General features: G+C 58.2%; 55 protein-coding genes, 3 tRNA genes and 4 pseudogenes (1 of these 62 only partly in view). 40 read left to right on the forward strand and 22 right to left on the reverse strand.

Going from position 1 to position 55,587, the window contains the following annotated elements; all coding sequences use genetic code 11:
• Positions 1 to 87 precede the first annotated feature (87 nt).
• A pseudogene (locus tag A3K90_RS04765) lies at positions 88 to 204 on the reverse strand (imidazoleglycerol-phosphate dehydratase); the annotation flags it as partial.
• 264 nt (positions 205 to 468) lie between these two features.
• Here A3K90_RS04765 and A3K90_RS04770 point away from each other — a divergent pair.
• Together A3K90_RS04770 and A3K90_RS04775 are read left to right on the forward strand one after the other, a co-directional pair.
• The gene (locus A3K90_RS04770) at positions 469 to 885 is read left to right on the forward strand and encodes a DUF6088 family protein (RefSeq protein WP_303681424.1); all 417 of its coding nucleotides are present in this window, start codon (positions 469 to 471) and stop codon (positions 883 to 885) included.
• Positions 875 to 1,774, forward strand: a complete 900-nt coding sequence (locus A3K90_RS04775) for a nucleotidyl transferase AbiEii/AbiGii toxin family protein (protein WP_303681425.1) — start codon at positions 875 to 877, stop codon at positions 1,772 to 1,774. The genes A3K90_RS04770 and A3K90_RS04775 overlap by 11 nt, the downstream gene beginning before the upstream one ends.
• A gap of 60 nt (positions 1,775 to 1,834) precedes the next feature.
• Here the strand turns inward: A3K90_RS04775 and hisB are convergent, their stop codons facing one another.
• A complete protein-coding gene (gene hisB / locus A3K90_RS04780) occupies positions 1,835 to 2,437 on the reverse strand; it encodes an imidazoleglycerol-phosphate dehydratase HisB (RefSeq protein ID WP_303681426.1) in 603 nt (200 codons plus the stop codon).
• Between the two features lie 8 nt (positions 2,438 to 2,445).
• Positions 2,446 to 2,688 (reverse strand): DUF2905 domain-containing protein, encoded by a 243-nt coding sequence (locus A3K90_RS04785; RefSeq protein WP_303681427.1) that lies wholly within the window; start codon positions 2,686 to 2,688, stop codon positions 2,446 to 2,448.
• A gap of 87 nt (positions 2,689 to 2,775) precedes the next feature.
• Between A3K90_RS04785 and secG the strand changes: the two genes are divergently transcribed.
• The 4 genes from secG to A3K90_RS04805 all read left to right on the forward strand — a co-directional run bounded on the left by secG (position 2,776) and on the right by A3K90_RS04805 (position 5,203).
• On the forward strand, positions 2,776 to 3,120 hold the full coding sequence (gene secG, locus A3K90_RS04790) for a preprotein translocase subunit SecG (RefSeq protein WP_011357471.1): 345 nt from the start codon (positions 2,776 to 2,778) through the stop codon (positions 3,118 to 3,120).
• Positions 3,121 to 3,128: 8 nt separating this feature from the next.
• Positions 3,129 to 3,203 (forward strand) — tRNA-Lys (locus A3K90_RS04795).
• Between the two features lie 353 nt (positions 3,204 to 3,556).
• A complete protein-coding gene (locus tag A3K90_RS04800; RefSeq protein ID WP_303681428.1) occupies positions 3,557 to 3,715 on the forward strand; it encodes a DUF2934 domain-containing protein in 159 nt (52 codons plus the stop codon).
• Between the two features lie 159 nt (positions 3,716 to 3,874).
• Positions 3,875 to 5,203, forward strand: coding sequence for an LptF/LptG family permease (locus A3K90_RS04805; protein ID WP_303681429.1), 1,329 nt, complete (start codon positions 3,875 to 3,877; stop codon positions 5,201 to 5,203).
• A 36-nt stretch (positions 5,204 to 5,239) separates the two neighbouring features.
• Here A3K90_RS04805 and A3K90_RS04810 read toward each other — a convergent pair whose 3' ends face one another.
• A complete protein-coding gene (locus tag A3K90_RS04810) occupies positions 5,240 to 5,596 on the reverse strand; it encodes an acyl-CoA thioesterase (RefSeq protein WP_303681430.1) in 357 nt (118 codons plus the stop codon).
• A 27-nt stretch (positions 5,597 to 5,623) separates the two neighbouring features.
• A complete protein-coding gene (locus A3K90_RS04815; RefSeq protein WP_303681431.1) occupies positions 5,624 to 7,267 on the reverse strand; it encodes an NFACT RNA binding domain-containing protein in 1,644 nt (547 codons plus the stop codon).
• Positions 7,268 to 7,358: 91 nt separating this feature from the next.
• On the opposite strand from A3K90_RS04815, the gene A3K90_RS04820 reads away from it, so the two are divergent.
• The 8 genes from A3K90_RS04820 to A3K90_RS04855 all read left to right on the forward strand — a co-directional run bounded on the left by A3K90_RS04820 (position 7,359) and on the right by A3K90_RS04855 (position 14,392).
• The gene (locus A3K90_RS04820) at positions 7,359 to 7,901 is read left to right on the forward strand and encodes a dCMP deaminase family protein (RefSeq protein ID WP_303681432.1); all 543 of its coding nucleotides are present in this window, start codon (positions 7,359 to 7,361) and stop codon (positions 7,899 to 7,901) included.
• On the forward strand, positions 7,895 to 8,995 hold the full coding sequence (ribD, locus tag A3K90_RS04825) for a bifunctional diaminohydroxyphosphoribosylaminopyrimidine deaminase/5-amino-6-(5-phosphoribosylamino)uracil reductase RibD (protein ID WP_303681433.1): 1,101 nt from the start codon (positions 7,895 to 7,897) through the stop codon (positions 8,993 to 8,995). The genes A3K90_RS04820 and ribD overlap by 7 nt, the downstream gene beginning before the upstream one ends.
• Positions 8,996 to 9,013: 18 nt before the next feature.
• Positions 9,014 to 9,430 (forward strand): DoxX family protein, encoded by a 417-nt coding sequence (locus A3K90_RS04830; protein WP_303681434.1) that lies wholly within the window; start codon positions 9,014 to 9,016, stop codon positions 9,428 to 9,430.
• A gap of 9 nt (positions 9,431 to 9,439) precedes the next feature.
• Positions 9,440 to 10,228, forward strand: coding sequence for an ABC transporter ATP-binding protein (locus tag A3K90_RS04835; RefSeq protein WP_303681435.1), 789 nt, complete (start codon positions 9,440 to 9,442; stop codon positions 10,226 to 10,228).
• A 76-nt stretch (positions 10,229 to 10,304) separates the two neighbouring features.
• Positions 10,305 to 10,805, forward strand: coding sequence for a thiol peroxidase (tpx, locus tag A3K90_RS04840; RefSeq protein WP_303681436.1), 501 nt, complete (start codon positions 10,305 to 10,307; stop codon positions 10,803 to 10,805).
• A gap of 149 nt (positions 10,806 to 10,954) precedes the next feature.
• Positions 10,955 to 11,608 carry a riboflavin synthase gene (locus A3K90_RS04845; protein ID WP_303681437.1) on the forward strand — a complete coding sequence of 218 codons (654 nt, stop codon included), beginning with the start codon at positions 10,955 to 10,957 and terminating at the stop codon, positions 11,606 to 11,608.
• Positions 11,609 to 12,982, forward strand: a complete 1,374-nt coding sequence (locus A3K90_RS04850) for a replication-associated recombination protein A (RefSeq protein WP_303681438.1) — start codon at positions 11,609 to 11,611, stop codon at positions 12,980 to 12,982.
• Between the two features lie 6 nt (positions 12,983 to 12,988).
• The gene (locus tag A3K90_RS04855; RefSeq protein ID WP_303681439.1) at positions 12,989 to 14,392 is read left to right on the forward strand and encodes a TolC family protein; all 1,404 of its coding nucleotides are present in this window, start codon (positions 12,989 to 12,991) and stop codon (positions 14,390 to 14,392) included.
• Here A3K90_RS04855 and A3K90_RS04860 read toward each other — a convergent pair.
• The 3 genes and pseudogenes from A3K90_RS04860 to A3K90_RS10290 form a co-directional block, all read right to left on the reverse strand.
• Positions 14,317 to 15,309 (reverse strand): class I SAM-dependent methyltransferase, encoded by a 993-nt coding sequence (locus A3K90_RS04860; RefSeq protein ID WP_303681440.1) that lies wholly within the window; start codon positions 15,307 to 15,309, stop codon positions 14,317 to 14,319. The genes A3K90_RS04855 and A3K90_RS04860 overlap by 76 nt on opposite strands.
• A gap of 5 nt (positions 15,310 to 15,314) precedes the next feature.
• Complete coding sequence (locus tag A3K90_RS04865; RefSeq protein WP_011357484.1) at positions 15,315 to 15,833, reverse strand: HIT domain-containing protein; 519 nt, start codon at positions 15,831 to 15,833, stop codon at positions 15,315 to 15,317.
• Between the two features lie 522 nt (positions 15,834 to 16,355).
• Positions 16,356 to 16,727 (reverse strand): annotated as a pseudogene (locus A3K90_RS10290) (KilA-N domain-containing protein); the annotation flags it as partial.
• Between the two features lie 90 nt (positions 16,728 to 16,817).
• Here A3K90_RS10290 and A3K90_RS04875 point away from each other — a divergent pair.
• Positions 16,818 to 18,047 carry an ATP-binding protein gene (locus tag A3K90_RS04875; RefSeq protein ID WP_303681442.1) on the forward strand — a complete coding sequence of 410 codons (1,230 nt, stop codon included), beginning with the start codon at positions 16,818 to 16,820 and terminating at the stop codon, positions 18,045 to 18,047.
• Between the two features lie 149 nt (positions 18,048 to 18,196).
• Positions 18,197 to 18,650 (forward strand): annotated as a pseudogene (locus A3K90_RS10295) (hypothetical protein).
• Positions 18,651 to 19,093: 443 nt separating this feature from the next.
• Here the strand turns inward: A3K90_RS10295 and A3K90_RS10300 are convergent.
• From A3K90_RS10300 to A3K90_RS04895, 3 genes and pseudogenes are all read right to left on the reverse strand, one after another.
• Positions 19,094 to 19,271, reverse strand: a pseudogene (locus A3K90_RS10300) (response regulator transcription factor); the annotation flags it as partial.
• 278 nt (positions 19,272 to 19,549) lie between these two features.
• A tRNA-Leu gene (locus tag A3K90_RS04890) sits at positions 19,550 to 19,636 on the reverse strand.
• Between the two features lie 13 nt (positions 19,637 to 19,649).
• A tRNA-Leu gene (locus tag A3K90_RS04895) sits at positions 19,650 to 19,731 on the reverse strand.
• Positions 19,732 to 19,836: 105 nt separating this feature from the next.
• Between A3K90_RS04895 and A3K90_RS04900 the strand changes: the two genes are divergently transcribed.
• The 18 genes from A3K90_RS04900 to A3K90_RS04980 all read left to right on the forward strand — a co-directional run bounded on the left by A3K90_RS04900 (position 19,837) and on the right by A3K90_RS04980 (position 35,230).
• Positions 19,837 to 20,430, forward strand: a complete 594-nt coding sequence (locus A3K90_RS04900; protein WP_303681443.1) for a phosphatase PAP2 family protein — start codon at positions 19,837 to 19,839, stop codon at positions 20,428 to 20,430.
• A complete protein-coding gene (locus A3K90_RS04905; protein ID WP_369690410.1) occupies positions 20,427 to 21,113 on the forward strand; it encodes a ferrochelatase in 687 nt (228 codons plus the stop codon). Before A3K90_RS04900 ends, A3K90_RS04905 begins: the two co-directional genes overlap by 4 nt.
• Positions 21,110 to 21,475 (forward strand): ferrochelatase, encoded by a 366-nt coding sequence (locus tag A3K90_RS10305; RefSeq protein WP_369690411.1) that lies wholly within the window; start codon positions 21,110 to 21,112, stop codon positions 21,473 to 21,475. Before A3K90_RS04905 ends, A3K90_RS10305 begins: the two co-directional genes overlap by 4 nt.
• 6 nt (positions 21,476 to 21,481) lie before the next feature.
• On the forward strand, positions 21,482 to 22,057 hold the full coding sequence (locus A3K90_RS04910) for a tetratricopeptide repeat protein (RefSeq protein ID WP_303681444.1): 576 nt from the start codon (positions 21,482 to 21,484) through the stop codon (positions 22,055 to 22,057).
• Positions 22,058 to 22,062: 5 nt separating this feature from the next.
• Positions 22,063 to 22,290, forward strand: a complete 228-nt coding sequence (locus tag A3K90_RS04915; protein WP_303681445.1) for a hypothetical protein — start codon at positions 22,063 to 22,065, stop codon at positions 22,288 to 22,290.
• A 209-nt stretch (positions 22,291 to 22,499) separates the two neighbouring features.
• On the forward strand, positions 22,500 to 23,774 hold the full coding sequence (locus A3K90_RS04920; protein WP_303681446.1) for a YhcG family protein: 1,275 nt from the start codon (positions 22,500 to 22,502) through the stop codon (positions 23,772 to 23,774).
• An 18-nt stretch (positions 23,775 to 23,792) separates the two neighbouring features.
• The gene (locus A3K90_RS04925) at positions 23,793 to 23,942 is read left to right on the forward strand and encodes a hypothetical protein (protein WP_303681447.1); all 150 of its coding nucleotides are present in this window, start codon (positions 23,793 to 23,795) and stop codon (positions 23,940 to 23,942) included.
• A gap of 186 nt (positions 23,943 to 24,128) precedes the next feature.
• The gene (locus tag A3K90_RS04930; RefSeq protein WP_303681448.1) at positions 24,129 to 24,560 is read left to right on the forward strand and encodes an NADH-quinone oxidoreductase subunit A; all 432 of its coding nucleotides are present in this window, start codon (positions 24,129 to 24,131) and stop codon (positions 24,558 to 24,560) included.
• Between the two features lie 27 nt (positions 24,561 to 24,587).
• Positions 24,588 to 25,157, forward strand: coding sequence for an NADH-quinone oxidoreductase subunit B (locus tag A3K90_RS04935; RefSeq protein WP_303681449.1), 570 nt, complete (start codon positions 24,588 to 24,590; stop codon positions 25,155 to 25,157).
• A 28-nt stretch (positions 25,158 to 25,185) separates the two neighbouring features.
• Positions 25,186 to 25,704 carry an NADH-quinone oxidoreductase subunit C gene (locus tag A3K90_RS04940; RefSeq protein WP_303681450.1) on the forward strand — a complete coding sequence of 173 codons (519 nt, stop codon included), beginning with the start codon at positions 25,186 to 25,188 and terminating at the stop codon, positions 25,702 to 25,704.
• 33 nt (positions 25,705 to 25,737) lie between these two features.
• Positions 25,738 to 26,940 (forward strand): NADH-quinone oxidoreductase subunit D, encoded by a 1,203-nt coding sequence (locus A3K90_RS04945; RefSeq protein WP_303681452.1) that lies wholly within the window; start codon positions 25,738 to 25,740, stop codon positions 26,938 to 26,940.
• Positions 26,937 to 28,055, forward strand: coding sequence for an NADH-quinone oxidoreductase subunit NuoH (nuoH, locus tag A3K90_RS04950; RefSeq protein WP_303681453.1), 1,119 nt, complete (start codon positions 26,937 to 26,939; stop codon positions 28,053 to 28,055). Before A3K90_RS04945 ends, nuoH begins: the two co-directional genes overlap by 4 nt.
• Before the next feature lie 28 nt (positions 28,056 to 28,083).
• Positions 28,084 to 28,716 (forward strand): 4Fe-4S binding protein, encoded by a 633-nt coding sequence (locus A3K90_RS04955; RefSeq protein WP_303681483.1) that lies wholly within the window; start codon positions 28,084 to 28,086, stop codon positions 28,714 to 28,716.
• Positions 28,717 to 28,738: 22 nt separating this feature from the next.
• Positions 28,739 to 29,269: an NADH-quinone oxidoreductase subunit J gene (locus A3K90_RS04960; RefSeq protein WP_303681454.1), complete on the forward strand. Its 531-nt coding sequence runs from the start codon at positions 28,739 to 28,741 to the stop codon at positions 29,267 to 29,269.
• 29 nt (positions 29,270 to 29,298) lie between these two features.
• Complete coding sequence (gene nuoK / locus A3K90_RS04965) at positions 29,299 to 29,616, forward strand: NADH-quinone oxidoreductase subunit NuoK (RefSeq protein WP_303681456.1); 318 nt, start codon at positions 29,299 to 29,301, stop codon at positions 29,614 to 29,616.
• A 34-nt stretch (positions 29,617 to 29,650) separates the two neighbouring features.
• Positions 29,651 to 31,975, forward strand: a complete 2,325-nt coding sequence (gene nuoL, locus A3K90_RS04970) for an NADH-quinone oxidoreductase subunit L (protein WP_303681457.1) — start codon at positions 29,651 to 29,653, stop codon at positions 31,973 to 31,975.
• Between the two features lie 40 nt (positions 31,976 to 32,015).
• Positions 32,016 to 33,653 carry a NuoM family protein gene (locus A3K90_RS04975; protein ID WP_303681458.1) on the forward strand — a complete coding sequence of 546 codons (1,638 nt, stop codon included), beginning with the start codon at positions 32,016 to 32,018 and terminating at the stop codon, positions 33,651 to 33,653.
• Positions 33,654 to 33,694: 41 nt separating this feature from the next.
• Positions 33,695 to 35,230, forward strand: coding sequence for an NADH-quinone oxidoreductase subunit N (locus A3K90_RS04980; protein ID WP_303681459.1), 1,536 nt, complete (start codon positions 33,695 to 33,697; stop codon positions 35,228 to 35,230).
• A 111-nt stretch (positions 35,231 to 35,341) separates the two neighbouring features.
• Here the strand turns inward: A3K90_RS04980 and folE are convergent, their stop codons facing one another.
• Positions 35,342 to 36,037, reverse strand: coding sequence for a GTP cyclohydrolase I FolE (gene folE / locus A3K90_RS04985; protein WP_303681460.1), 696 nt, complete (start codon positions 36,035 to 36,037; stop codon positions 35,342 to 35,344).
• The gene (locus A3K90_RS04990) at positions 35,997 to 36,485 is read right to left on the reverse strand and encodes a 6-carboxytetrahydropterin synthase (RefSeq protein WP_303681461.1); all 489 of its coding nucleotides are present in this window, start codon (positions 36,483 to 36,485) and stop codon (positions 35,997 to 35,999) included. The genes folE and A3K90_RS04990 overlap by 41 nt, the downstream gene beginning before the upstream one ends.
• Before the next feature lie 220 nt (positions 36,486 to 36,705).
• On the opposite strand from A3K90_RS04990, the gene trxA reads away from it, so the two are divergent.
• Positions 36,706 to 37,011: a thioredoxin gene (gene trxA / locus A3K90_RS04995; protein ID WP_303681462.1), complete on the forward strand. Its 306-nt coding sequence runs from the start codon at positions 36,706 to 36,708 to the stop codon at positions 37,009 to 37,011.
• Here trxA and A3K90_RS05000 read toward each other — a convergent pair.
• The 6 genes from A3K90_RS05000 to A3K90_RS05025 form a co-directional block, all read right to left on the reverse strand.
• Complete coding sequence (locus A3K90_RS05000; RefSeq protein ID WP_303681463.1) at positions 37,008 to 37,685, reverse strand: CPBP family intramembrane glutamic endopeptidase; 678 nt, start codon at positions 37,683 to 37,685, stop codon at positions 37,008 to 37,010. The two genes, trxA and A3K90_RS05000, sit on opposite strands and share 4 nt — an antisense overlap.
• Positions 37,686 to 37,748: 63 nt before the next feature.
• Positions 37,749 to 38,555, reverse strand: a complete 807-nt coding sequence (locus A3K90_RS05005; protein ID WP_303681464.1) for a hypothetical protein — start codon at positions 38,553 to 38,555, stop codon at positions 37,749 to 37,751.
• Between the two features lie 70 nt (positions 38,556 to 38,625).
• Entirely contained in the window at positions 38,626 to 38,988 is a 363-nt protein-coding gene (locus A3K90_RS05010; RefSeq protein WP_126341391.1) for a hypothetical protein, read from the reverse strand.
• Positions 38,989 to 39,076: 88 nt separating this feature from the next.
• Positions 39,077 to 39,664, reverse strand: a complete 588-nt coding sequence (locus A3K90_RS05015; protein ID WP_303681465.1) for a hypothetical protein — start codon at positions 39,662 to 39,664, stop codon at positions 39,077 to 39,079.
• A gap of 68 nt (positions 39,665 to 39,732) precedes the next feature.
• The gene (locus A3K90_RS05020) at positions 39,733 to 40,335 is read right to left on the reverse strand and encodes a hypothetical protein (protein ID WP_303681466.1); all 603 of its coding nucleotides are present in this window, start codon (positions 40,333 to 40,335) and stop codon (positions 39,733 to 39,735) included.
• Positions 40,336 to 40,710: 375 nt separating this feature from the next.
• On the reverse strand, positions 40,711 to 41,268 hold the full coding sequence (locus A3K90_RS05025) for a hypothetical protein (protein ID WP_303681467.1): 558 nt from the start codon (positions 41,266 to 41,268) through the stop codon (positions 40,711 to 40,713).
• 251 nt (positions 41,269 to 41,519) lie between these two features.
• Here A3K90_RS05025 and A3K90_RS05030 point away from each other — a divergent pair, with 251 nt between their 5' ends.
• Positions 41,520 to 43,412, forward strand: a complete 1,893-nt coding sequence (locus A3K90_RS05030) for an ABC-F family ATP-binding cassette domain-containing protein (protein WP_303681468.1) — start codon at positions 41,520 to 41,522, stop codon at positions 43,410 to 43,412.
• 12 nt (positions 43,413 to 43,424) lie between these two features.
• Here A3K90_RS05030 and A3K90_RS05035 read toward each other — a convergent pair whose 3' ends face one another.
• From A3K90_RS05035 to A3K90_RS05045, 3 genes are all read right to left on the reverse strand, one after another.
• A complete protein-coding gene (locus A3K90_RS05035) occupies positions 43,425 to 45,626 on the reverse strand; it encodes a prolyl oligopeptidase family serine peptidase (protein WP_303681469.1) in 2,202 nt (733 codons plus the stop codon).
• A 171-nt stretch (positions 45,627 to 45,797) separates the two neighbouring features.
• The gene (locus tag A3K90_RS05040) at positions 45,798 to 46,316 is read right to left on the reverse strand and encodes a hypothetical protein (protein WP_303681470.1); all 519 of its coding nucleotides are present in this window, start codon (positions 46,314 to 46,316) and stop codon (positions 45,798 to 45,800) included.
• A gap of 117 nt (positions 46,317 to 46,433) precedes the next feature.
• The gene (locus A3K90_RS05045; protein ID WP_303681471.1) at positions 46,434 to 47,486 is read right to left on the reverse strand and encodes an RluA family pseudouridine synthase; all 1,053 of its coding nucleotides are present in this window, start codon (positions 47,484 to 47,486) and stop codon (positions 46,434 to 46,436) included.
• A 42-nt stretch (positions 47,487 to 47,528) separates the two neighbouring features.
• Between A3K90_RS05045 and lpdA the strand changes: the two genes are divergently transcribed.
• The 4 genes from lpdA to bchH form a co-directional block, all read left to right on the forward strand.
• Positions 47,529 to 48,956, forward strand: a complete 1,428-nt coding sequence (gene lpdA, locus A3K90_RS05050) for a dihydrolipoyl dehydrogenase (RefSeq protein ID WP_303681472.1) — start codon at positions 47,529 to 47,531, stop codon at positions 48,954 to 48,956.
• A gap of 161 nt (positions 48,957 to 49,117) precedes the next feature.
• The gene (gene bchI / locus A3K90_RS05055; RefSeq protein WP_303681473.1) at positions 49,118 to 50,272 is read left to right on the forward strand and encodes a magnesium chelatase ATPase subunit I; all 1,155 of its coding nucleotides are present in this window, start codon (positions 49,118 to 49,120) and stop codon (positions 50,270 to 50,272) included.
• Positions 50,272 to 52,134: a magnesium chelatase ATPase subunit D gene (gene bchD / locus A3K90_RS05060; protein WP_303681474.1), complete on the forward strand. Its 1,863-nt coding sequence runs from the start codon at positions 50,272 to 50,274 to the stop codon at positions 52,132 to 52,134. Before bchI ends, bchD begins: the two co-directional genes overlap by 1 nt.
• Before the next feature lie 128 nt (positions 52,135 to 52,262).
• Positions 52,263 to 55,587 carry the 5' portion of a magnesium chelatase subunit H gene (bchH, locus tag A3K90_RS05065; RefSeq protein WP_303681476.1) on the forward strand. 503 nt of this gene lie beyond the right edge of the window, so 3,325 of the gene's 3,828 nt are visible here — the first part of the coding sequence; the start codon lies at positions 52,263 to 52,265; the stop codon falls past the right edge of the window.

Below are 55,587 nucleotides of genomic sequence, written 5' to 3' on the forward strand. Positions count from 1 at the left end.
TCTTTTTTATTGTCCTGTCCTGTTCGCGTTCATGAGCTTGATGTGCATAGAGCAGGGTTGCCGGTAAGTCCGGCCGGGAGGCGATTGCTACAGCTCCCCTTTGGTAGAGGGGATGCCGCCTCCCTGAATACGGACGGCGTCTTTCATCGCCAGTGCGAACGCCTTGAACATGGCTTCGATCATGTGGTGCGTGTTGTGGCCGTCATGGCCGTCATGGCCGTCATGGCTCTCATGACCCTCAAGCAAGGCGATCTGGGTGTGCCGGCCTGCAGCCATGAGTAATACGGCGGGCGCATTGCCGCCAGCCGATAGCCGGTGAAAGCAGAAAGGGCAGGGGATAGGGATCCGCGCACATGGACGAAAGCCCGGGCAATGGAACCTTCAATGGGGGAATGGTTTGTGTTTGTTTAGACCTAACTGATTTATTTACATGTTGTTTCGGTATGCAATATGTCGTAAACTGACAATATGAAAAGCTTTCGAACAACACTACTCTCCCAGGTTCGCTCGCGCATTGATCGCAAGCGCAATGCTGTCGTGCTGCGTCAGGACTTTCGGGATCTCGGCAAGTACGATCAGGTTGGCCGCTGCTTGCTTCGTCTCGTCAAAGAGGGGCGGCTTATCAAAATAGGTCAAGGGATTTATGTCCGCGCTGCTGTATCGCCGCTTGATGAACAGCCAGCCCTTCCCAAAAGCCTCAATAGTCTGGCCGTTGAGGCGATGCAAAAAATGGGCATCCCCACAGGTCCTACGGCAACGGAACGCGATTACAACGAGGGCAAAAGCACGCAAGTCCCAACGGGACGCACTATCGGCGTCCGCAAGCGTGTTCGTCGCCGCATTGGATACAACGGGTACACGATGAAGTTTGAGCATGTCACGTAATCAGCTGCTGCCAAAAAAATCAGCCATTGAGCGTGCTGCCGGCGTACTCGTCACGACTGATGAAGCCTTCATTGAAAAAGATTGGCATGTCGTTCGAGCGCTTCGATTGCTGAATGGCCTGCAAAGTCAAGGATTGCAGCTGGCTTTTGGCGGGGGGACATCATTGGCCAAAGCAGGTCTGATCAAGCGGTTTTCCGAGGATGTGGATTTCAAAGCCACAATACAACCGGCAGGGCGCACACAGTATCGAGCAACGCGTAAAACAATAATTGAGACTCTGCTCGATGAAGGATTTTCGCTTGTCGCGGAACCAATGGTAAGCGATGAGAGTAGATTTTTTTCGTTGGAACTTGATTATGGGGCAACATTCTCGACCAGCCGTCGCTTACGAAAACACATCCGGGTAGAGGTTCGCTTTGTCCCGCCCAAAATACCCGTTGTGTTTCAACAGGTTCAATCTCTTCTGGGGCTCACTGAACAACAGCCCGCCGAAATCGGCTCAATGCCGTATGTCCATCCGGTCGAAATAGCTGCCGATAAACTCAGTGCGCTATCATGGAGGCTGCTTGATGACGAAGAAAGCCAGGATAAAACCCTCATACGGCATGTTCATGACATGGCGGCACTGGAACCCATGATTACTTCGAACGGGGCATTTCAAAACCTTGTTCGACAAGCCATGACGGATGATTTGAATCGCAGTCATATTCCTTTAGTGCAACGGCTTCGTCGGGTTATGACAGCGCTCAAAACAGCTGTTTGGAAAAAAGCCTATCAATCGTTCGTGCAGGATATGTCATTCGCTCGTGACGATGAAATCATTGCTTACGAAACGGCACTGAATGCCTGTGAGCGATTGATTGATCTGGTCGAGTGCAAACGGACATAAAAACTCTCTGAGCTGTAATGCTCAGCAGGGCTGCCGGTAAGTCCGGCCGTGAGGCGATTGCTACAGCACCCCTTTGGTAGAGGGGATGCCGCCTCCCTCAATACGGACGGCGTCTTTCATCGCCAGTGCGAACGCCTTGAACATGGCTTCGATCATGTGGTGCGTGTTGTGGCCGTCGAGGACTGCAATGTGGATGTTGGCCTTCAGTCCCGAGGCGATCGAGGTGAAAAAATGCCCGACCATTTCAGTAGACATGCCCTGGATGACAGGGCGACCGAATTCCGCCTTGACCACAGCGAAGCTGCGTCCTCCGAGGTCGACTGCCGCACGGGCGAGCGATTCATCCATCGGCACCAGTGCCGAACCAAAGCGCCTTATGCCGGCACACGAACCCAGAGCCTGCAGGATGGCGCTGCCGATAACGATGGCGACATCTTCCACCGAGTGGTGGTCGTCCACTTCCAGGTCTCCCTTGCAGATGACGGCAAGGTCGATGCGGGAGTGGCGGCTGAAGGAGGTAAGCATGTGGTCTAGAAACCCGACGCCGGTCTGGATGGAGCTCGTGCCGGTACCATCAAGAGAGAGGGTTGCGCTGATGTCTGTCTCGCTTGTTTTTCTCGTCACGGTGGCCTGTCTGGGGGCGCTGGTGGATGCTTCGGGCATGGCGGGTATCAGTGGTTGAATTTGTTGATGAGATAGATGATGAGGGAGAAGAGGGCAGAGAGGATGAGGGATGTTCCGAGCGGGAAGTAGAGCCGGAAGTTCTCCCGCTCAATCCGTATGTCGAGAGGCATCCTTCCAATCCATCCGAACAGGTCCGTATGGCCTGTCCTTGCAAGTATCAGGAGAAAAAGACCGCATAGAACAGCCGCGGAGCCGGCAATGACAAGGAATTTCCCTGCATCTGAAAACACGGCTTGCTATTTTTTTAAAAGTTTCTAAATTTAGGTCCTGTTCAGTTGAAAGATACGATATTTGCGAATTAATTAAAGCGGCTGGCAATGCATGTCTTTATCGTGATTATGGCTCTGCTTGCCTCGCTTATGCTCATCGGGGTCATCATGCTGCAGAACCCGAAAAGCGGCAGTGGCCTGACCGGCGGCATCGCAAGTCTCGGCACTGTGCAGACGCTCGGCGTCCGTCGTACCGGTGATTTTCTTGGCAGGGTGACGGCAGTGCTCGCAGGTGTGGTCATGGTTTTCTGCTTCATCGCGGAATTTACACTGCCCCAGCGGAGCGGAACGGCTGAGGGACGCAAAAGCATTCTGCAGGAAGAGGCCCCGGCCCTTCCCCAGCAGCAGCCGGCAGGCACTGTACCGGTGCTTCCCCAGATGCCTGCAAAATAAGGTTTCATGCACTCGTGGCTCAATGGTAGAGCAACTGACTCTTAATCAGTGGGTTGTAGGTTCGAGTCCTACCGAGTGCACCATATAAGATAAGGGTTTACGGGTTTTCCTGTAAACCCTTTCTTCATTTCTGACCGATTGAACGGTGCTTTCAAGGGTGCTTTGAATGTAGATCTTCCTTTCGAGTACACCTGCTTTTCATCCCTGTTCCATGATGACTGTGCAGGTGAAGGGGTGCAGCGTCGATACCTCCCTTGAAAAGGAGCCGGATCTGCTGAACCCGGCGACCCCTGTCTCTCTCAGTTTGCGCAATCGTCACATGAGCGGCCTTGCTAAATCAGCACCCCTTCAATAATATGGATGGTGCGTATTGCTTCTTGCAGTACGCATAATGCTGTACCGTTCGTGACGATGGCTAAATCAAAAATACACTACAATGTCAGATGAAACGTTTGAGAGGGCTGCTGAAACGCAGGAAGAGCGGGAAGAGCGGATTCGGCTTGCGGCTTATTTTCTCTGGAAAGAAAGCGGTGAACCCGAAGGCGCTGATCTGGATCACTGGCTGAATGCAGAAGAGTACGGCGAGGAGGAATGAACGGACTTTCGGGTTGAGTGTACCGGATTGCATAAAGGACTTACGGGGGCCACCTGTAAGTCCTTTTTTTTATTCGATCCGAACCTGAGGGCCGGGGCATCCCGGGGGTCCCTTGCGGTTTGTTTTTTGTGTATATTCCCCCAAACAGGAACCCCGCATATGAAAATCATCGACCGCTATATACTCAAGTCCCTCCTCGGTCCGTTTTTCCTTGCCTTCCTGACCATCATGTTCGTCCTCATCCTCCAGTTCTTTGCTAATTTCGCAGACCGGTTCATCGGTCGCGGGATCGACTTTATGTCGCTCATTGAACTGCTTGCGCTGCAGTCCGCCTGGATGGTGGGGCTTGCAGCTCCCATGGCTGTGCTCATCGGCGTTGTCATGGCGTTCGGCTCCCTGACGACCACCTCTGAAATGACCGTGTTCAGGGCTTCGGGCCTTTCGCTCTACCGGCTGATGCTGCCTGTTGTCATTGTCGGGTTCCTGCTCTCTCTTCTTGTTGAACGCTTCAACAACGTGGTTCAGCCTCAGGTCAAATACAAGGCGCGGTCGCTGATGAGTGACATCGCCAAGGCAAAACCCACATTCGGAATCACTGAAAACGCTTTTTCACCTCTCGTCGATGGCTACTCCATCCTGGTGCAGCAGGCCGACGAAAAAACCGGCAGTATCGGCGACATCATCATCTATGATGCGACCCGGAATGATTACCGGAGTGTCATCACCGCAAAGGACGGCCTCATCGATTTTTCCGCTGACGGTCGCTACCTTGTCATGACCCTCTCCGATGGCCAGATCCATGAGGTGCAGGTTCCCGGACACCGGCTTTACAGGAAGATGGAATTTGACCGGCACCGGTTCGTGTTTGAGTCGACCGGATTCGGTTTTTCCAGAAGTTCAGAGAACCGGGCCCGTTCGGGAGGCCATGAGCTGTCAGCCCGCGAACTGCTCTCGGTTGCCGAGGAGTACCGTCAGCAGGTAGAGGTGGCCGAGCGAAAGATCAGCATGCCGATCGACATGTTCGAGCAGGCCATTTCGGTTGTCGCCCCATCCAATGCCGTCAACTATCCGGGAGTCAGGGGCGGAAGCAATGTCCGTGCTGTCACGGCTGTTGCCGGATACATTGACCGACAGCTCGGTCTGGTGGAGAGTGAGCTGAAGGTCATCGACATGAACCAGATGCTCTACAACCGCTACATGGCCGAATACCACAAGAAATATGCTCTCGCGTTTGCCTGCTTCGTGTTTGTGCTGATCGGCGCGCCGCTCGGCGTTCTTGCCCGCAGGGGAGGGTTCGGGATCGGCGCAGTGCTCTCCCTTCTCTTTTTTGTGCTTTACTGGGCGCTGATGATTACCGGCGAGAATATGGCCGAGTGGGGTGTGCTTCCAGCTGCCGTGGCTATATGGATGGCTGATGGCGTCATTGCCGTCATCGGCATTACGCTGACCATCAGCCTGACCACCGCCGTTTTCCGCTCAAGCCGGTAAAGGGTTTCCCTAAGAGCACCCTTCCTTCTCACAGAGCTAACACGGCAGCGGTGTTTTATTGCCCTCTTCGTCAACCGCGACGAAGGTGATGTTGGTGCTGAAGGCCATGACCCGCTCACGATTCTCTATTTTTTCAGTGAAGACCTGCACGGTGTACTCCACCGAAGTGCGTCCGACTCGCTTCTTCGTGGTTTCAAAGCGGATGATGGTGCCGCCGCGGATGCTTTTGCGGAACTCGACCCGGTCCATTGCCACGGTGACGAAGTTGCAGCCGGGGTAGTCGAGGGTGACGGCGATGTAGCTGACCTCGTCGATCCATTTCAGGAGGTTGCCGCCGAAGAGGAACCCGTAGTGGTTGAGGTGTTCGGGGAGAACGAGTTTGAAGTTTTCCATGTCTTGAGGGATGTTGTTTGGGGGTGGTCAGGGGTTTGGCTGGCTGCCGTCTTTTGACGGGTGCACAAAGAGCACTCGCTCGCCCTCAACAACAACCTGGCCGGCGGGAAGATTCCTTCCCCGGCGGACATGTTTTTTCAGGGTCTGGATGACCGGGACCAGGCCGGAATGTTTGGCGGACGAATGCCAGGCGGCTATGGAGGCGGCCTTGAGGATTTCATCGGTATGATCCGGTCCCGATCCTCTCAGCACGCAGTGCGATCCGGAGGCTCCCCGGGCGTGGAGCCAGATGTCGTCCGGCTTTGCATGCTTGAAGGTCAACAGGTCGTTGTTCTGTGCGTTTCTGCCGATGAAGAGTGTCGCCCTGTCGGAGATCATGATGGTTCTGAAGGGCGTGGCTGCGCTTTTATTGCCCTTTCCCGTCAGGAGGACCGATGTCAGGGGCTGCTGCTGCAGCTCCTTTTTGAAGCGTGCTGCTTCGTGGGGGTTCCCGGGTTCCATGGAGCGAAGGAGTTCCTTCTTGATTGTTGCCTCCTGCCGCTCCAGCTCGGCTCTCCGTGTTTCCATGCCCTCCCTGCTGTTCCTCGCTTTGGCGGCTTTTCTGAAGTAACGGGCAGCGTTTTCCTGCAGGTTGAGTTCCGGCTGAAGCGGGATGGTGAGGTCGGGGGTGCCCTCCCGGAAGATGTTCCCGACGGTTATCGACGAGGGGTCGGTGCGCTCCCTGTAAAGCGAGGCGATAAGGAGGTGTCCGAAGGTTTCATGCGTTGCGCCAAGTTCCTCCAGAGCCTCGGGGTCCATTGCTTCGAGCTCCGTCCTGATTTTTTTCAGGCGGCTTTCAATGGCGCCCTGCACCTCCTTCATTTTTCCCTCGGTGTTCATCCTTCTGAGGGTTGCGGTGCTGTATGCCCTGAGCCCTTCAAGGACGCTTTCTGCCGCTTGCCCTCCGGCAGCCGGGCAGGCGAGGATGCTGAACTTCGGCGCTTCTGATGCTGAAGCAAGAAGATGCGGCGCAGGGTTCATGAGCTCAAAAGCAAGACTTTTGAACTGCAGGAAGAGGTTCTCTATCGAGGTGTCGCCCCCTCTGCGCCGGAGCAGTTCCCGCCCGAGCGCCCGGTCGAATCCCGGCAGTCCGGCATCCGGCTTTCTGCCGCTTTCTGCATTCCGCTCAATGTGCCGGTAAAACAGTTCCTGTGACCCGGCCAGGCGCTGGAGCTCGACTGCGATGGAGGGCTTGTCTTCTCCCGGGATGTCCGGGTGTGGCGGCACGGTTTCTTTTCCGAACGTTCTCTGGACCCGGCCGTCGGGGGAGAGGAGGAGGACTGCTGTTTTTGCGCCGAACACCTGAATGGCGAGAGCGGAGCCGTCCTCAAGGCTGATGCAGAGCTCCCTGTCCCGGGGGTGCATTGCTACTGCCCTTATTTTCATCTCCGCAACCTCGTTCCAGAGGGTTGCGCTGTTGATTTTTTTCCGGTGGTGCCCGTGCCGGGTGAAGATGGATACCTGCGGGCTGCGGGTGAAGATGACGAGTTCAAGGGGTTCGCCGGTGGCGGTCGTGCAGCTGAGGGTCATTTCTCCCTCTGCCTGCGAGTGGATGCCTTCGAGTGAACCGCCCTCCAGCGCCCGCTGGAGCTCGCCCTGTGCATGAAGGAGGGTAAAGTAATTGCGGTGCATCGGTGGCGAAAGGTTGCGTGTCGACGATCTTTTTCTCTATTTTAGAAAAAATGTCGGGTTTCTTTCACGAATGCTTGAAAATAAAAGGGTTATGGCCGAAGAGACTACTGGCGGCTGCTGCTGCGGCGGAGACGGGGGAGAAGGGAGCCCGGGGACTGAAAAAAGACTGGGATGGCATGAATATTTCATGAGCGTCGCTCATCTGATTTCCCGCAGGGCCACCTGCACGAGGGGCCATATCGGCGCGGTCATCGTGCGCGACCACAGCATCCTCTCTACAGGATACAACGGTGCGCCCTCCGGCCTTCCGCACTGCAACGAGACCAACTGCAGGATCTACCGCAGCACGCATCCCGACGGGACGGTGGAGGAGAACTGCGTGAATACCATCCATGCTGAAATCAATGCCATCGCTCAGGCGGCCAAGCACGGGGTCTCCATCAGCGACTCCGACATCTACATCACGGCAAGCCCCTGCATACACTGTTTGAAGGTGCTCATCAACGTGGGCATCAAGACCATCTATTACGACAAGCCCTACAAGATCGAGCATATCGCCGAACTCCTGCGCCTTTCGGGCATCAGGCTGGTGCAGGTGCATGTTGAAGAGCGTGATAAGGGCTGCACATGCTGACAGAGGCAGATGCCGGCTATATGGCCCGATGCATCGAGCTGGCACTCCAGGGCGCCGGCTCCGTCAGCCCGAACCCCATGGTCGGTTCCCTCATCGTGTGTGATGGCTCGGTCATCGGGGAGGGGTATCATATGCAGTGCGGCGGACCGCACGCCGAAGTGAACGCCATTGCCGCAGTTTGTGACCCGTCACTCCTTTCACGCAGCACCCTCTACGTGAACCTTGAGCCCTGTTCCCATTTCGGGCGCACGCCGCCCTGTTCCGATCTCATCATAGAGAAAAAAATCCCCCGGGTCGTTGTCGGGTGCCGCGATCCGAACCCGAAGGTTGCCGGCCGGGGGATTATGCGCCTCCGGGACAGCGGGGTCGATGTCTATGAAGGGGTGCTGGAAGCTGAGTGCCTGCGCCTGAACGAGGCGTTCATCACGAGTCATACTAAAGGCCGCCCGTTCGTGGCCCTGAAGATCGCCGAAACCCTTGACGGACGGATTGCAACTGCTGATGGCGCATCGAAATGGATTACCGGCAGCGAAGCCCGCAGGGAGGTCCACCGCCTCCGGAGCACGTATGATGCCGTGCTCGCCGGTGCGGCGACCGTGCTTCTGGACCGCGCGCAGCTGACTGTCCGTGACGTGGATGGGCCGAGTCCTCTCCGGGTGGTGCTGGACTCCGGGCTCCGGGTCCCGTTCGACGCTCCCGTCTTCAGCAGCGACGCTCCGACCCTCGTCTTTGCCGCCGGCAGGATGCAGGGCACCCCGGAGGCCTCGGCAGCCGAAAAGAAGGGGATTGAAGTGGTATTCACCCGTGAGGTCCCGGGAGGGCTCGATCTTTCTCAGGTGCTCCGGGAACTCCACCGGCGCGAAGTGCTTTCTCTCTTTGTCGAGTCGGGGAGCCGGCTTTCAGCCGCATTTGTCCGTGCCGGCCTTGCCGACAAGCTGCTGATGTTCATCGCCCCGAAACTCTTCGGCGCTGACGCCCTCCCCTCATTCGCACCCCTCGCTGTCGAGGCTCCCTCCGGGGCCGTCCAGCTCGAGTTCGGGCAATCGAAGGCGTTTGGCCGGGACATCCTGCTTGAAGCCTATTTCCAATCATAAACAACCGGGAGACTTTTGATGCTTGAGCGTTTTGTCAATAACAGCGACTTGGGTAAACTCCTGCTGCGCATCTCTGTCGGCGGCCTGATGCTGTTCCATGGGGTGCATAAACTCCAGCACGGCTACGCTTTCCTTGCCGGGATGCTGGAAAAGGCCGACCTGCCGGCCTATCTCTCCCACGGCATCCTCGTTGGTGAGATCCTGGCTCCGCTCTTCATCGTCCTCGGCCTCTATACCCGTCTTGCCGCCCTTACCGAGGTATTCGTCATGGTGATGGCCGTCTATCTGGCACACATGAAGGACCTTACCTCTTTTTCCGAGCACGGCGGCTACGTCCTTGAGCTTCAAGCGCTGTTCCTTTTCGGCTCCCTCGCCATCTTTTTTCTCGGGGCGGGCAGGTTCGCATTTTCTAAAGGCAGCGGCCTCTGGAAATAGGGGTGCGTTGTGAAGGAACTCTCTATCGACATCCGCAGCGTCACCGCATACCGTGGCGGAAGGCGGGTGCTGTCCGGTTTTTCTTTCCAGCAGGAGTCCGGGGTGCATACGGCAATCCTCGGTCCGAACGGATCGGGGAAGAGCACGCTCCTGCAGCTTGCAGCCTGCGAGCTCTACCCGGTCGATATGGCGGAGAGCTCCCTTGAGGTCTTCGGCCGCCGGAACTGGGATGTAAACCTGCTTCGCCGGCGCCAGGGCATCATCTCCCATGACATGCAGTCGCACTACCTCCCGGGAACGAGGGGTCTCGATGTGGTGCTTTCAGGGGCCCGGGCGAGCATCGGTACCTGGGCGCATCAGGAGTTCAGCGCCGAGGAGATGAGCCGGGCGGAAGTACTCATGAAAGAACTCGGTCTCGGTGGCCTTCGGGAGCGCAGGTTTGGTGACCTCTCGACCGGTGAGCAGCGGCGGTTCATTCTCGCCCGTGCGCTCTTTCTGGACCCTGAACTCCTGCTGTTCGATGAGCCGACCTCCGGACTTGACCTCAATGCCGCATTCCACTACCTCAAGACACTTCGCCGGCTGATGCAGCGGGAGAAAACGGTGCTTCTCGTGACCCATCATGTCCATGAGATACCTCCCGAAATCGGCCGGGTGGTGCATATGAAGGATGGGCGCATTGTTGCCGACGGTCCGAAAGAGGCCATGCTCACCGCTCCGCTTCTTTCTGAACTGTTCGATGTCCCGTTGCGGGTTGCCGCCGTGGAGGGCTGGTATCAGGTTTTTCCGGGGGAATGAGGGGAACTCTCTGTATCGACAGACGGTTCGTTTCTCCTCGGAGTCTTTTTTTTTCAAACCAATCAATGATTTTTTTATGGCCACCATCACCCTCAAGGGCAACCCTGTACACACATCCGGAACCCTTCCGGCCGTCGGCACTGAAGCTCCTTTTTTCTGCCTCGTGAAAACCGATCTCAGTGAAGCCGGTCCTGCTGATTTTGCCGGACGCCGGATGGTGCTGAACATTTTCCCGAGTCTGGATACAGCAGTCTGCGCTGCTTCCGTCAGGCGCTTCAACCAGGAGGCCGCTGCACTCGACAACACCGTCGTGCTCTGTATTTCAGCTGACCTTCCCTTTGCCCATAACCGGTTCTGCGAGCTTGAGGGGCTGAAAGATGTCATTGCGCTTTCCGTGTTCCGTTCCCCCGAGTTCGGCCGCGATTATGGTGTGACCCTGACCGACGGACCGCTGAAGGGCCTGCTTTCACGAGCCGTGGTCGTAGTCGACGCAGACGGTCGTGTGGCATACAGCGAGCAGGTCCCTGAAATCGTGCAGGAACCCGACTACGCAGCAGCCCTCAAGGCACTGCAGTGAGCTGAGGTTCTGTTTTTATCCAGAGAGAGAGAGAGAGAGAGAGAGTGTGTGTGGTGCCGGCCGTGAAGCCGGCACTCTTTCGTTGTGCGGCTTTGCCGGCAACGGGCGGGGCGATATATTGGGGAAAACTGCAAACAGGAAGGAAAGCAATGTTCACCGGAATAATAAAGGATGTCGGCCGCGTTCAGGCGCTTTCCCGTCACAAGGGGGGCCTGCGGCTCCGTGTCCGTTACAGCGGAGCAGAGAGCCTCGAAGGCCTCTCGGTCGATGAAAGCGTCAGCATCAACGGAGCCTGCCAGACAGTGGTCTCTATTGATGACCGCTCGTTCGAGGTCGATACCGTCGAGGAGACGCTGAAGAAAACGAGCCTCGGAGACCTCCATGAGGGCTCGCTGGTGAACCTTGAGCGCGCGCTCCGGCCCATCGACCGGCTCGGAGGGCATTTTGTCCTCGGCCATGTCGACTGCACCGCTCCGGTATCCTCGATACGTGATCTCGGAAGCAGCCGCGAGATCTCGGTCACCTTCCCCGAAGCGTTCTCCCCCCTGATCGTTTCTGCCGGTTCCATCACCATCGACGGAGTCAGCCTCACGGTTGCGCGTCTCGATGGGCTCCGTTTCACCGTCGCCCTCATTCCCTATACCTTCGCCCATACTACCCTTAACGCCCTCGTGGCGGGGAGCCGGGTCAACCTGGAGTTCGACATCCTTGGCAAATATGTGGCGCGCCAAACCGGTGCCGGCCCTCATCCATCCGGGGAATCGGTCATCAGCGAAGCATGGCTGCAGGAGCGGGGGTTCTAGGTGGCAGTTCCGATAAACAGCCAGCCGGACCTTTTCGGCTCACCTCCGCCCTCTTCGGGTGCCGGCGCGTTCCAGCCGCTTGCCGAGCGGGTTCGGCCCCAAAGCATCGATGAGATGGCCGGCCAGGAGCACCTTGTCGGCCCCATGGGGCCGCTGCGGCGCTTTCTCGGCGGGGGGCAGCTCCCCTCCATGATTTTCTGGGGGCCTCCCGGATCGGGCAAGACCACCCTTGCGGAAATCTGCGCCTCGGCGCTCGACTTCCGTTTCGAGCAGCTTTCCGCCATCGATTCCGGCGTGAAGGACGTGCGCAGGGTGCTTGAAAACGCAGCATCCTCAAGGGCAAGAGGGATCCGCACCCTGCTTTTCATAGACGAGATCCACCGATTCAACAAAGCGCAGCAGGATACGCTCCTGCACGCCATTGAACAGGGTGTGGTGGTGTTGATTGGCGCGACTACGGAAAACCCCTCGTTCGAGGTCAACGCCGCCCTGCTCAGCAGGATGCAGGTCTATACCCTTAAATCCCTCGGCCCTGAAGACATCCGCCTGGTCGTTACCCGGGCCCTTTCAGTCGATCCGCTGTTCCGGGACCGCCATGTGCAGGTGGAGGACATGGAGTTCCTGCTCCGGTTTTCGGGAGGTGACGCCCGAAAGGCACTCAACGCCCTTGAGGCTGCGTTTCTGCTTATTGCGGAGGATGAGGACCCGGCGCTTATCGGCAGGGATCTCTTTGAGCGCGCGCTCCAGCACCGTGCCCCGATTTATGACCATGGCGGGGAGGCGCACTATAATACGGTCTCTGCCTTCATCAAGTCCATGCGGGGTTCCGACCCCGATGCCGCATTGTTCTGGCTGGCCCGCATGATTGAAGGGGGAGAGGATCCCCGCTTCATTGCCCGGCGCCTTGTCATATTCGCCAGCGAGGATATCGGCAACGCCGATCCCTACGCCATAACCCTCGCCGTATCTGTTTTTCAGGCGGTTACATTGATCGGCATGCCGGAAGCCCGCATCAACCTTGCCCAGGGGGTGACCTATCTGGCATCGTGTCCGAAGTCGAACGCATCATACATTGCCGTCAACCAGGCCCTTGCGGAGGCTGCCTCGCTGCAGGACCTTGCGGTGCCGAAGCACCTCTGCAATGCCCCGACGAAGTTCATGAAGCAGGAGGGCTATGGGGCCGGTTACCGCTACCCGCACGATTTTCCGAACCATTTTGTCCGTGAACGGTATTTCCCGGACGGTATGGAACCAAAACCCTACTACCGCCCCGTCGAAGAGGGGAGGGAGAAGTATCTCGCCGAACGCCTCCGCTCGCTCTGGGACGACCGGTACGGTGCCCCGGACACCGGGAACGCAACCACAAATTCCTGAACGCCGATGTTCCGCTTTTCCACCCTTACGGTTCTTCTCTGCGCCCTGCTCATGCCTCTCGTTGCCCATGCAGCGCCGGGTTCCCCCGATACCCTCCAGGCACCCCTCCATGCCCCCCTCCGGGTGTCGGTCGCCGATGCCGTCCGCATAGGAATGGAGAAGAGCCGCCGGCTGGAGATCGCCCGGCTTGAATGCGACATGAGCGCGGCAAAAGTCCGTGAGGCATGGTCGCCGATCCTTCCGCAGCTGAGCTCCGGGTTCACCTACACCCGCTCGCTGAAGTCATCGGTGCTTTTTTTCCCCTCATCATTTGGAGCCGTCGAGGGTAATCAGTCGGGATTCACGCCGATCAACATCAGTGCCGACAACTCCGGCAAGGCTACCCTGGACCTGCAGCAGTCCATCTTCAACGGTGCGGCATTTGCCGGCATCCGGGGTGCCGGGATCGTGAAGAAAATCAGTGCCGAGGCATACCGCGATGCTGAATCGGTGGTCGTTGCCGACATCAGGATGGCATATTTCGACGCGCTCATATCTCGTGACCAGCTGCAGCTCGTGCGGGACAGCATCGAGCGCTGGGAAGAGGCCCGGAAGGATACCGGGGCGATGTTCCGTCAGGGCGTGGCAGCCGACATCGATACCCTGAAAGCCTATCTCTCGGTCGAAAACCTCCGCCCCGACCTCATCCAGGCAGAAAACAGGGTCCTGAACACATTGACCCGCCTGAAGAACGCAATAGGCCTTGATCCCGCCGTTCCGCTTTTGCTGACCGACTCGCTCTCGGTTCCGGTGGCGACCTATCCCGCCGATGCCGCCATTGCCTGGCGTGAAGCACTCCGGGCAAGGCCGGACGTCCGCCAGCTCGAACTGCAGGTTGAGGCAGAGCGTGAAAAAATCAGTGCAGCCCGGGCCGAGCGCTTCCCCACGCTGACCGCCTTCGGCGAACTTGCTTCCCAGACCGCCTTCAACGACGATACCTATATTGAGGACTCCGTCTGGCCGGTCTCCTCGTCGGTCGGTCTTCAGCTCAGCCTGCCGATATTCACCGGGTACCGGATCAGTGCGAGGGTGGAGCAGGCAAAGATTGCCAGGTTTCAGTCCATGGCGCGGCTCGAGGACCTGAAGGCCAACGTGCTGGCTGAGCTGGAGGTGCGACTCTCGAATATGCGGGAGGCCCGCAAACGCATTGATGTGCAGTCGAAGACCATCGGGATGGCGGAGCGGAGTTACCGGATCTCGCTCTTGCGGTTCCGTGAAGGGGTTGGTTCACGCCTTGAACTGACGGACGCCGAACTGCAGCTGAACAAAGCCCGTACCAACTACCTGCAGGCGGTCTACGACTGCCTTTCAGCAGATGTTGCGCTTGATCGTTCGCTCGGCCGCACGCCATCTCCTGGCGGGGAGAACTGAACGCCGGGAGCTTCTTTTCCTCTCCGGAACTCCCGGACAATGCCCGCCCCGTCCTCCGTTTTCAGCATGCCCCGAAGGGCGAAGAGCCCGCCCTTCAGAAGCGCCAGCGCTTTTCTTGCGGCGTGCATTCCTTGTTTTCCTCTCCTGCACCGCAGTTCCTCGCTCATGTAGGCATTGAAGAGGGCATCGGGCGCCCACGCCTTGAATGTCATCCGCCTCAGTCCGTATGTTTCTGCCAGCCGTTCCAGCGTCCCCGACGGGAAATGCCACAGGTGGCGCGGGGCATCCCACGCCACCCAGTCTGGACCGTAATGGGCTGCGTCAAGTCCGGAGGGGTTGGGGAGAGTGATAAGGAGACGGCCTTCGGGGGCGAGGAGCCGGGAGAGCTGTCCGAGGGCGGCATCAAGCTCAGGGAGATGTTCGAGCGCATGCCAGAGCACGATCCGCTGGAACGGCCCGGAAAGCGGAGGAAGGTCGCTGAGTGAAGGGTAGAGGGTGAGTTTGAAGCGCTCACGGGCGAACGATGCCGAGGCGGGGTCCGGCTCGATGCCGATCATATTGCTGCGGCTGAACCCGTGATGGAGGGCCAGGTGTTCCAGCAGGGTGCCGCGGGCGCAGCCGATTTCAAGCACACGGGCTTTTCCCGGCTCGGCGATGCCTTTTGCCACGAGCCGGGCCCTTCGGTGGAGGAGCAGGGCTGATGCCGCAAGGTAGAGTCTGTCAGGAATGCTCTCGGCCTTTTGCAGATGGGGTGAGTAGGCGTTGTGGCGGTAGTGGGCGGCCATCTCAAGCGGACCCGGTGGATCCAGAAGGCTGATGATGCCGGTTTCGGGGTCAAGGGCGAGCGGCCAGCAGTCGCCCTTTTCCGGGGTAAACCGGTCGGGGACGGTGAGGAACGGGACAGGATCAATCGGCACAGCCTCTAGTCGGCGGATTCTTCGAGCAGGTCCCCGATTGCCTGTTTCAGGTTCCGGTAGAGGGCATGCATGTCGTTGCTCAGCACCTTGGCGTCTGCCAGTACCGGCATGAAGTTGGTGTCGCCCTCCCAGCGGGGAACGATGTGGAAGTGGATATGGGTGTCGACGCTGCCGCCGGCCACGCGGCCGAGATTGGCGCCGAAGTTGATGCCCTGGGGACGGAGGGTGCGCTCTAAAGCCTTGATGGCGAGGTCGGTGAGTTCCATGACCTCGAGTTTCGTTGCCGCGTCAAGCCCCGAGAACTCTGCGGTCTGCAGGTAGGGGATCACCATGAGGTGCCCGCAGTTGTAGGGGTAGAGGTTCATGATGATGAAGCAGTGCTCTGCGCGGTGAAGCACGAAGCGCTCTTCGTCCTCTTCCGGGGGAATGTCGGCGAACACCGAGCGCGAGGGGTCCGTCGGTGTTTTTTCGTCCTTGAAGGACTGCATGTAGGTTTCGCGCCACGGGGAGTACATTCTCTGCATCGTTACGAGGATCTTCGAATGGTGTTAGTTGTATCCAACGGTGGGAATCGAAACATCAATGGGGGGTAAGGCTTTTATGCTGTGCAGTTCTTTTTGTCCCCCTGAAAATGCCCCTCAATACACACCTCGTTCAATCAATTCAAAATATATCTAAAAGCTGGTAGAATCCCTCCTGATGATTCCGGGGGTCATGCTACCCTGATTCGCCCGCAGCCCGGTACCCGGTTCAGTCAACCCATGCGGGGGGTGCCAGCTATTCAATTGAGATCCGAGCATTGAGGCACCGAGGCGCAAGGACCTCTCTGTCGGAGCTGGCGCAGACTATCAGGAACAGCAACCACAGCACGCTTGTGAAGAATGCGGATGATGATGCAGGCGGGAGAGCGGGCAGGGTGGTGATCATGGCGGACAGTACGGATCCCTGGCAAGAAGCCGTATCTGCTGCAGCCGATGCTGTTCCAGCTGGAGGGGCTGCTCAAGGCGATTGAGAAGACGGAGGCGCTGGAATTCCTTGATGCGCTAGAGCTTGAACTCGACCGAGATCCACGCGGCGAACTCCAGGGCGATGTCGAAGTGGGCATAGGTGCCCCCATAACGTCCGGCCCTGGACTGGATGGCGATGGCACCGGTGCGCTCAATCCATTGCTTCGGCGTGAGCGTGAAGCTGTTGAGCCCTGCCTGCATTCTAAACCGATCGAATTCGACGGGATTAAACCCGGGATTGTTGATCTGTTCCCAGAGTCCGAGGAACTCGAGAGTGTTGCCGTTGCGCAGCCGGTTGCCGATCAGGTCGTCAGTCGGGATGATTTCTCTGTAGCGGGCGATGTCGGCAAGGCAGACATAATCCTGATCGTTGAGGCCGGTGAGGCTGATTTTACCCCGGCTTTCGGGTATCCGCGCTGATCGTTCGGTTGGTTACTCTTTTGATTTCTGCTTTCCTTTTTTGTCGTGTATATTGGGGTATAATTCCAATATACACGAATCATGTACGAAAGGACATTACAGAAAGCGGTTCACAGGGTCAGCGAGAGTTTCCCTGTGCTTCTGCTGACCGGGCCCCGGCAGGTCGGCAAGACAACCCTGCTTGAGTTGTGCGCAGGGGACCATGCCTCCGCAGGGCGCCGGTATGTCACGCTCGATGATCTGGACGCCCGCAGCCTTGCCTGCGAGGATCCGGCGCTTTTCCTCCAGAGATGGCCGCCTCCGCTGATCATCGACGAGATTCAGTACGCTCCCCAGCTTTTCAGTGCCATCAAGGTTATCGTCGATCGGGAGAAGCGCAACGGGATGTTCTGGATGACGGGCTCTCAGAAGTTCCACTTGATGCGCGGCATTACCGAAAGCCTTGCCGGGCGGGTGGCCGTCCTGGATCTTCTTGGTCTTTCCCGGGCCGAACTCGCCGGACGTTCGGCAGCGTCGCTACCGTTCGTTCCGACTGCCGACTGGATAGCCCGCTCGCGTGAAGCCGGGACGGTGCCGCTGATGGATCTGTACCGGGAGATCTGGATCGGTTCGTTTCCTCGTGTGCACGAGCATGGCCCCGATGTGCGGGACCTGTTCTATCGATCGTACATCCAGACCTATATCCAGCGCGATGTACAGGATCTGCTGCGCATTTCGGACCAGATGGCCTTCCATCGGTTCCTGGTGTCCGTTGCCGCCCGTACGGGCCAGCTCCTGAACTATGCGGCACTTTCGCGGGATACGGGCATCGACAACAAGACGGCCAGGGTCTGGCTGTCTGTGCTGGAGGCGTCGGGGCTGGTATACCTTTTGCAGCCTTATCATACCAATCTGACGAAACGGCTCGTAAGGGCCCCGAAGCTGTATTTCCTTGATACGGGGCTTGCCTCCTACCTGACCCGCTGGCCCGATCCGGCCTCCCTTGAGGCCGGAAACATGTCGGGAGCGATACTGGAAACCTGGGTCGTCGCCGAGGTCATCAAGAGCTATTGGCACCAGGGCCTGGAATGCGGCATCTATTTCTATCGTGACGATGACCAGAACGAAATCGATTTGCTCATCGAGTCGGGCGACACCTTCTTCCCTGTTGAAATCAAAAAGACCGCATCGCCGAGGAAGACGGTCCGTACACAGTTTGGCGTACTGGACAGGCTCGGCCGCCCTGTCGGCCCGGGGGCGGTTCTGTGCATGGTTGAACGGGATGTTCCTCTCACCTCGACCGTTACGGCCATCCCCGTCGGGTATTTGTGAGAGCCGGTTTCGCCGAACGGAGGGTTATGGCCGCCGGTTCGTCTCCTGCGGCCTGAACGTCTTTTTTTTGCTGTGACAGCCGTTGTCCGATCTCCGGCGGTATGCTATGGGGGTTAAGCATGTACTGAACCCACTGACGCCGCCAGCATATGAAGAAGATCCTCTACCTTGACATGGACAACACCCTCGTCGATTTCCGTTCGGGCATCGACGCCCTGAAACCCGACGACCTCAGGCGTTACGAGGGGCGCTACGATGACGCGCCCGGCATTTTCCGCTTGATGGTGGAGCCGATGGAGGGCGCTCTCGAGGCGTTCAGGGAGCCTCCCTGCTCTTTGATACCTACATCCTCTCCACCGCCCCTAGGGAGAACCCCTCGGCCTGGAGCGACAAGCTGCGCCGGGTGAGGAAGCATCTCGGCAACGCCGCGCGCAAGCGGCTCGTCCTCTCCCACCACAAGCACCTAAATATCGGCGACTTCCTCGTCGACGACCGCCACGACGCCAACGGGTCGGACCGGTTCCAGGGCGAGCTGATACATTTCGGGGCATAGGGTTCCCCGACTGGGGGAGCGTTACAGAGTACCTGGCGGGCAGGGCGTGAGTCGGGCGTTCCATGCGGATGTTCATTTTTCGCCGGTGTCCGTTATTTTTGAACAGTGCGCTTTTGTGAACGGCGGGCGGTGCCCTCACGGCCGTGCCGGTAAAATCGGGGAGGCAGACGATGCGGACGGAGAAAAAGATCGGGCGGCCATAGTCGTGCATATTGGAACAAGAGTCCATATCGCACGGCTCATGATTGCTTCATGGTTGCTTCATGGTATGCGGCCCCTTACGGCAACGCAAACAATCAGCAGGGAGGATCGGCCAATGCCCTGGTGAAGAACGACAGGAGCCCCTTGATCTTATTCGTCAGGAAGCATTGATACCCCATGGAGACAAACTGCGCGAACTGCCGTCCCCGCTAGTTGTCGGGATACCATGTGCGTGGCCTTGCTCCTGTGTTAAGCTGCTCCGCGGTTGTGGTCATTCAGTTGGCGGCAGCATTCAACTCCAGCCCTGCTTCAGCGCATGGGTGGCTAATGACGTACGTGAAGGGACCAGCCATTGCCGGAGCATGTTTGAGACATGGACCCTGACCGTAAAGCAGGAGATGTCGAGCGCTGCGGCTACTTCCTTGTTCGGTGAGGCCCCGGGCAATCAATCGCAATACGTCCCGTTGGCGTCGGCATGAACCCTCCGGCTCGATGAGAGCGCCCCATGTGGCTTCGGAGATGGGGCGGTGTTTCAGGTGCGCCTGGCGTAGAGTGGGGCGGTTAGGGGTGGTATTGTAGGGGTATTTTGGTTCGTGAGTAAAAACGAATCCAGAATGTGCCCCTAAAAGACGTCCTGTAATGCTGATGATTCAAGCCGGTGATGGCAGAATCAGCCGAAGGGGAAAAAGAGAAACCCCTTATTTATAAAGGGGTTTCGGGATTCCTTCCTCGGTGTGCATATGTCTTGTGGTACCAAAGGTGGGACTCGAACCCACACGGGGATTAGCCCACTGGATTTTGAGTCCAGCGCGTCTACCAGTTTCGCCACTTTGGCATGCAGGCAAGGGTGCGAGAGAAGGGACTCGAACCCTTACGCCTCACGGCACTAGTTCCTAAGACTAGCGTGTATACCAATTTCACCACTCTCGCAGGATTGAGAATATATAAATGGATTTTAACTTATTAAAAATTATCTTTCCAAATACTTTTCAGAGCGTAATACGCTGAAATCCATTGAGTTAATCCGCTGTGCCCGTGCAGTTTGACCAGCATCGTCTAGCAACCTTCGTTTCATGGGTGATCAGCCCCGTGGTCGTCGCTCCGGCGGCCTATCTGGCCGTCATCCTTCTCGGCCTCAGGGCCGACCCTGAACGGTTCAGCTACCTCACAATCCTCTTTTCAGCCAGCACCTTCGCCCCGATGGCCCTTATTTACGGCCTGAAGAAGACCGGCCGGGTGTCGGACTACAACATCTCGTTCCGGGAGCAGCGCTTCCTTCCCCTTCTGGTGCTGGTGGTGGTCAACGCCATCGGCTATGAGTTCATGCAGCAGATGCATGCCCCGCGGCTGCTCAGCGGCATCCTCCTCTTCAATGCGGTGAACACCGTACTCATTCTCCTCGTCACCCTTCAGTGGAAGATCAGCATCCACCTGTTCACCTTCACATCTTCGGTTGCCCTGCTGTTCCTGCAGTTCGGACCGGCCGCCCTCTGGGCCCTTCCGGCCGTTCCGCTGCTCATGTGGTCGAGGATGGTCCTGAAGGCCCACAACTTCATGCAGACTCTCGTCGGAGCCATCATCGGGTTCTCGGTCATGTATGTGGAGCTGAGGTGGTGGACGGGGCTGTGAAGAGAAAACGCTACGCGGTCGTCGTGGTCACATACGGGGAGGTGGAGAAGCTTACCCTCCGCAACCTCTGGCCGAGTTCCCGACGGATCCTCAAGGTAATCACGAGCCAGATCGTCAAGGTCCCCCGTTTTCTGGTCTACCTTATTGCAGACTACCGCTCAATCAAGCACTTCATCAACTGGCGTCTCAGCGGTTACCGTTCGTCCCTTCAGGCCATAAACCGCAGGCAGACTGCCCAGCTCCGCCAGAGTCTCAGTACTCGGGCGCCGGAGCTGCCGGAAGATGTGGATATAGACGTGCTCGATGCATACTATTTCGTGCCGCCCTACCTTGAAGATATGCTCGCCGGACTGAAGCGGGAGTATGATGGAATCGTGGTGGTGCCGATGATCCCCGTCGAGTCGGCGTTTTCCTGCGGTGTTGCATGCCGGATGGTCGAGGATACTTACGGCGACACCCGATACAGCAGCGTCCGGCTCATGAACCGGTTCTGGTCGGACGACGCCCTGCACCGGATTTACGTGGACCACCTTTTCAGCAAGCTGGAGGGAAGCTCGTTCATGGAGTCCCGAAAGAAGCTCGGTCTCGTGCTCGTGATTCACGGAACCCTTGTCCGCGACCGCGCGGGCAACCCCCGAAGGTGTTTACCGGGCTCGATGAAACCGGCCGTTTCTTCGAAATGATGAAGCGCCGCATCATGGAGGACCCCCGGAACGTCTTCACGGACATCCGCCAGGGCTGCATGAACCACACGGCAGGAGGGGAGTGGACCTCCGAGACCGTTGAAAAGGCGCTGGAGGAGTTCCGGCGGGAGGGGTGCCGGGGCGTGGTGATGTTCCCGTACGGTTTTTTTGCCGATAACAGTGAAACCGAGTACCAGGCCCGTGAGCTTCTGGAGTCAGCCGGCTTCCCTCTGTCGCGTTATGTGCCCTGCATCAATGACTCACCGGCATTTGCCGGGTGGCTGGCCGGAAAGGTGCTCGGTGAGCTCAACCGGCTCAGCAATATCCAGAAGGCTTATGAAAGCCTTGAACCGAAACCCTGACCAGCCATGTCCGATTCTGCCTTGAACCCTTCCGGCCCGGCCCTCTACGCTGAGGCACTCCGGTGCATGGAGCAGCAGGAGAACGAGCGTGCCCGGGTCCTGCTCGACCAGCTGCTGCTTGAAGATTATCGCGATCCGAAGGTACGCTACGCCAGTGCCATGGCTTATATCGCTCTTGCGGCATACCGCAAAGCGGGCTGCGAACTGCTCCGTTCGATCGTGCTCGACCGGAGCTTCGTTCCGGCATGGCGCCACCTCGGGTTCGTGCAGCTGACGCTCGGCAAGGAGGAGGAGGCCCTGAAGACGCTCCGCCACGCACTCGAACTTGATCCTGCCTACGCTGAAACCTGGTGCGTGCTCGGTGATGTGCATCTCGACCTCGGGGAGTACGACGAGGCCCGGGCGGCATTTGACCATGCGCTGGAGCTTGAGCCCGACAACCCCGAGCCGCACCGCAAGCTCGCCATGTTCCATGTGTCGCGCGGCGACATGAAATCGCTCCGGATGGAATACGAACTGCTGAAGACGCTGGATGCCGACATGGCTGCCCAGATCGGAAGCCTATTCTTCGATGAACAATGAACAGAATGAAAACAGGCAGAATGAAAACGGGCCTTCTCGTCCTCTTCGCCCTTGTCTGGGCTCCCATCGTCTTGCTCGCACTCGGCTCAATGCTCGCGCCGCCCGTTTTTGCCCTGACCGGTTCGCATGCGGCTGCCGGAGCGGCCTCGGTGATCTCGACGGGAGGCATCGTGTATCTGTTCGTAAGGCAGCTGGGACAGTTCAGCCGGAAAATCGGAGGCGGGGAGGCTTGAGTTTGATACTCTCCATGAATGCCGCACAGAAAGAGATGGTAGGTGCTCGTGCATCTCTGGCACTTGAGGCGATTCTGAAAAGTTTTCCCAATTGAGGCAAGGGCTTTAGGTATTGGTTGTAGCAATGGGTGGATCAGAGTCATGCCAGCCGTTGAAAAATTGGCAATTACCTTCCCTCAAACAATTCGTGTCGCCGGCAGGAGGATGAAATGAAACTGAAGCATGATAATCGTTCGGCTGTTCCACTATTCACCCCGCCGATTGCCGGTGACCTCTTCGCACGGGTCGCCTCCATCCTTGAACAGGCTCGCTGCAATGTTGTCCGTTCGGTCAATTCAAATATGGTGCTTGCTTACTGGCTGATCGGCAGGGAGATTGTGCAGGAGCTTCAGGGCGGTGAGGGGCGTGCGGAATATGGCAAACAGATACTCGAAAACCTTTCGGATCGTTTGAGCGTTCAATACGGCAAGGGTTTTTCCGCACCTTCTCTATGGAATTTCAGGCGGTTTTATCAGGTGTATGCTGACCGGCTTGAGATTCTCTCCCCGTCCGGTAGAGAATTGGATGAGGCCTCAAAACTCTCCCCATCCGGAAGAGAATTAATGTCTTCCGAAACAGCTCAGCCGTTTGGCGATGCATGGTTAAAAGGTTTTTCCGCTTTGCTTTCCTGGTCGCATTACCGTGCTTTGATGCGGGTGCAGGATGGAGAGGCTCGCGCGTTTTATGAACTGGAAGCAATCGAATGCGGCTGGAGCAAGGCTCAGCTTGAACGTCAGATTCAATCCTCCTATTATCAGCGAATCATCGCCAACCGGGGCAAAGCGGGCCTGATTTCGACCGATCGTGAACGACTGCCGGGTGAGGGTGCAGAAGCAGAAACCATTCTGAAATCTCCCTATGTACTGGAATTCCTCGGACTGCCCGATTCGAGAAACCTGCACGAAAATGCTTTGGAGCAGGCAATAATCGACAACCTGCAATCATTCCTTCTGGAGCTCGGCAAGGGGTTTTCCTTTGTTGCCCGCCAGAAACACATACGTTTTGATGATGATGATTTCTATGTCGATCTGGTGTTTTACAACTTCATGCTCAAGTGCTTTCTGCTCATCGACCTCAAGATCGGAAAATTGACTCATCGGGATGTTGGGCAGATGGACGGGTATGTCCGTCTGTTCGAGGACCGCTTTAAAGTGCAGGGAGACAGCCCCACCATCGGCCTTATTCTCTGTTCGGACAAGGGTGAAGCCGTTGCGAAATACTCGGTATTGAGCGAGGGGAGGCAGATTTTCGCCTCGAAGTACCTGCAATACCTGCCCAGTGAGCAGGAATTGATGCTGGAAATTGAAAAGGAGCGGAAGCTGATTGAGGCCGCTTTGGACGACACTACCCGGAATTTGCCGGTTGCTGATAGTGATGAAGAGATTCAAGGCGTTCGTCTGAGGCCGCCTGCGTCCTCTCCAGATGCTGACACGGCTGATACATGAGTAACATTCAGCGGGAATGTGATCTGCTCAAACGGCCGCGCCGTTGCCCTGACCGGTTCGCATGCGGCTGCCGGAGCGGCCTCGGTGATCTCGACGGGAGGCATCGTGTATCTGTTCGTAAGGCTGCTGGGACAGTTCAGCCGGAAAATCGGAGGCGGGGAGGCTTGAGCTCCTGATTTTTTTCTTCTTCTTGTCTTTCCCTGAAGTTTAAAATTGTTAACTTCAGACCTTTCTGCTCCCGATCTCCCGGACCCTATGTACAGCATTATCCTGCACTGATTTTTTCTGGGCCGGAAGTGAATTTTTTTTATATTTGCGCACCCGTCTTCAGGGTGCAACACAAAACCGAACAGCATGGACCAGACACTGAGTGATTTTGGCAATGTTTTCGTCTTTCTTCTCCTCGGTGTCGTTTTCGTCGCCGGAGGATACCTCACCGCCCGCATGCTGCGCCCGAGCCGCCCCAATCCCGCCAAAAACTCTACCTATGAGTGTGGTGAAGAAGCCGTGGGCTCCGCATGGGTCAAGTTCAATATCCGTTTTTACGTCGTTGCCCTCATCTTCATCATCTTCGATGTTGAGGTCGTTTTTCTGTTCCCCTGGGCCACCGTATTCCGCCAGCTTGGCAGTTTCGCGCTCATCGAGGCGCTTGTGTTTGCCGGCATCCTGATCCTCGGTCTTGTATATGCATGGGTGAAAGGGGATCTCGACTGGGTACGGCCGACCCCTTCTGTTCCCAAGATGCCGGAGATGCCTTCACCGAGACAGTCCGCCGGGCGCGATTGATTCCTAACCACTTTTTTCCTCGCTACCATGGGTTTACTTGACGCAGGTTTTTCCAGGGACAATGTGCTGGTGGCGCCTGTCGACGCCGTCCTCAACTGGGCCCGCCTCTCGTCGCTCTGGCCGATGGGCTTCGGCCTGGCATGCTGCGCCATCGAGATGATGGCCACCAACGCCTCAAACTACGATCTTGAGCGCTTCGGGATCTTCCCCCGCTCCTCTCCCCGCCAGTCAGACCTCATGATCGTTGCCGGAACGGTCACCATGAAAATGGCTGAACGTGTCGTACGCCTTTATGAGCAGATGCCCGAGCCGCGCTATGTGCTTTCCATGGGAAGCTGCTCCAACTGCGGCGGACCTTACTGGGAGCATGGCTATCATGTCCTGAAGGGTGTCGACCGGGTCATTCCGGTTGATGTCTATGTCCCCGGCTGCCCTCCGCGCCCCGAGGCGCTCATCGGCGGCCTCATGAAGGTGCAGGAGCTCATCCGCATGGAGCAGATCGGCATGTCGCGTCAGGATGCCCTGAAGAAACTTGCCGAAACGGGCGTCGAACCCCAGCCGTACATCGAGCGTGAACGCAGTGCCGCAGGCGCATAACTTTCAACAGACCAGAGAGACCACCACGATGGAAGAAGGAACAATCGGATCGAAGCAGGTGCAGCTGAGCGAGGCGGCATACAGCGTCATCCATGAGAAGTTCGGCGAGGCCATTTCGGCGTTCGACAGGAACCCCACCATGCCCTTTTTCGAGGTGCAGGATACGGCCCTCTGGACCGATATCGCCCTCTTTATGAGGGACCATCCCAAGCTCAAGTTCAACTACATGGCATGCCTGTCGGGCGTTGATTACCCCGAGGAAGAAAAGCTGGGCATCGTCTGCAACCTCGAGTCGATCGGCGCCTATCCGCACCGCATCGCCGTGAAGGTGAAGTGCCCGAGAGAGGGCGGCTCGATACCGAGCGTGTCCTGCGTGTGGCATACCGCCAACTGGCATGAGCGGGAGGCATACGATATGCTGGGCATTCTTTTCACGGGTCATCCCGACATGCGCCGGATCCTCTGCCCGGACGACTGGGAAGGGTGGCCGCTCCGCAAGGATTACCGGGTCCAGGAGAGCTACCACGGCATCAAGGTGCCATACTAGAAAAGGTTAACACTGTCAAATCCGCTTACGACTATGCAGGAATTGGAAATGGCCGGACAGGGTTCGGTGAGGGTGACCCGGAAAAGCGATAACGTGGTCATCATCGAAAAGGACCTTGCCACTGAGGAGATGGTCCTCAGCATGGGCCCCCAGCACCCGTCCACCCATGGGGTGCTCCGTCTCGAGTGCCGGACCGACGGAGAGGTGGTGACGGAGGCTGAGCCCTACCTCGGTTATCTTCACCGCTGTTTCGAAAAACACTGCGAGCATGTAGACTACCAGGCCATCGTTCCCTATACCGACCGTATGGACTACCTTGCCGGCATGAACAGCGAAATGGCCTACGCCATCGCCGTCGAGAAGCTGCTGGATATTGAAATCCCGCGCAGGGTCGAGTTCATAAGGGTAATCGTCAGCGAGCTGAACCGCATTGCCTCTCATCTTGTCGCCATCGGCACCTACGCCATCGATCTTGGGGCCTTCACCCCGTTTCTTTTCTGCTTCCGCGACCGCGAACATATCCTCAACATGCTTGAGTGGGCTTCGGGTGCAAGGATGCTCTATAATTATATCTGGATCGGAGGCCTTGCCTACGACGTCCCTTCCGATTTCCAGAAGCGTGTAGGGGAGTTCGTCGACTACTTCCGCCCGAAAGCAGTCGAACTCTCACGCCTCCTTACCGAAAACGAGATCTTCGTCAAGCGCACGAAAGGCATCGGCATCATGCCGGCCGACGTGGCCATCAATTATGGATGGTCGGGCCCCATGCTCCGTGGTTCGGGCGTGCAGTGGGATCTTCGCCGCAATGACCCGTATTCGATCTATCCTGAACTTGATTTCGCCGTCCCTGTTCCCGACGGGAAGTTTTCCGATGTCGGCGACTGTCTCTCCCGCCACCTTGTGCGCGCACTTGAAATCGAGGAGAGCCTCAAGATCATCGAACAGTGCATCGGGAAGATGCCTCCGGCGGAGGGCTTTGACCCGAGAGCCGCAGTTCCGAAGCGCATCCGCCCGAAAGCAGGTGAGGTGTATGCACGCGCCGAAAACCCCCGCGGTGAACTTGGCTTCTACATCCTTTCCGACGGCAAGTCCACGAGCCCGCTCCGCTGCAAGGCCCGGTCATCCTGTTTTGTCAACCTTTCAGCCATGAAGGACCTCTCGAAAGGACAGCTGATACCAGATCTCGTCGCCATCATCGGCAGCATCGACATCGTGCTCGGGGAGGTTGACCGATGAGCTTCAACGCATTACCGCAATCCAGCATGCCACTTCTTATGGGTAACAGCCTCAATGCCTGGTCGGACGCCCTCACGGGCTTCGCCCCGATGGGCCTGCCTCTCGGCCTTCTTGTCATTGCCGCCATTCCGCTTGTCTTCATTGCCCTTTACGCCCTTACCTACGGCGTCTACGGTGAACGCAAGATTTCGGCGTTCATGCAGGACCGTCTCGGTCCGATGGAGGTCGGAAAATGGGGTATCCTGCAGACCCTCGCCGACATCCTCAAGCTGCTCCAGAAAGAGGACATCGTGCCGACCTCTGCCGACAAGTTTCTTTTCGTCATCGGCCCCGGCGTGCTCTTCGTCGGATCCTTCCTTGCCTTTGCAGTCCTTCCCTTCGGTCCTGCATTCATCGGCGCCAACCTGAACGTCGGCCTGTTCTATGCCATCGGCATCGTCGCACTTGAAGTGGTCGGCATACTCGCTGCAGGATGGGGCTCGAACAACAAGTGGGCGCTCTACGGCGCCGTGCGCAGCGTGGCGCAGATTGTCAGCTACGAAATCCCCGCCGCCATCGCCCTTCTCTGCGGTGCCATGATGGCCGGTACGCTCGACATGCAGGAGATCAACGTGCTCCAGTCCGGCACCTGGGGGTTTGCGCACTTCTTCCTTTTCCAGAGCCCGATTGCATGGCTCCCGTTCCTCATCTACTTCATCGCTTCGCTGGCAGAGACCAACCGCGCCCCGTTCGACATTCCCGAGGCCGAGTCGGAGCTCGTCGCCGGGTACTTCACCGAATATTCCGGCATGAAGTTCGCCGTCATCTTCCTTGCCGAGTACGGCAGCATGTTCATGGTTTCGGCCATCATCTCCATCGTCTTCCTCGGCGGCTGGAACTCGCCGCTTCCGAACATCGGGCCCCTCGCCCTCAACGACATGACCACCGGGCCTGTCTGGGGCGCGTTCTGGATCATCATGAAAGGATTTTTCTTCATCTTCGTGCAGATGTGGCTGCGCTGGACCCTTCCCCGCCTCAGGGTCGACCAGCTCATGTATCTCTGCTGGAAGGTGCTCACTCCGTTCGCTTTCCTCAGCTTCGTTTTGACTGCGATCTGGATGATATACGTACCCTGACCGTTACCTGTTAATGACAGAACACACTATGAGCGAGTATTTCAAGAATATTGCAACCGGCGCCACCACCATTGCCACCGGCATGGGGATCACCCTGAAGCATTTCTTCAATGCCGTCCACCGAAAGGGAGACGCCGGCATTGACGATGTGGACTACTTCGGCCAGGTTGACGGCCTGGTGACCCTCCAGTACCCCCGCGAAGCGGTCCCGACCCCGTCAAACGGACGCTACCGCCTCCACAACGACATCGACGACTGCATCGGCTGCGGCCAGTGCGTCAGGGCATGTCCTGTCCGCTGCATCGAGATGGAGACCATCAAGGTGATGCCGGAAGACCTTGCGGCCTGTGGCAAAACCTCAGGCGGCCAGCAGAAGAAGTTCTGGGTTCCTCTCTTCGACATCGACACCGCAAAATGCATGACCTGCGGCATCTGCACCACCGTATGCCCGACGGAGTGCCTCCGCCATACACCGGTGGCTGATTTTTCCGATTTCGACCGCTGGAACCTTGTCTACCATTTCGGCAACCTCACCCGACACGAAGCCGAGGCCAAGAAGAGGAAGGTTGAAGAGGCACAGGCGAAGGCCCAGGCAGAAAAAGAGCGGAAGGCCGCCGAAGCAGCAGCGGCTTCCGCTGAACCCGGCGAGACGAACCCTTAACAGCAGAACTGAAAGAGAGACCATGACGAACCCAACCTATACGGCCATCTTTTACCTCTTTGCCGCCATCACGGTGCTGTCCGCGGCGTTCGTGGTGTTTTCGCGCAACATCATCTATTCGGCCTTCTCGCTGCTCTTCACTTTTTTCGGTATCGCGGCCCTCTACGTGTTCCTCTCGGCCGACTTCATCGCCGTCACCCAGGTCGTGGTCTATGTCGGCGGCATCCTCGTCCTCCTGCTCTTCGGCGTGATGTTCACCAACAAGGTGATGACCACCGATTTGAAGGCAGACGTCCTGAACGTCGTTCCCGGTGCACTCCTTCTGCTCGGCACCCTTGCGGGGCTTCTCTACACCTTCTATACCACAAACGGGTGGATGCCTTCGGAAACCATGCTTGAGGGCAGCGTGGTCGAGCGGATCGGCTTTGAAACCATGTCGCGTTTCGTCCTGCCGTTTGAAATGGCTTCCATCCTGCTGCTTGCCGCACTGATCGGAGCAGCTTTCCTCGCCCGCTACGATGCCAAGGGCGGCCGCGGCAACAGCGAACAGTAACCACGAACTTTACGGAGAGAGTCCACCACATGGAACAGCTGACAGCAATCGGAATCAACCACTACCTGACCATTTCGGCGATCCTTTTCGCCCTTGGCCTTTTTGCCGTGATGACGCGCCGCAACGCCATCGTCATCCTGATGGGCGTCGAGCTCATCCTGAACGCCGCAAACATCAACTTCCTTGCCTTTTCCAAGTGGAACGGCGGTATGGAAGGGGTGATGTTCAGCCTCTTTGTCATCGTGCTTGCCGCAGCAGAAGCGGCCGTGGCGCTTGCCATCATCATCAATATCTACAAGATCTTCAACACGGTCGATGTCTCATCCGTCGACTCCATGAAAGAGTGATCACAGGGGTACAACCGAATAATCATAGAGGACCATGCACAGTTTAATCCAGTTGTCAATAGCCGTACTGCTACTGCCGCTGCTCTCGTTCGTCATCCTGATATTCTTCAACCGGCGCCTGCCGCGCAGGGGGGACTTCATCGGGGTCGGCATTCTCGGCACGACCTTCGCCCTTTCGGCCTATATATTCTGGACGGTCATCGTCGAGCACTACGATCCGGCATTCCGTGTTGCATGGGACTTCACCTGGCTTGATTTCGGCAATGTCCCCGGCGTCGGTCCGCTTCAGGTCAAGATGGGCATCGTCGTCGACAACCTGACGGCCATCATGCTCGCCATGGTTACCCTTATCAGTTTCCTCGTGCATCTCTACTCCACGGGATACATGAAGGGCGACAAGCACTACGGCCGTTTCTTTGCCTATCTCGGCATTTTCACCTTCTCGATGCTCGGCATCGTGCTGAGCGACAACCTCTTCTCCATCTACATTTTCTGGGAGCTCGTCGGACTTTCATCCTATCTGCTCATCGGCTTCTTCTTCGAAAAAGAGAGTGCTGCCGATGCACAGAAAAAAGCGTTTCTCGCCAACCGTGTCGGCGATATCGGCATGTGGCTCGGTATCCTGATCCTCTACTCGCAGTTCCACACCTTCGGATACCAGGAGATTTTCCAGAAACTTTCAGCAGGTGAGTTCGGCCTGTCGCACGCCTGGCTGACCGCGGCCGGCATCCTCCTCTTCATGGGCTGCGTCGGCAAGTCGGCCCAGTTCCCGCTCCATGTCTGGCTTCCTGACGCCATGGAGGGCCCGACTCCGGTATCGGCCCTCATCCACGCCGCCACCATGGTTGCCGCCGGCGTCTACTTTGTGGCCCGCATTTTCGTGCTCCTCACGCCCGAGGCGCTGCACCTCATCGCATTCATCGGCGCCTTCACCGCCTTCATGGCGGCCACCATCGCCATTACCCAGCAGGACATCAAACGGGTCCTTGCCTACTCGACCGTCTCGCAGCTCGGCTACATGGTGCTTGGTCTCGGTGTCGGCGCCTACTCGGCAGCCCTCTTCCACCTCGTCACGCACGCATTCTTCAAGGCATGCCTGTTCCTCGGTTCCGGCGCCATCATCCACGCCATGCACCACGAGCAGGACATGCGCTGGATGGGAGGGCTGCGCAGGAACATGCCCTGGACTTTTGCCACCTTCATCATCGCCACCTTCGCTCTTGCCGGTCTTCCGCTCACCAGCGGGTTCATGAGCAAGGACGCCATCCTTGCCGGTGCTCTCGGGTTTGCACAGACTGAAGGCACCTGGTACTACTATCTGGTTCCGGTGCTCGGCTTCTTCTCCGCGCTTCTGACCGCGTTCTACATGGGCCGGCAGATCTGGCTCGTCTTCTTCGGCGAAAGCCGCACGCACCTCAAGCCCTCCGACCCGCACGACCACCATGCGGCACATGCCCATGACGGTCATGACGGTCATGACGGTCATGATGAAGAGCACGGCCATCATCCGGTCCATGAGGTAGCATGGAACATGCGCCTTCCGCTGGTCGTTCTGGCTGCCCTCTCGATTTTCATCGTCTATTCTCCCGATCCGCTTGACGGCGGCAAGGGCTGGTTCATGAAGATGATCCCGACACCCGCAACGGTGGTTGGAGGAGAGCAGCACGGTATTTCAGAAGCCTTTATGGCCATGTCCGCAGAGGAACACGGAACTGCAGCCGCACCCGAAGCGGTGCAGGCCGAAGCGGCAGCCGCTGAGGATATGCATGCCCCGGCAGCAGCGCATGCTGAAGCGGTGACTGAACCCCATCCCTCCGCCGCATCGGGAGAGCACGCCGAAGGCCACACGTTCGCCGATCCCCGTCAGGCCGAAATCGCGCACCTGACCCACGCGGCCCATAACCGCGCCATCCAGATCTCTACCGTCATGGTGATCCTCGGCATCGGCTTCTCCCTCACCGTCTATGCCTTCAAGGTCATCGATCCGGACCGTACAGCCCGGGCCATCCGCCCCCTCTACCTCATGTCATACAACAAATGGTACTGGGACGAGATCTACCAGGCGACCTTCATCAGGGGGTCCATGCTGATTGCCGCCATGTTCTCGTGGTTCGACCGCAACATCATTGACGGCATGGTCAACGGCATCGCCACCCTGACCAGGAAATTCGCGTTCCTCAACGGCAGCTTCGACAAATATGCTGTTGACGGAATGGTCAACTTTACCGCATTTTTCGTTAACACGTCCGGCGGAGTGCTGAAAAAGCTCCAGACCGGAAAGGTGCAGACCTATGTTGTCATGGTGATGCTGGCCGTCTTCGGCTATTTCGTCTACTACTTTGCACAACTGGTCTCCTGAGAGGATTTACTTTTCAATTGCTAACATACCGATAGGGAACATGCTGAGTTTAATTGTCTTTCTGCCCATTATCGCCGGCCTGGTAATCCTTGCCGTGCCCTCCTCCCAGAAGCAGATCATCCGGATGGTATCGCTGCTTGCGGCAGTGGTCCAGATGGTGCTTGCGGTCATGATCTGGCAGGGATACGACCCCTCGCTCGCGGGCATCACGGCCGTGGCGGGAGGCTCTCCTGAAGGGTCGTTCCAGTTCATCGAGCGCCTCCCGTGGATCAGCCTGGACCTGGGCTCGATGGGCAGCATGAACATCGAGTATTTCCTCGGTGTCGACGGCCTCTCCATCACCATGGTGATCCTCACCGCGCTCGTCTCGACCATCGGCGTGCTCTCAAGCTGGACCATCCAGAAGCAGGTCAAAGGCTACTTCCTGCTCTACAACCTTCTGGCCACGGCCATGATGGGCTGCTTCGTCGCACTCGACTTCTTCCTCTTCTACGTGTTCTGGGAACTCATGCTGCTTCCGATGTACTTCCTCATCGGCATGTGGGGCGGCCCGAACCGTGAGTACGCGGCCATCAAGTTCTTCCTCTACACCCTGTTCGGTTCCGTTTTCATGCTCCTCGTCATGATCGCCCTCTACTTCAGCGTCATCGACCCGCTTACCGGCAACCACACCTTCAGCCTGGTCGCCATGGCAAGCCAGGAGAACTACATTCATGACGCCATTCTCGGACCCGAAAACGTCATGTGGCGCACCGTGGCCTTCATCGTGCTCTTCATCGGCTTTGCCATCAAGGTCCCGATGTTCCCGTTCCATACCTGGCTCCCCGACGCACACGTCGAGGCTCCGACCCCGATTTCCGTCATCCTGGCCGGCGTGCTTCTGAAGCTCGGCACCTACGGCATGATGCGCATCAACTTCCCGCTCTTCCCTGAAGTGTTCCAGGCCTCGATGTACGTGATCGGTGTGTTCGGCGCCATCAACATCATCTATGGCGCTTTCTGCGCCCTGGCACAGAAGGACCTGAAGAAGATGGTGGCATACTCCTCCATCAGCCACATGGGTTACGTGCTGCTCGGCCTTGCCGCCGGCAACAGCGAGGGCATGACCGGAGCGCTCTACCAGATGTTCAACCATGGCACCATCACCGCCATGCTCTTCCTGCTCGTCGGTGTGATCTACGACCGTGCCCATACCCGCCAGATCGAGAAGTTCGGCGGCCTGGCAACCTATATGCCGGTCTACTTCGGTGTCGTGATGATTGCATGGTTCGCCTCCCTCGGCCTTCCGGGCCTCAGCGGGTTCATTTCGGAGGCCTTCGTCTTCGTCGGTGCTTTCAGCTCCGAAGTTACCCGCCCCATCGCCATCGTATCGGTGCTCGGCATTGTTTTCGGTGCAGCCTACCTGCTCTGGTCGCTGCAGCGGATGTTCCTCGGAAAACGCCGTGACGACGCTGCCTACGACCTCGAGATCGGTGAGGACGGCCATGAGCACATCCATTTCCACGACTGGAAGGGCAAGCTCGACCTCGACGCACGTGAACTGGCCATGCTGGTGCCGCTTGCCGTCATCATCATTTTCCTCGGAATCTACCCGATGCCGATCATGGGCCTCATGACAAGCAGCATCAACAAGCTTGTCCAGGTGCTTGCACCGGTGGCTATGGCGGCCATCAACTGAGAGGGACGTACTGACCGAAACCAGAATAAACGAAGAGAATCATGTTCGAGCTCCCATCAGGTGCTGAAATACAGAATATCATCGCCAGCCTGAAAGCAGGTGCGGGGTCATTCATTCCCGAAATCTATCTCTCCATCCTTTTCATGGCGCTGATCCTTGTGGATCTCGCGACGAAGGGGCGGAAGCCGATTCTGCTCGGCTGGCTGACTTTCGCCGGTCTTGCAGGAAGCATGTTCTTCATCCACCAGCAGCACCAGATGGAGGCCGGAGAGCTGTTTTTCGGGATGTACGTGCTTGACGAGTTCGCCATCTTCTTCAAGTACTTCTTTGTCGTGTCCGCCATGTTTGCCGTGGTGCTCACGATGGCCGACCGGCGGTTCGATACCGAGGTGAAGAGCATCGGCGAGTACTATGCACTTATTGTAGCCATGCTGATCGGAATGGTCATGATGGCCGCAGCCTCCGACCTCCTTATGGTGTTTCTCTCGATGGAACTCGTCAGCCTCTCGGCCTACGTCCTTTCGGGCTATTTCAAGCGCGACGGCCGCTCTTCTGAAGCCGCCCTGAAATATCTTGTCTACGGAGCGGTCTCCTCAGGCCTGATGATCTACGGCTTCTCCCTCATCTACGGCCTCACTGCCCAGACCAACCTGCTCCTCATCAGCGCCGAACTTGCCGAGCATGGCTACGACCCGCTGGTGATGATGCTCGCCACCCTGCTCATCCTTGCAGGCTTCGGCTACAAGATCGGTGCTGTTCCGTTCCATTTCTGGAGCCCCGATGTTTACGAGGGTGCCCCGACGCCGGTCACCGCGTACCTCTCGGTCGCCTCAAAAGCCGCAGGGTTCGCGCTCCTTCTTCGGTTCTTCTATATCGTCATCCCGCACGGCCTGAGTCCGTATGAGGATATCGCAGGCAGTGAATGGCTTGCCCTGCTTGCCATCATTTCCGTTGCCTCCATGATCTATGGCAACGTGGTGGCCATCTGGCAGAAGAATGTGAAACGTCTTCTTGCATACTCCTCCATCGCACACGCAGGCTACCTCCTGCTTGGCGTCATCGTGATGGACTCGATCGGCACCCAGGCAGTCCTCTTCTACCTGCTCTCCTACCTGCTGATGAACTACGGTGCGTTCTATGTCATCATCCTCATCTCCAACCGTACCGGCAGTGAGAACCTCGACGACTACCGCGGCCTCGGCCGCAAGATGCCGCTTGCCGGCGCAGCCCTCACCGTATTCCTCATCTCCCTCGTCGGGCTGCCTCCGACGGTCGGTTTCATCGGCAAACTGTTCATCTTCTCGGCCCTGCTCTCGAAGGGGTCCCTCTACGTCGGACTCGCTCTTGTCGGCATCATGACGAGCGTGATTTCGCTCTACTACTACATGCTCATTCCTCTGAACATGTTCCTCCGAGAATCCCTCGAGCCTAACGAGCGGGAGCAGAACCCGGGTCTTTTCGCCAATGTACTGATGGCTGTCCTCATGGTGCTCACCATCTGGTTCGGTCTTTTCTTCGAGCCCCTTTCAGAGTTTGCCCACTACTCATCGGCTCTGTTCGGTCTCTCGTTCTACTAAAGCCAGCTGCCCCCCAGGCCGCACCCGAGACGAAGAAACCCCGCCCTGCATCTGCTGCATGGCGGGGTTTTCCTGTTTCATTTCAACCGCGGAGGGTGCGGGGGATGGCGGCTACTGGCGGATCAGGCGGAGGAACTCTCCGCGGGTGGACTCTGAGGTGATGAACTGGCCCGACATGGCAGAGGTTGTGGTGACGGAGTTGAGTTTCTCGACCCCGCGCATCACCATGCACATGTGCTTCGCTTCGATGACGACGCCGACCCCCTTCGGGTTCAGGACATCCTGTATCGCGTCCCGGATCTGCTGGGTGAGGCGCTCCTGCACCTGCAGGCGGCGGGCGAACACTTCAACCACGCGCGCGAGCTTCGAGAGTCCGACGATCTTTCCATCGGGTATGTAGGCCACATGGGCCTTGCCGAAGAAGGGGAGCATGTGGTGTTCGCACATCGAGAAAATGTCGATGTCGCGAACGAGCACCATCTCGTCGTACGACTCCGTGAATACGGCTTTCTTCAGCATCTCCTCCGGGTCCTGGCGGTAGCCGCGGGTAAGGAACGCCAGCGAGCGGGCGACCCGTTCAGGGGTTTTCAGGAGGCCTTCGCGCATAGGATCCTCGCCGACAGACTCCAGCATGGTGGAGACGGATGCGGAAAGTGCGGCATGCGCTTCCGGACAGAGTTCCTGCGGGTCGAGCGGGTACTCGTCGTCGTCACAGCAGGTGCCCCTGCCGGTGAAGAGGGGGGTGTTTATCGGGGTATGCATAGGGTTATTCTCCGAGGTAGCTGACGCTGTTTTTTCCTGTTTCATGTAATTTGACTGCTTGGAGGGAGATCTCCCGGTTGTCGATGGCTGCAATGCGTTCTTCGAGTATGTCCCAGATGAGGACGGCAAGTGTCTCAGTCGTCGGTACCAGCCCTTCGAGTTCCGGGACGTCGTGGTTCAGGTGGCGGTGGTCGAAGCGCGCCGTCACCTCCTCTTCGAGGATCTTTTTCAGCTCCTTCAGGTCGAACAGGTACCCGGTTTCAGGGTCCACGGTGCCGCCGAGGGTGATTTCAAGCTGGTAGTTGTGGCCGTGGCCGTACTTGTTTGCACACTTTCCGTACACCCGGGTGTTCATCTCTTCGCTGAACTTCGGGTTGAAGAGCCGGTGGGCTGCGTTGAACTCGATGGTGCGGGTTACATAGACCTTGGGCATTCGTTCGGGCGGGGGCGGGGCAACGGGAGGAGTGGATAGCGGGGTCTTTTTCTGTTTCATTTCTTTAGGGTGCAATGCTGTTCAGAGGGGTACAATGTACTCAATAAAGCTGATTATATTGGAATGGCGTATTTTACTGTCACCGTCTGATTCAACGGGCTGCGGCAGCAATAAGTTTCAGCATCGCGGCAGGAAAAACCGCATACGGGAACCCCTCCCTGCCGCCCGTTGTTTAGAGACTGAGTTCCAGCATAACCCCTAACCCGCAACCGTATCCATTATGGCAACCTCGCTTGAAGATCTCATAAGGACCAGTACCACTCCCGTATTCGTTGACTTCTGGGCCGCATGGTGCGGGCCCTGCAAAATGGTCGCTCCTTCCGTGAAGCGGCTTGCCGAAGAGTTCAAGGGCCGGCTGATGGTTGTGAAAGTCAACGTTGATGAACAGCCGGCAGCAGCCTCGCGCTTCCAGGTGCAGGGCATCCCTGCCCTCATGCTCTTCAGGGACGGAGAGAAGAAATGGAGCACCGCAGGAGCTGTCCCGTATCCCCAGCTCAAGGCCGAAGTGGAGAAGGTGCTCGGCTAGATTTTCCTTGCAATGCCCGACATGATGGCCATGATGCCGATTATCGCGTGCGACAGAGAGACTCCGGCAAGGTTGGGTATGCGTTGGTAAATGATGCTCCACATGATGCCGGCGGCAAAGCTCAGCAGGCCGGTCAGCGGATCAAGGTAGACGGCGTGCAGGAACGCAAAAGACGTCGCCGAGATCACGACCTGCCAGATCGGGCTGTGGATGTTGGAGCGGCGCATCTCAGAGAAGAGAAACGAGCGGAACAGGAATTCCTGGACAGGGCTTGAGACGAGGACATAGAAGAAAATGAATGTCGCCTCCGGTGGAGGCAGAAGTCGATCATGGACCCCGGCGATGGGCATGAGGAACACCACCCCCGCTGCCGCGATGCCGGCAGGGAGGTTCACTGCCAGTGATGTTCGAAGGTTAAAGTTTTCAAGCCCGAGCTCGGCGGCGGAATGGCCTTGCATGAGGGCATAGATGGCCGTGAAGACGAACATCAGCAGCAGCAGTAACGAGCGCAGGGAGAAGGGTACCATCCCCGTAAGGATGGTCGCGACCGGCAGCCAGTACAGCAGTGCCAGCACCATGAGGAAATGTGTGCGGCTATGGTGTTTTTCGGGGTATTGCGTCTTTGTGTTCACCGTCATTTCATCCTGTTCCATCATGCAGGCAATGTAATCCATAACAGCAGAAGGCCGGTTGGAATTCCGGCCTTCTGTCATAGTATCTGCTGTGAGAATGATGACTCATTCGGGAGGATTCTCCTTGATGGCTTCATACTTTTTCTTGTTGTTACCGTTTTCTGTTGCACTCTCTTTAATCTCGGGCATGTTATAATTTTTCCTGATGTCAACTCTTTGCTGGTTTTTACCATCAATAAGTACCAGAAATGTGCATCCCAGAGATGCAGTCGGAACTGTCACGCCACCACTTTTTGAAACTCCGCCGATTAATCCTGTCAACGCTCCTGCAGGGCCGTTCATGAACCCGCTCACATAGGGAGAGAGTGCAACGCCCGTTGCCCGGGTGTCTACGCCCATCGTATAGGTGATCGCATTAGGGATACTTAGCAGGCTGATGTTGTATCCTTGCAGTTCATCAACATCGTCAATGTAATGGGTTGTATCGTAGACAATAGTCGGCATATCGACTTGGTCCGATTTATTCTTTTTACCCTGAATGGTGATGGAGCCGATGAGTTCTCCTTCAGCAACACCGCTGAAGCTGAATTTGATTTTCCGTGCTTTGTTTTTACGCTTTTTTTCGATGTTCGCACGATTGAAAATGATTTTTGTGCTTCTGCTTTTTCCGTTTGCTACAGCATAGTGTACTGTCGAGAAAAAATGATTTGACAGCATCGGTAGGCCCTTTATCTGTGCGGGAACACCTTGAATACTGAAGAGGGTTGGTGGCGCAATAGGGGCGGTGATGATGCCTGGTGCATATGCTGGCGGGTGGTCCGATGACCCGATATTGTAGTTGAAGTTCCCGATGGCCGTACCGTCCGCGGAGTTGATGACATCCTGTCCTTTTGCGGCCGGTCCCTGCAGCATGATGCTGAACACCAGTACGATGAGTATCTGTATTTTACGACTCTTCATGATTCTGTGGTTTTAAGATCCTTCAGTAATTGCCGCCGATTGCCAGTGCCGTAGCAGAATTGTTGAAATTCACAGTAGCGCTGCCGATGCTTCCCCCGCTTTCAGCAGATGATGTTGTGCTGCTGCTTGAAGTGTTTGATGATGTCACGCTCAGTCCATCTGGAAAGTAGTTGTACTGCTTGGCTGTAACCGTGGCCATGACATAGTTGCCCTGAACGATGTAGGCAGAAGAATTATCGGATGCAGCTGCAAGACCTCCGGGTATTGATACAGGCGAAGAAGCGTTTGTATTGTCGAACTGGATGTTGGGATCAGCGCGAACGGTACTGTATGATAGAATTGAGCCCGTCAGGCAGAGTAGTGGCAACAGCAGAATCTTTTTCATTGGTAGGTTCCCCCGTTTGAGTCGGTTATCGGATTAAATACAGACCGGGGTTTGTCCCGGTCTGTAGATGAACACATCGTAACTGTTGTTACGGTGCGGGATTGGTCGTTGTCTGATTGTTCCTTGAAATGAAGTCGCCACCAATGCCGACCACGCTGGGCGCATTGATTGCACTCACCATCGCACTGCCGATGCATGAGGCTGCGCTACCATTGCTCAGAGCACCGGTATTCTCGGCATGAACTGATGTGATGCCAAGTGAGGCGGCACCATTGGCAGCTGCAAGCACCGGAACGATGGCATACTGATCGGGGCTGTTGACTTCCATCGTTGCACTCACTGCGCCTGCCCCATCAATAGCATCAGTCTGGTAAGCACTTACCGCCAGCGAGGCCATGTTGCCGTCAACACTGTATGCTACAGCATTGTCGTCTGCTATGGCGCTGTCGGTGATGAGTGTGTTGTTGCTCAGCATGCTGACCGTCGTGACATTGTCGCTAAGGTATGATTCATTTTCGCTGAGCACTTTGAGGACGTTATCGCTTAGAATGGCGTTGTCTTGGTTGACATTGCTGCCTATCGGCAGCACTACAGCATCAACAGTTGCGGCATGAGCAACTCCAGCAACGCCGAAAGTTGCGATTGCCGCCAATGCCGTAATCATTGTTTTTTTCATGATGTTCTCCTTGTAGAGTTGATGTTATTGTGACATGTCGAGCAAACTGCTCTTGAACATGGCAACAGTTAAGGGTTTGTGGTGGTAGTGTTGCCGGTGGAGATAAAGTCGCCACCAATACCGACAACGCTAGGCGCATTGATTGCACTCACCATGACGCTGCCGACGCATGAGGCGGCGCTTCCATTGCTCAGAGCACCGGTGTTTTCTGCATGGACGGACGTCAATCCCAGTGTTCCGGCTGCATTCGCCCCGGAGGCAAGAGGGATTAAAGCAAGCTGATCAGCGCTGTTGATCTCCATGTTCGCGCTGACAGCGCCCAAACCATCAATCGCATCTGTCTGATACGCAGAGACACTGATGGTTGCCATATTTCCGCCAACGTTATAGGCAACGGCACCGTGGTCGGCTATTGCACTTCCTGTAATGGATACGTTGTCGCTGAGAAGTTTGACGGTTGTCTCATTATCGCTAAGGACCTTGGTGTTGTCGCTGAGAAGTTTCGTCGTGTTGTCGCTGAGAAGTTTCGTCGTGTTGTCGCTCAGCAGTTTGTTGTCCTGGTTGACTTCGCTGAAAATGGGCAGTACCACGGCATCTACCGTATCTGCATGTGCATTCCCTGCAAAACCGAAAGCGGCAACAGCTGCAATCGCAATCGTCATCTTTTTCATAATGTTTCTCCTGAAAGAGTTAGTGATATGTTTGTAGTGTGAGTTGTCGGCATCCTTTTAGTGACACTATACGGCTAAGCCTTGCACCGGTTGTTTTGTGAATGTATGTGGCTTGCTGTCCGTACTGCAGAACCATCAGGTGTTCCGACGCTCTCTTAATCACAAGTATCGTGCCAGAACTGCTAACCGGTTGAAAATCAACCGGTCGGTCTGGAATCATGCCCGGGACGGTTCGTCCCACCTGTCCCATTCTGGGGCAAAAGAGACAGCATTGCCGGAACGCAGAAGGGTAGAGCTGCCACAGTATATGTGCAGACTGGAAGGGGGTAATAGGTATGGTTGTTACAGGTGGACTTGTTGAGCCCGCTCTGGAGGCTATTTCTGCATCTGGCGGATGCGGCTGAAGAGGCTCGTGTGGGGGTGTTTCAGGAGGTCGTCCTGGTGCTCGGGGAGGGTGACGTGCCTTGCTACCGTTTCAAGCATCCTGTCGTCGAGGTGCTCGGCGATCTGGAGCATGCGGGCGAGGTGGTGGCGGAGTTCCGAGATGATGAACTTCTCGGCGTGGTGCTTTTTCATCCTGCCGAGGATTTCGGCCAGGATGGGCGGGTCGATATGGCGCGAAACCTCGGTGAAGTACTCCGGGGGGAGGTCGTTGGCATAGCCGGTTGCCTGCTCCACGCCCATCTTGAGGCATACCCCGGCAGCTATCTTCGGCCGTATGTGCTCGACCATCAGCGGGATGACGACGAAGTGCGGTATGTACTTTACGATCATGCTGATGGCCTGGTACAGCTCATCGAACCCTTCCGTTTTGGCATCAACCACTGAGCGTGTCCAGAGGGCGACAGCTTCCTGCTGGTGCTGTTCCATACGGCGGATGGTTTCTGGTACGGGGATCTCGGCCCAGGCGAGGGAGTCGTCGATGGCGGCCATTTGAAGGGGTCGGGTTCGGATATGATTGAACGGGGGTTTGCAGCCCCTTTTTTTATTGTAAGCAAAAAAATTCGATCCCGAAACCCTCCGCACCCTGCTCCCGCTTCCTTAGTCATTGCAGAGGGTGCAAAACCCGATCCTTTGTCTATATTGGGGCGATATATCGGGACGCCGCCGGGCGAGACATCCGCGCCCGCCGAGCTCTCCATGCATGCGGCATTCGATTCACTTACAGGGAAGAGAAGGTACATATGGTTTTACTGACGGTTGAGGGGCTCAAAAAGCAGTACGGGCTGAAGCATCTGTTTTCGGACGTGTCGTTCGGCATCGACGATGGCGACAAGGTCGGCATCATCGGGGCAAACGGGAGCGGCAAGAGCACGCTGCTGCGGATTCTTGCCGGGGTTGAGCAGCCCGACAAGGGGCGGCTTATGGTGGCCAACAAAAAGAAAATCTCTTTCCTCCCGCAGGACTCGCCCTTCGATCCGCAGGACACGGTGCTCGAGGCGGTGCTGCGCTCCAGCGACCGGGTGATGGACCTCATTCTCCAGTACGAACTTGTCTGTGAAAAGCTCGAGCATCTCCACAGCGAGGACCCGTCGCTCATCGACACCATGAGCGAACTGGCCCATGAGATCGACGTCGCCGGCGGCTGGGAGCTCGAGTCGAACGCCAAGGCGGTATTGGGGCGTCTCGGTCTGTATGACCTTACGGCCAGAATGGGCACCCTGTCGGGCGGCCAGCGCAAGCGAGTTGCCCTCGCCCATGCGCTTGTCGTGCCGAGCGACGCCCTCATCCTCGATGAACCGACCAACCATCTCGACGCTGACAGCGTCGAATGGCTCGAGCAGTACATCAAGCGCTACCAGGGCGCGGTGATCCTCATCACCCACGACCGGTACTTCCTGGACCGTGTGGCGATGCGCATGATTGAAGTCGACAAAGGAACGGTTTCCACTTATACGGGCGGGTATTCAAGCTATCTGCAGCAGAAGGCAGTGGAGGAGGAGCAGGCCGTGCGCGATGAGCGCAAGCGCCAGGCGCTCGTGAAGCAGGAGCTGGAATGGATGCGCGGAGGCTGCAAGGCCCGCACCACGAAACAGAAAGCCCGCATGCAGCGGGCCGAAGGGCTGGTCTATGCTCCCCCCAAGGAGAAGGACCAGGCGCTCTCGATCGACTTCGGTTCCGACCGTCTCGGCGACAAGACCGTCGAGTTCCACGACGTCTCGAAAGCATACGGAGAGAAAACCCTTCTGCGTGACTTCGAGTACCGCATCCGCAAGGGTGACCGTATCGGCATCATCGGCCCGAACGGATCGGGCAAAACCACCCTCTTTGAAATGATCGCCGGCCGCATCCAGCCCGACAGCGGTCATATCGACATCGGCAAGACGGTCCGTATAGGCTACTATGACCAGGAGAGCCGCAACCTCGACGAATCGAAACGCGTGATCGACTTCATCCGCGAGGACGCCGAGCAGATAAAGACCAAAGACGGCACGGTGGTCTCTGCAGCCAAAATGCTCGAGCGCTTCCTGTTCTCCGGATCCCAGCAGTACAACACGATCGGGACCCTCTCGGGCGGCGAACGCCGCCGCCTCTACCTGCTGCATCTCCTGATGGAGACTCCGAACGTGCTGCTGCTTGATGAGCCGACCAACGATCTCGACATCCCTACCCTCCGGGTGCTCGAAGACTACCTCGACACCTACGAGGGGTGCCTTGTCGTGGTAAGCCACGACCGCTACTTCCTCGACCGGACGGTGGAAGACATCTTCGCCTGGGAGGAAGGCGGCACCATCCGCCGCTACCCCGGCAACTACACCGTCTACCTGGAAATGAAGGCGGGGGAGAGGGCCTCCCGTGAGAAGCCCCCACTGAAAAAAGAGCCGGTTCGCCAGAACGCCGCCCCTGTGCAGGCGCCGACCCGGCGCAAGCTGAGCGGGAAGGAGAAAAAGGAGCTCGAGCGGCTTGAACAGGCAATCGCGGCAGCTGAAGAGCGCCAGCAGGCGATTGCCCTTGAGCTCGCAGCCGCCGGCAGCGACTTTGCCATCGTGCAGCGGCTCAGCGGGGAGCTCGAGCTGCTGCAGAAACAGCTGGAGCTGGACATGGCCCGCTGGACCGAACTTGCCGAGTTTGCCTGAAAAGCGCTGTCCTCAGGGTTTCGGCTGAAAGTCGCCCGCTCCTGTCTGCCAGAGCCCGAATGAGAGAACGTCGGCAAGCGACTCGAATGTTTTTGATTTGGTGTTGCCCATCCCGTGGCCTGCTTTCCTGTCAGCGAAAAAGAGCACCGGTTTTGCTGACGTCGTCGCCTGCTGGAGCCGTGCCGCGAACTTCGCCGGCTGCCAGGCGCTGACCCTCGGGTCGTTCAGGCCGGTGGTCACGAGTGCAGCAGGGTAGGCGGTGCCATCCTGTATGTTCAGGTAGGGGTCCATGGCGATGAGGGCGCGGCGTTCATCCTCCTTTTCGACGGTCCCGAACTCCGGCACGTTCACCGGTCCGTTCGGGGTCTTTTCCCCGCGCAGCGGGTTCATGGCCCCGACCTGGGGAATGACTGCCCCGAACAGCTCCGGCCGCTCCACCATCGCCATCCCCACCATGATTCCCCCCGCACTCGCACCGTTGAGGACGATTTTTCCCGGTTTCGTGTACCCGTTCTTTACGAGGTACTCCGCCGAGGCGATGGCGTCTTTCCAGGTGTTGGGTTTCTTTTCCTTCATGCCCTCCACATGCCACCGGTCACCAAGCTCCCCGCCGCCGCGCACATGGGCCACGGCGAAGATGCCGCCCCGCGTCGTCCAGAGCAGCATCGAGGGGCTGAAGAACGGCGAGATCGATTTGCCGTAGGCACCGTATCCGTAGAGCAGCACGGGGTTTTCTCCATTTCGTTTCAGTCCTTTCTGGTAGACGAGGGAGAGGGGAACCATGGTGCCGTCGTGTGAGGGCGCCATGACCTCTTCGACCACCAGGTTGCGGTATTCGGGGTACTCTGCACCTGAAGAGATGGTTTCTTTGCGGTATGTTCCGGTTTCGGGCAGGTAGCGGTAGCGGCGGTAGTCGCTGCTCCAGCCTGCTATGGTGACCCAGATGTCCCTGAACCTCGGGCCTTTCGAGGAGATGTAGGCCGAGCCGGCCCTGAAGGGGATTGTGAGCGGGGAAATTCTGCCGGTTGCTTGCTCCAGCCGGTACAGTTTCGCTTCGACACCGTGGCGGGAGCGGGTGAAGTAGAGGGCGTCACGGGTAAGGCTGAAGGAGGTGAGGAGCGCTTCGGGGTCTTCCCCGACGACGGTTTCAGCGGTGCTGAAGTCCGGCCGCTCGAGCGGGGTTTTCAGGATCCTGAAACGGGGAGCGTTTTTTGGAGTGAACACATACAGTTCTGCCGCTGTGGCTGCAAAATCATGGATGTCGTCTTCGGGGCGGATCAGCGGCTTCCAGTCGATCTTCGGGGCCAGAAGTCCGGTCGAAGGGGCGGTATAGACCCGGAGACGCCGCTCGACGCTGGAGACGAAGGCGAAGAGTCGCCCGCTTTCCCGGTCATAGGTGACGCCGGGGATCTCGGAACCTGCAATCTGCAGTTCGGGGTACTTTTCGGCTGAAAAGATCTCGATATCCTCTTTCGGATCGGTACCGGCCCGGTGCAGGAATACCTGACTGTCGTATTGCGGGTTCTGGCCCGGGCGGGTAAGGGGCCGCAGCCTGTTGTATATGAATGCGGTGCCGTCCTCTGTCCATGAGGGAGAGGCGAACCGGCAGCGGTCGATGATTTCAGGGTAGAGCTGTTTACGGTCGACGTCCATGATGAGGATGCGGTCATCCTCCGAGCCGTCGGCCGACACCGATATCGCTACCCTCAACCCGTCATCTGAAGGGGAGGTGCGGCTGATGACATGGCGTGCGCCCTCTTCCCTGTCGAGGGTTCCGGGGTCGAAGAGCAGGGTTTCTTTTCCCTTGAAGCCCTTGCGCATGTAAAGTTTGCCGGTTTCATCGCCGGGCGTTTCCTTGAGGTAGAAGTAGCGGTCGTTGTCGGTGATGGAGAGGCTGTAGGCCTTCGATTTTCTTCTCAGGTCGAACTCCTCCATTTTCCGGAGCAGTTTGCTTCGGCCGGGGATGCTTTCGAGTACTGCGCGGGCATACTCCGACTGCTCCTGGACCCAGGCTGTGACGGCGGGAACACTGAAATCCTCCAGCGGGCGGAACGGGTCGGAGACCTCCACCCCGGAGAGTGTTTCGGTGTGCGGCCGGTGTGGCGGACCAAGCGTCGGCAACGCCGGACCCGGTTCCTTTGCCGAGAGGGTTCCGCCGGAGAGGAGAGAAGCGAAAAGGGGAACGAGGAGAAGGGCTGCCGGGGATCGGGTCATTTGCGTCAAGGTGTTTTGAGGGTGATGTTTTCTTTTTTGTCGTACAAGAAAGCGGCCCTGCAGCGTGATGCTGCCGGCCGCTTTGGTCACTGTTCTCTCTCTCTCTCTCTCTGCTGTACTCTCAGCTATAATATAGAGCATTAATGGTAATCCCCGGAGATCCTCAATCGTTCATCTCCAGCGTGGGCTGTCTCCATCCCGCTGAGGGTAGCGGTCGCGGCTGCCATCCCTGTCCCGGTCCGGCCTGCTCCGCTCCCGGCGCTCCCAGTTCTCTGCACGGCGGTATTCGTAGTCTCTCCGGGAACGGATGTCCTCATACCGGTGGCGCGTGATGCGTCCCGGCACCCTGTTCTGGCGAACCCTTACCCATGGACCGCCGTAATTGGACGAGCGGTACCACTCTCCACCTTCATAAATGTAGTACCGGTCCTGGTGGTAGATGATGTCATAGGGAGCACCGACCGAGACATAGAACCCGAGGTCCGGCGTGTAGAGGAACCGTGGCCGCTGGTCAATGACGAAGCGCCGGGGTCCCCGCTGCTCGACCACCACCGGGGCGGGGGAGCTCACGATGAAGGGAGCGGGGGCCCCGAGGTTGATGTTGACATTGACTTTCGCCTGTGCCTCCGGGGCGAAGCCTGCTGCGGCCAGCAATGCGGCGGCAGCGGCGATTTTCATACCTGTGTTCATACGTACTTTCCTTTTGCTTCGTGTTTGCATTCTCTCTTGCTGATACTGGTCACATGGCCTCAAAAACTGAACACGATGCAGACTGCCGGATCGGGTTCCCGGCTGAGGGTATCGGCTTCAGGCTTCTCTGGCGCTCCTGTATATGACGCGGATTTTCTCGAGAGCTTGCGCCATGTCGTCGGGAAGCGGTGCACTGAAGGAAAGATGCTCTCCGGTCGTGGGCTGGTGGAAGGAAAGGGTGGCGGCGTGCAGGGCCTGGCGGGGGAGGAGGTCGAGGAGGTTTTTGACGAAGCTTTCGCTTCTCGGGAAGTCGAGGTTCCGCAATGAAGCGCCTCCATAAGTGGTGTCACCGAGGATCTGGTGACCGAGGTGCTGCATGTGGGCGCGGATCTGGTGGGTCCGGCCGGTGTGCAGGGTAAGCTCTGCGAGGGAGAACCAGTGGAGGTTTTCGGTGACCCGGTAATCGGTTATGGCGGTTTTGCCCTCAAGTCCCTCGTAGGGGAAGTTGGCCATGACCTTGCGGTCCCGCCTTGAACGGCCGATGTTGGTATGGATGGTGCCTTCCTGCGGCTCCGGCACCCCCCAGAGGATGGCGGTGTAGAGTTTCGACACCTTCCGGTCGGCGAACTGCCGGGCAAGGCGGTGGAGGGCGGTGGGGTTCCGGGCGACGATGATGAGGCCGGAGGTGTCCTTGTCGAGCCGGTGCACGATGCCGGGACGGAGTTCAGCCGTTTCAAGTTCTTCTGCATCGGTGCCGAAATGGTGCAGGATGGCGTTGGCGAGCGTGCCCGTCCAGTTGCCGAACGCAGGATGCACCACCATGCCGGGGGCCTTGTTGACCACCATGAGGTCACTGTCCTCGTAGACAATGTCGATCGGGATGTCTTCAGGCGCAAGCTCCGGGGCGGGCGGGCGGAGGAAGGTCATCTCAATCGAGTCGCAGGACTTCACCCGGTAGTTCGACTTCACCGCTTTGCCGTTTACCAGCACCCGTCCGTCCTCGATGGCTTCCTGTACCTTGTTCCGGGTTGCGTTTTCGACCTGCCGCGAAAGGTACTGGTCGATGCGCATGGGGCACTGCACCCTGCTGACCTGCAGGGTGAGTTTTTTCGGCTCCAGGGCCAGGTCCCCTCCGGGGGGGCATTCGTTTTTTATCGGGTGATTTTGCATTTTGCTGAAGCATTATACTAAAACCCTGACACAATTCAGCGCATGGCTTCCATCAACACTGCAACTCCCCTTCCAGCTTCCCGCAAGGCAGACGTTGCCGTCATCGGTTCCGGGCCCGGTGGCTACGAGGCGGCCCTCCTTGCCGCCCGTATGGGCATGCAGGTCACCCTCATAGAAAAATCGGCACTTGGCGGCGTCTGCGTCAACTGGGGCTGCATCCCCACCAAAGCCCTGCTCCGGAGCGCCGAGGCGTTCGACCTCCTCCGCAAAGGGGAGGCGCTCGGCCTGAGTGCCCGAGAAGCCACGTTTGAGCTGGCAGCGGCGGTGAAGCGCAGCCGCACGGTGGTGCTGAAGATCTCGAAGGGGATCGAGTACCGGCTGCGCAAAGCGGGCGTGGAGGTCGTACAGGGCGAGGCGCGCTTTGCCGGTCCGAACGAGCTCGAGGTCATCCGCGACGGTGCGGTTGCGGCCTCCATCAGCGCATCCTCCATCATCGTCGCCACCGGCGGCAGGATGCGCACCATTCTGGGCCTTGAGCCCGATCAGCGCCTCCTCATCACGAGCCGTGAGGCTCTTGCCATGAAGGAACTGCCGGCCTCCATGATCGTGCTCGGCGGCGGTGCAATCGGCGTAGAGCTGGCCTGGTTCTATGCAACCCTCGGTACCCGGGTCACCATCGTCGAAATGATGGAGCGTCTCATGCCGCTGGAGGACAGCGAGATATCCGAAGCCCTCAAGCGCTCGTTCCAGAAAGCCGGCATCACGGTCGCCACCGGCTCGAAGCTCGAGGATGTAAAAAAAGATGGGGGGCGGGTTACGGCCCGGCTTATGGTTCCGGGTGAAGAGCCGCAGGAGATCGAGGCGGAGCTTATGCTGCTTGCCGTCGGCGTGGGGGGCAGCACCGAAGGGCTCCGGCTTGAGCGGGCGGGCGTCGGGGTCTCGCGGGGGTTCATTGAAACCGACGCCCGGTGCCGGACCGCCGTGGCGCACATATACGCCATCGGCGACGTCCGCGGCGGCATGCTGCTTGCCCACAAGGCCTCGGCCGAGGCCGCAATCGCCGTTGCCTCCATCGCCGGCACCTCCCCCGAACCCCTTGATGACACCATGATCCCTCGCTGCGTCTATGCCGAACCCTCCATTGCGAGCATCGGCATGAGCGAAGAGCAGGCGCTGCAGGCAGGAAGAGCGGTTTCTGTCGGCCGCTCGAACTTTGCCGCATCCGGCAAAGCCAACGCCTACGGCAACCTCGAGGGGCTGGTCAAACTGGTGTTCGAGGCCGGGGGCGGGCCGCTGCTTGGTGCTCACCTGATCGGCCACGGCGCGGTGGAACTCATCGGGGAGCTGGCGCTTGCAAGAAGCCTTGGTGTCACGGCCTCACGGCTCGCCTCGGTCGTACACGCGCACCCTACCCTGTCTGAGTCCATACGGGAAGCCGCTCTCGTGGCTCAGGCTCCTCCTGGGGCATAAATGGGCATGCAGGCGGCCACCTTTATCTAAAAGGATTTTCGATTGTCGGGCTAAAAGCATAAATTCAAGGTTTATTATTGCAACTCCTTAACCAACAGTAAGCCTTTTCCGGTGAATGATTTCTCGGTTCACGGGGCGGGGTCTCAACCAAACGATCAATTATGACTCAGACTGAAACAGCTGCCAAGAAAACTGCTGCCAGGAAAACAGTTGCCAAGAAGGCCGCAGCGGCTCCTGCACCCAAAAAGGCTGCAGCTCCTGCCAAAAAGAAGTCCGGCCTTGCGTTTCCTTTCACCGCCATCGTCGGTCAGGAGGAAATGAAGCTCAGTCTGATCCTCAACATCATCGATCCGAGGATCGGCGGCGTGCTCGTAATGGGCCACAGGGGTACAGGCAAGAGCACCACGGTCCGTGCGCTTGCAGAGGTTCTTCCCTTCATCGACCGTGTAGAGGACGATATCTACAACCGCACCCCTTCGCAGTTTGTCGAGGGTGAGGATGCAAGGAAAGGCGCAAAAGCGATCGACCCCGCAACCCTGAAGACCGAGAAAATCCCCGTCCCTGTCGTCGACCTTCCGCTCGGTGCGACTGAAGACCGCGTCTGCGGTACCATCGACATCGAACAGGCGCTCACCAGCGGTGTCAAGGCCTTCGAGCCGGGTCTGCTCGCTCAGGCCAACCGCGGCTTCCTTTACATCGACGAGGTCAACCTCCTTGACGACCACCTTGTCGACGTGCTGCTTGATGTGGCCGCCAGCGGCAAGAACGTGGTCGAGCGCGAGGGTATCAGCATCCGCCACCCGGCCCGCTTCGTGCTCGTCGGTTCCGGCAACCCCGAGGAAGGCGAGCTCCGCCCGCAGCTCCTCGACCGTTTCGGCCTCCATGCCCGCATCATCACCATCCTCGACGTCGCCAAGCGTGTCGACATCGTCAAGCGCCGCCGCGAGTTCGATGAGGACCCGGACGCCTTCATGAAGAAGTACAGCCGCGAGCAGGTCAAGCTGCAGAAGAAGATCCAGACCGCCAAGGAACTGCTTCCGGAAGTGACGATGAGCGACGAGGTGCTGACCGACATCGCCCGCCTCTGCATGAACCTCGGCATCGACGGCCACCGCGGTGAACTCACCATCACCCGTACGGCCCACGCCCACGCCGCATTCATGGGCCAGAAAGTGGTCACCATGAAGCATGTCAGGGAGATCGCAGGCCTCTGCCTCCGCCACCGCCTCCGCAAGGATCCGCTGGAGACCCTTGACGCTGGAGAGAAGATCGAACGTGAGCTCGCAAAAGTCCTTGGAGAAGCAGAAGCAGTATAATGAAGATAGCTTTTACCGATATAGTGGGAATGGATCTGGCCAAGCAGGCGCTCATGCTGCTGGCCGTCGATCCAGCCCTCGGCGGTGTCGTCATCCCCTCGGCCGTAGGCTCGGGAAAGTCGACTCTGGCCAGGGCATTCGCAGACATTCTTCCCGAAGGCACTCCCTTCGTGGAGCTGCCCCTGAACGTCACTGAAGACCGCCTCATCGGAGGCGTCGACCTCGAGGCCACCCTGGCAAGCGGTGTACGCGTCGTGCAGCACGGCGTGCTCTCGAAAGCCAACGGCGGTGTGCTCTATGTCGACTCGCTGAGCCTGCTTGACAGTTCGGCCGTGTCGCACATCATGGACGCCATGTCGAGGGGCGAAGTGCTTGTCGAGCGTGAAGGACTCAGCGAGGTGCACCCGGCCAACTTCATGCTGGTCGGCACCTACGACCCTACAGACGGCGAGGTGCGCATGGGCCTGCTCGACAGGATCGGCATCATCGTCCCCTTCACCGCCCAGAATGATTTCCGGGCGCGCAAGAAAATCGTCGACGTCGTCCTTGGAAAAAGGGACCTTGAAGACACCCGCGATGAACTGAAAATGCTCGCCGGGTTCATCAATGCAGCCAAGGAGCAGCTCCCGCAGGTCTCCATCACCAAAGAACAGGTGCAGGCGCTCATACAGACCGCCCTCAGCCTCGGCGTCGAGGGCAACCGCGTCGATATTTTCACCGTCCGTGCCGCACTTGCCAGCGCAGCCCTCCAGCAGCGCAGCGATGTCGACGAAGAGGACATGAAGCTGGCCATCAAGCTGGTGCTCATTCCCCGTGCGACCCGCATGCCCGAGCGTGAAGAGGCGGCTGAGGATATGGGACCCGAAGAGGCGCCGCCTCCCGAGGAGGAGCCCGAGACCGGGGAAGAAGAGCAGCAGCCGGACAACTCGACGGACGCCGATGCCGAAGAGGAGAAGGAAGAGACACCCGACATGATCGAGGAGCTCATGATGGAAGCCATCGAAACCGAGCTGCCCGACAACATCATGAACATTTCGCTGGCTTCGAAGAAGAAGAGCACATCGGGAAGCCGCGGCGAGGCGCTCAACAACCGGCGCGGCCGTTTCGTCAGGGCCCAGCCCGGCGAGATGCGCAGCGGCAAGGTCGCCCTCATCCCCACGCTGATATCGGCAGCTCCGTGGCAGGAGACCCGCAAGAAAGACAAGAAGATGGCGGGCAGGCCGAAAACCGCCCTCATCATCAGCAAGGACGACGTCAAGATCAAGCGGTTCCGCGACAAGAGCGGTACCCTGTTCATCTTCATGGTCGACGCCTCCGGCTCGATGGCCCTCAACCGCATGCGCCAGGCTAAGGGAGCGGTCGCAAGCCTGCTCCAGAACGCATACGTGCATCGCGACCAGGTCGCACTCATCTCCTTCCGCGGCAAGCAGGCACAGGTGCTTCTTCCTCCGTCCCAGAGCGTTGACCGCGCAAAGCGCGAGCTCGACGTGCTGCCGACCGGCGGCGGAACCCCGCTCGCCTCTGCTCTCTACCTTGGTTGGGAAACCGCCAAGCAGGCCCGCACCAAGGGAGTCTCGCAGATCATGTTCGTGCTCATCACCGACGGGCGCGGCAACATCGGCCTGCAGTCATCATTCGATCCCAACGCCGAGAAACCCTCCAAAGAGGATCTCGAAAAAGAGGTCGAAGCACTCTCCCTCTCCGTGCAGTCCGACGGCATCGCCTCCGTGGTCATCGATACCCAGATGAACTACCTTTCCCGCGGCGAAGCGCCCAAGCTTGCCCAGAAACTCGGCGGCCGCTACCTCTACCTTCCGAACGCAAAAGCTGAGCAGATCGTCGACGCAGCCCTCAGCTTCTGATTTTCCCCCATTCCGTCCCGGCAAGTTCCGGGGCGGGATATTTCTTCGTTTTCTTCTTCTTTTCTACATTGTAGATACGGGTTGCTACGGCGGCCTGAATATCTTTTTGTAAAAAAGTCAAGGAAGTCATGTCACAACTTCGCAAAATCGTTGCCGTTGTAGGGCTCGAGCAGTACAACGCAGGACTCTGGAGGAAAATCAAGGGGCTGCTTTCCGGCGAGGCCGAGCTGACCCAGCTGAGCGATGTCGATCTTGAAAAGCAGCACCCGGAAGCCGGAGCGGCCATCCGTGAGGCTGACTGCGTGTTCATGAGCATGATCCAGTTCAAGGAACAGGTTGACTGGTTCAAAGAGCAGGTCGAGGCCGGCACTCCCGGCAAGACCATTTTTGTGTTCGAGTCGATGCCGGAAGCAATGTCCCTGACGAAGGTCGGCAGCTACGGCACCGGGGACGGCAAGGCGGGCATGCCCGACATGGTGAAGAAGGTTGCCAAGATGCTCGTGAAAGGCCGTGACGAGGATGCCCTGTACGGCTACATGAAGCTGATGAAAATCATGCGCACGATCCTTCCTCTCGTTCCCGCCAAAGCGAAGGACTTCAAAAACTGGCTGCTTGTCTACTCCTACTGGATGCAGCCGACGGCGGAGAACATCGCCAACATGTTCCGCCTCATCCTCAAAGAGTACTACAACGAACCCGTTACGGTCGGCGCCATCGTTGATGTGCCGAACATGGGACTCTACCATCCCGACGCCCCGGAGTATTTCAAGGACGTGAAAAGCTACAAGTCGTGGATGAAGAAGCGCGGAGTGAACATGGACAAGGGGCGCCGTATCGCCCTGCTTTTTTTCCGCAAGCACCTGATCCAGGAAAAGACCTATATCGACAACACCATCCGTGTGCTTGAAAAGCACGGGATCCAGCTCTATCCGGCCTTCGTGACCGGTGTCGAGGGCCATGTGCTCGTGCGTGACTGGCTATTGAGGGAAAACCTCGACATGCTGGTCAACATGATGGGGTTCGGACTCGTCGGCGGCCCGGCAGGCTCGACCAAGCCCGGCATCGCGGCCGATGCCCGCCACGAAATCCTCTCGAAGCTCGACGCCCCCTACATGGTCGCACAGCCGCTCCTTACCCAGGAGTATGAATCATGGCACGAGCTCGGTGTTTCGCCGATGCAGGTGACCTTCACCTACTCCATCCCCGAAATGGACGGCGCCGTCTGCCCGGTCATCCTCGGTGCGCTCCGGGACGGCAAGGTGGAGACCGTACCTGAGCGTCTTGAGCGGCTCGCCATCCTCGTCAAGCAGTGGCTGCGATTGAGGGAAACGGCGAACCGCGAGAAGAAACTGGCCCTCATCGTCTACGACTACCCCCCGGGCCTCGGCAAAAAAGCCAGTGCAGCCCTGCTCGACGTACCCAAAACCCTCTTTGCCGTGCTCCAGCGCCTGAAGAAGGAGGGGTACGAGGTCGGCAAGCTGCCGGAAAGTTCTGATGAACTGTTCCGTCTGCTCGACCGCGCAACCGACTACCAGGCGCTCCAGAACAGTCGCGAAGCGCTTACGGTAAGCCATGAGCGATTCAAGGAACTGACGACGGCGGGCGAGCGTGAGCGCATCGAAGAGCGCTGGCAGTCGTTCCCGGGCGAAATCGTTCCGATGGGTACCGAAGAGCTGTTTATCGGTGGCATCCGGTTCGGCAACATCTTCATCGGCGTCCAGCCGCGCATCGGCGTGCAGGGTGACCCGATGCGGCTTCTGTTCGACAAGTCGAACACCCCGCACCACCAGTATATCGCGTTCTACCGCTGGATCAGCCGCGAGTTCCAGGCCCACGCCATGGTGCATGTCGGCATGCACGGTTCGGCTGAGTGGATGCCGGGCCTGCAGACGGGCCTGACCGGAGAGTGCTGGCCGGACGCCCTCTGCGGCGAGGTTCCGCATGTCTACATCTACCCGATCAACAACCCGAGCGAGTCGACCATCGCCAAACGGCGAGGTCTTGCCACCATGGTCTCGCACGTCGTGCCGCCGCTTTCTCGCGCAGGCCTCTACAAGGAGCTTCCGGCCCTCAAGGACCTGCTTGCCGACTACCGCGAGCGCAACCCCCAGGGAGCGGGTGAGGGAAGCGATGCGGCAGGCATCGAGGAGGCAATCATGCAGAAGGCCGAGCTGCTCAACCTTACCGATGACTGCCCGAGGAGGGAGGGGGAGCCGTTCGCCGACTTCGTCAGCCGCCTCTACATCTACATGAGCGAACTCGAGAACCGCCTCATATCCAACTCGCTGCATGTGTTCGGCGAGGCAAGCCCTCTTGAGTCGCAGGTCACCACCATCACCGAAACCCTTAAAAACCGGGGCGAGAACGGCCGTACCCTGCCCACCATCCTGCTCGCTTCTTCCGGAAAGAACGGCCACTTCACCGGCTATGAAGAGCTTGCCGCACGTTCCCGCCAGGGTGACGAAGAGGCCATCCGTCTGCGTGAATGGGTCGAGCAGGCCTGCCGCCAGTACGTCGAGGAGGTCCTGTTCCAGCACAAGTCGGCTTCGGGTGTGTTTACCGCAATCACCGGCGGCAGCCGCCCGGCAGCTGAGGACCAGCCGTTCATCGAGCAGCTGATGGGCGAAGGAGCGCAGCTCCTGCATGCCCTTCGCGACAACACGGGCGAGATGGAGTCGCTCATGAAGGTGCTCAACGGCCGCTATATCGCCTCGGGTCCCGGCGGCGACCTGGTGCGCGACGGCATCAACGTCCTGCCGTCCGGCAGGAACATCCATGCCATCGACCCCTGGAGGATCCCTTCCGAGCTTGCATTCAAGCGCGGGACCCTCATCGCCGACAGCATCGTCAAAAAGCATCTTGAGGAGAACGAAGGCCGCTACCCTGAAACCATCGCACAGGTGCTCTGGGGCCTTGACACCATCAAGACCAAGGGCGAGGCCGTGGCTGTCGTCATCCGCCTGCTCGGCGGCGAACCCGCTTACGACGCCTTCGGCAAGATCAGCCACTACGGTCTCGTACCGCTTGATCGCCTGAAGCGGCCGCGCATCGATGTGCTCATGCAGCTCAGCCCGATATTCCGTGACGCGTTCGGCCTGCTCATGGACCAGCTCGACCGCCTGGTGAAAGAGGCTGCCAAAGCCGATGAACCCGAGGAGATGAACTTTATCCGCAAGCACGTCAACGAAGCCGTCGCAGGAGGGGCCACGTTCGAGGGTGCGACGTCGCGGCAGTTCACCCAGTCGCCCGGCGCCTACGGCACCTACGTCGACGACATGATCGAAGACTCCGCCTGGGAGTCCGAGGACGACCTCGACGATCTCTTCATCCGCCGCAACAGCAGCGCCTACGGCGGTGAGCGTAAAGGAGAGAAGGAGACGGAAATCCTCAAGAACCTGCTCGGTTCGGTCGACCGTGTGGTCCACCAGGTCGATTCCACCGAGTTCGGCATCT

The sequence above is a fragment of the Pelodictyon luteolum genome (assembly GCF_001622165.1).
Taxonomy (GTDB): Bacteria; Bacteroidota; Chlorobiia; order Chlorobiales; family Chlorobiaceae; genus Chlorobium; species Chlorobium luteolum_B.

Excerpts from the sequence above, each read along its gene's own strand:
- A3K90_RS04770 (WP_303681424.1), top strand. The coding sequence starts at position 469 with ATGAAAAGCTTTCGAACAACACTACTCTCCCAGGTTCGCTCGCGCATT.
- A3K90_RS04775 (WP_303681425.1), top strand. The coding sequence starts at position 875 with ATGTCACGTAATCAGCTGCTGCCAAAAAAATCAGCCATTGAGCGTGCT.
- hisB (WP_303681426.1), bottom strand. The coding sequence starts at position 2,437 with ATGCCCGAAGCATCCACCAGCGCCCCCAGACAGGCCACCGTGACGAGA.
- secG (WP_011357471.1), top strand. The coding sequence starts at position 2,776 with ATGCATGTCTTTATCGTGATTATGGCTCTGCTTGCCTCGCTTATGCTC.
- A3K90_RS04800 (WP_303681428.1), top strand. The coding sequence starts at position 3,557 with ATGTCAGATGAAACGTTTGAGAGGGCTGCTGAAACGCAGGAAGAGCGG.
- A3K90_RS04805 (WP_303681429.1), top strand. The coding sequence starts at position 3,875 with ATGAAAATCATCGACCGCTATATACTCAAGTCCCTCCTCGGTCCGTTT.
- A3K90_RS04810 (WP_303681430.1), bottom strand. The coding sequence starts at position 5,596 with ATGGAAAACTTCAAACTCGTTCTCCCCGAACACCTCAACCACTACGGG.
- A3K90_RS04815 (WP_303681431.1), bottom strand. The coding sequence starts at position 7,267 with ATGCACCGCAATTACTTTACCCTCCTTCATGCACAGGGCGAGCTCCAG.
- A3K90_RS04820 (WP_303681432.1), top strand. The coding sequence starts at position 7,359 with ATGGCCGAAGAGACTACTGGCGGCTGCTGCTGCGGCGGAGACGGGGGA.
- ribD (WP_303681433.1), top strand. The coding sequence starts at position 7,895 with ATGCTGACAGAGGCAGATGCCGGCTATATGGCCCGATGCATCGAGCTG.
- A3K90_RS04830 (WP_303681434.1), top strand. The coding sequence starts at position 9,014 with ATGCTTGAGCGTTTTGTCAATAACAGCGACTTGGGTAAACTCCTGCTG.
- tpx (WP_303681436.1), top strand. The coding sequence starts at position 10,305 with ATGGCCACCATCACCCTCAAGGGCAACCCTGTACACACATCCGGAACC.
- A3K90_RS04845 (WP_303681437.1), top strand. The coding sequence starts at position 10,955 with ATGTTCACCGGAATAATAAAGGATGTCGGCCGCGTTCAGGCGCTTTCC.
- A3K90_RS04855 (WP_303681439.1), top strand. The coding sequence starts at position 12,989 with ATGTTCCGCTTTTCCACCCTTACGGTTCTTCTCTGCGCCCTGCTCATG.
- A3K90_RS04865 (WP_011357484.1), bottom strand. The coding sequence starts at position 15,833 with ATGCAGAGAATGTACTCCCCGTGGCGCGAAACCTACATGCAGTCCTTC.
- A3K90_RS04875 (WP_303681442.1), top strand. The coding sequence starts at position 16,818 with ATGTACGAAAGGACATTACAGAAAGCGGTTCACAGGGTCAGCGAGAGT.
- A3K90_RS10305 (WP_369690411.1), top strand. The coding sequence starts at position 21,110 with ATGATGAAGCGCCGCATCATGGAGGACCCCCGGAACGTCTTCACGGAC.
- A3K90_RS04910 (WP_303681444.1), top strand. The coding sequence starts at position 21,482 with ATGTCCGATTCTGCCTTGAACCCTTCCGGCCCGGCCCTCTACGCTGAG.
- A3K90_RS04915 (WP_303681445.1), top strand. The coding sequence starts at position 22,063 with ATGAAAACAGGCAGAATGAAAACGGGCCTTCTCGTCCTCTTCGCCCTT.
- A3K90_RS04920 (WP_303681446.1), top strand. The coding sequence starts at position 22,500 with ATGAAACTGAAGCATGATAATCGTTCGGCTGTTCCACTATTCACCCCG.
- A3K90_RS04930 (WP_303681448.1), top strand. The coding sequence starts at position 24,129 with ATGGACCAGACACTGAGTGATTTTGGCAATGTTTTCGTCTTTCTTCTC.
- A3K90_RS04935 (WP_303681449.1), top strand. The coding sequence starts at position 24,588 with ATGGGTTTACTTGACGCAGGTTTTTCCAGGGACAATGTGCTGGTGGCG.
- A3K90_RS04940 (WP_303681450.1), top strand. The coding sequence starts at position 25,186 with ATGGAAGAAGGAACAATCGGATCGAAGCAGGTGCAGCTGAGCGAGGCG.
- A3K90_RS04945 (WP_303681452.1), top strand. The coding sequence starts at position 25,738 with ATGCAGGAATTGGAAATGGCCGGACAGGGTTCGGTGAGGGTGACCCGG.
- nuoH (WP_303681453.1), top strand. The coding sequence starts at position 26,937 with ATGAGCTTCAACGCATTACCGCAATCCAGCATGCCACTTCTTATGGGT.
- A3K90_RS04955 (WP_303681483.1), top strand. The coding sequence starts at position 28,084 with ATGAGCGAGTATTTCAAGAATATTGCAACCGGCGCCACCACCATTGCC.
- A3K90_RS04960 (WP_303681454.1), top strand. The coding sequence starts at position 28,739 with ATGACGAACCCAACCTATACGGCCATCTTTTACCTCTTTGCCGCCATC.
- nuoK (WP_303681456.1), top strand. The coding sequence starts at position 29,299 with ATGGAACAGCTGACAGCAATCGGAATCAACCACTACCTGACCATTTCG.
- nuoL (WP_303681457.1), top strand. The coding sequence starts at position 29,651 with ATGCACAGTTTAATCCAGTTGTCAATAGCCGTACTGCTACTGCCGCTG.
- A3K90_RS04975 (WP_303681458.1), top strand. The coding sequence starts at position 32,016 with ATGCTGAGTTTAATTGTCTTTCTGCCCATTATCGCCGGCCTGGTAATC.
- A3K90_RS04980 (WP_303681459.1), top strand. The coding sequence starts at position 33,695 with ATGTTCGAGCTCCCATCAGGTGCTGAAATACAGAATATCATCGCCAGC.
- folE (WP_303681460.1), bottom strand. The coding sequence starts at position 36,037 with ATGAAACAGGAAAAAACAGCGTCAGCTACCTCGGAGAATAACCCTATG.
- A3K90_RS04990 (WP_303681461.1), bottom strand. The coding sequence starts at position 36,485 with ATGAAACAGAAAAAGACCCCGCTATCCACTCCTCCCGTTGCCCCGCCC.
- trxA (WP_303681462.1), top strand. The coding sequence starts at position 36,706 with ATGGCAACCTCGCTTGAAGATCTCATAAGGACCAGTACCACTCCCGTA.
- A3K90_RS05000 (WP_303681463.1), bottom strand. The coding sequence starts at position 37,685 with ATGGATTACATTGCCTGCATGATGGAACAGGATGAAATGACGGTGAAC.
- A3K90_RS05005 (WP_303681464.1), bottom strand. The coding sequence starts at position 38,555 with ATGCTGCAGGGACCGGCCGCAAAAGGACAGGATGTCATCAACTCCGCG.
- A3K90_RS05010 (WP_126341391.1), bottom strand. The coding sequence starts at position 38,988 with ATGAAAAAGATTCTGCTGTTGCCACTACTCTGCCTGACGGGCTCAATT.
- A3K90_RS05015 (WP_303681465.1), bottom strand. The coding sequence starts at position 39,664 with ATGAAAAAAACAATGATTACGGCATTGGCGGCAATCGCAACTTTCGGC.
- A3K90_RS05020 (WP_303681466.1), bottom strand. The coding sequence starts at position 40,335 with ATGAAAAAGATGACGATTGCGATTGCAGCTGTTGCCGCTTTCGGTTTT.
- A3K90_RS05025 (WP_303681467.1), bottom strand. The coding sequence starts at position 41,268 with ATGGCCGCCATCGACGACTCCCTCGCCTGGGCCGAGATCCCCGTACCA.
- A3K90_RS05030 (WP_303681468.1), top strand. The coding sequence starts at position 41,520 with ATGGTTTTACTGACGGTTGAGGGGCTCAAAAAGCAGTACGGGCTGAAG.
- A3K90_RS05035 (WP_303681469.1), bottom strand. The coding sequence starts at position 45,626 with ATGACCCGATCCCCGGCAGCCCTTCTCCTCGTTCCCCTTTTCGCTTCT.
- A3K90_RS05040 (WP_303681470.1), bottom strand. The coding sequence starts at position 46,316 with ATGAACACAGGTATGAAAATCGCCGCTGCCGCCGCATTGCTGGCCGCA.
- A3K90_RS05045 (WP_303681471.1), bottom strand. The coding sequence starts at position 47,486 with ATGCAAAATCACCCGATAAAAAACGAATGCCCCCCCGGAGGGGACCTG.
- lpdA (WP_303681472.1), top strand. The coding sequence starts at position 47,529 with ATGGCTTCCATCAACACTGCAACTCCCCTTCCAGCTTCCCGCAAGGCA.
- bchI (WP_303681473.1), top strand. The coding sequence starts at position 49,118 with ATGACTCAGACTGAAACAGCTGCCAAGAAAACTGCTGCCAGGAAAACA.
- bchD (WP_303681474.1), top strand. The coding sequence starts at position 50,272 with ATGAAGATAGCTTTTACCGATATAGTGGGAATGGATCTGGCCAAGCAG.